Annotated in this window: 56 protein-coding genes and 2 pseudogenes (1 of these 58 running past the window's edge); 25 read left to right on the forward strand and 33 right to left on the reverse strand. The window is 48.5% G+C overall.

The window, feature by feature from the left end:
• Both AACU19_RS07320 and AACU19_RS07325 read right to left on the reverse strand, forming a co-directional pair.
• The coding region (locus AACU19_RS07320; protein WP_105278032.1) for an AIDA repeat-containing protein at positions 1–1328 on the reverse strand (1328 nt) is incomplete at its 3' end.
• Between the two features lie 67 nt (positions 1329–1395).
• Positions 1396–1512 (reverse strand): annotated as a pseudogene (locus AACU19_RS07325) (ATPase); the annotation flags it as partial.
• Positions 1513–1777: 265 nt separating this feature from the next.
• Between AACU19_RS07325 and AACU19_RS07330 the strand changes: the two are divergent.
• Genes AACU19_RS07330 through AACU19_RS07340 form a run of 3 tightly spaced genes read left to right on the forward strand, consistent with a single transcriptional unit; the run spans position 1778 to position 2615 of the window.
• A complete protein-coding gene (locus AACU19_RS07330) occupies positions 1778–1930 on the forward strand; it encodes a hypothetical protein (RefSeq protein ID WP_032183962.1) in 153 nt (50 codons plus the stop codon).
• 1 nt (position 1931) lies between these two features.
• The gene (locus AACU19_RS07335) at positions 1932–2276 is read left to right on the forward strand and encodes a YMGG-like glycine zipper-containing protein (protein ID WP_000726978.1); all 345 of its coding nucleotides are present in this window, start codon (positions 1932–1934) and stop codon (positions 2274–2276) included.
• 3 nt (positions 2277–2279) lie between these two features.
• The gene (locus AACU19_RS07340) at positions 2280–2615 is read left to right on the forward strand and encodes a YmgD family protein (RefSeq protein ID WP_000979977.1); all 336 of its coding nucleotides are present in this window, start codon (positions 2280–2282) and stop codon (positions 2613–2615) included.
• Positions 2616–2790: 175 nt separating this feature from the next.
• Here AACU19_RS07340 and ymgF read toward each other — a convergent pair whose 3' ends face one another.
• The 6 genes from ymgF to ycgZ form a co-directional block, all read right to left on the reverse strand.
• Positions 2791–3009, reverse strand: a complete 219-nt coding sequence (gene ymgF, locus AACU19_RS07345) for a cell division-associated protein YmgF (protein WP_001065863.1) — start codon at positions 3007–3009, stop codon at positions 2791–2793.
• Positions 3010–3140: 131 nt separating this feature from the next.
• A complete protein-coding gene (locus tag AACU19_RS07350; protein ID WP_105278033.1) occupies positions 3141–4664 on the reverse strand; it encodes an EAL domain-containing protein in 1524 nt (507 codons plus the stop codon).
• 333 nt (positions 4665–4997) lie between these two features.
• A complete protein-coding gene (locus AACU19_RS07355) occupies positions 4998–5246 on the reverse strand; it encodes a hypothetical protein (RefSeq protein WP_039021744.1) in 249 nt (82 codons plus the stop codon).
• Between the two features lie 120 nt (positions 5247–5366).
• Entirely contained in the window at positions 5367–5633 is a 267-nt protein-coding gene (gene ariR / locus AACU19_RS07360; protein ID WP_000888777.1) for a biofilm/acid-resistance regulator AriR, read from the reverse strand.
• A 28-nt stretch (positions 5634–5661) separates the two neighbouring features.
• The gene (locus AACU19_RS07365) at positions 5662–5934 is read right to left on the reverse strand and encodes a two-component-system connector protein YmgA (protein ID WP_105278034.1); all 273 of its coding nucleotides are present in this window, start codon (positions 5932–5934) and stop codon (positions 5662–5664) included.
• Positions 5935–5976: 42 nt separating this feature from the next.
• Positions 5977–6213: a regulatory protein YcgZ gene (ycgZ, locus tag AACU19_RS07370; RefSeq protein WP_001186982.1), complete on the reverse strand. Its 237-nt coding sequence runs from the start codon at positions 6211–6213 to the stop codon at positions 5977–5979.
• Between the two features lie 312 nt (positions 6214–6525).
• On the opposite strand from ycgZ, the gene AACU19_RS07375 reads away from it, so the two are divergent.
• The 5 genes from AACU19_RS07375 to iraM all read left to right on the forward strand — a co-directional run bounded on the left by AACU19_RS07375 (position 6526) and on the right by iraM (position 10960).
• A complete protein-coding gene (locus tag AACU19_RS07375; protein ID WP_000958306.1) occupies positions 6526–7737 on the forward strand; it encodes a diguanylate phosphodiesterase in 1212 nt (403 codons plus the stop codon).
• A 204-nt stretch (positions 7738–7941) separates the two neighbouring features.
• Positions 7942–8673 carry a DNA-binding transcriptional repressor BluR gene (gene bluR / locus AACU19_RS07380; RefSeq protein WP_000332295.1) on the forward strand — a complete coding sequence of 244 codons (732 nt, stop codon included), beginning with the start codon at positions 7942–7944 and terminating at the stop codon, positions 8671–8673.
• A 220-nt stretch (positions 8674–8893) separates the two neighbouring features.
• Positions 8894–9298: a DUF1398 domain-containing protein gene (locus tag AACU19_RS07385; RefSeq protein WP_000373092.1), complete on the forward strand. Its 405-nt coding sequence runs from the start codon at positions 8894–8896 to the stop codon at positions 9296–9298.
• Between the two features lie 830 nt (positions 9299–10128).
• Positions 10129–10389, forward strand: a complete 261-nt coding sequence (locus tag AACU19_RS07390; protein WP_001354918.1) for a biofilm development regulator YmgB/AriR family protein — start codon at positions 10129–10131, stop codon at positions 10387–10389.
• 247 nt (positions 10390–10636) lie between these two features.
• Positions 10637–10960 (forward strand): anti-adapter protein IraM, encoded by a 324-nt coding sequence (gene iraM / locus AACU19_RS07395; RefSeq protein ID WP_000649798.1) that lies wholly within the window; start codon positions 10637–10639, stop codon positions 10958–10960.
• Positions 10961–11694: 734 nt separating this feature from the next.
• Here the strand turns inward: iraM and trkG are convergent.
• The 4 genes and pseudogenes from trkG to icd all read right to left on the reverse strand — a co-directional run bounded on the left by trkG (position 11695) and on the right by icd (position 17108).
• Positions 11695–13152: a Trk system potassium transporter TrkG gene (gene trkG, locus AACU19_RS07400; RefSeq protein WP_001360580.1), complete on the reverse strand. Its 1458-nt coding sequence runs from the start codon at positions 13150–13152 to the stop codon at positions 11695–11697.
• Between the two features lie 250 nt (positions 13153–13402).
• Positions 13403–13792: pseudogene (locus AACU19_RS07405) on the reverse strand (IS5/IS1182 family transposase); the annotation flags it as partial.
• Between the two features lie 312 nt (positions 13793–14104).
• On the reverse strand, positions 14105–15472 hold the full coding sequence (locus AACU19_RS07410; protein WP_000258473.1) for a hypothetical protein: 1368 nt from the start codon (positions 15470–15472) through the stop codon (positions 14105–14107).
• Between the two features lie 385 nt (positions 15473–15857).
• Entirely contained in the window at positions 15858–17108 is a 1251-nt protein-coding gene (icd, locus tag AACU19_RS07415; protein ID WP_000444487.1) for an NADP-dependent isocitrate dehydrogenase, read from the reverse strand.
• Between the two features lie 171 nt (positions 17109–17279).
• Between icd and rluE the strand changes: the two genes are divergently transcribed.
• The 8 genes from rluE (at position 17280) to roxA (ending at position 25111) form a co-directional block, all read left to right on the forward strand.
• Positions 17280–17933 (forward strand): 23S rRNA pseudouridine(2457) synthase RluE, encoded by a 654-nt coding sequence (gene rluE, locus AACU19_RS07420; RefSeq protein ID WP_001248699.1) that lies wholly within the window; start codon positions 17280–17282, stop codon positions 17931–17933.
• Between the two features lie 9 nt (positions 17934–17942).
• Positions 17943–18404: a phosphatase NudJ gene (gene nudJ / locus AACU19_RS07425; protein WP_000476078.1), complete on the forward strand. Its 462-nt coding sequence runs from the start codon at positions 17943–17945 to the stop codon at positions 18402–18404.
• A 53-nt stretch (positions 18405–18457) separates the two neighbouring features.
• On the forward strand, positions 18458–19564 hold the full coding sequence (gene mnmA / locus AACU19_RS07430; protein WP_105278035.1) for a tRNA 2-thiouridine(34) synthase MnmA: 1107 nt from the start codon (positions 18458–18460) through the stop codon (positions 19562–19564).
• Between the two features lie 34 nt (positions 19565–19598).
• A complete protein-coding gene (hflD, locus tag AACU19_RS07435; protein ID WP_001297479.1) occupies positions 19599–20240 on the forward strand; it encodes a high frequency lysogenization protein HflD in 642 nt (213 codons plus the stop codon).
• A 3-nt stretch (positions 20241–20243) separates the two neighbouring features.
• Positions 20244–21614 (forward strand): adenylosuccinate lyase, encoded by a 1371-nt coding sequence (gene purB / locus AACU19_RS07440; protein WP_000423751.1) that lies wholly within the window; start codon positions 20244–20246, stop codon positions 21612–21614.
• Positions 21615–21782: 168 nt separating this feature from the next.
• Entirely contained in the window at positions 21783–22454 is a 672-nt protein-coding gene (gene phoP, locus AACU19_RS07445; RefSeq protein WP_001265481.1) for a two-component system response regulator PhoP, read from the forward strand.
• The gene (gene phoQ / locus AACU19_RS07450; protein WP_105278036.1) at positions 22454–23914 is read left to right on the forward strand and encodes a two-component system sensor histidine kinase PhoQ; all 1461 of its coding nucleotides are present in this window, start codon (positions 22454–22456) and stop codon (positions 23912–23914) included. Before phoP ends, phoQ begins: the two co-directional genes overlap by 1 nt.
• 75 nt (positions 23915–23989) lie before the next feature.
• Positions 23990–25111 (forward strand): [50S ribosomal protein L16]-arginine 3-hydroxylase, encoded by a 1122-nt coding sequence (roxA, locus tag AACU19_RS07455; RefSeq protein ID WP_105278037.1) that lies wholly within the window; start codon positions 23990–23992, stop codon positions 25109–25111.
• Positions 25112–25158: 47 nt separating this feature from the next.
• On the opposite strand, the gene pepT is transcribed toward roxA, so the two are convergent.
• Positions 25159–26385 (reverse strand): peptidase T, encoded by a 1227-nt coding sequence (gene pepT, locus AACU19_RS07460; RefSeq protein WP_000359451.1) that lies wholly within the window; start codon positions 26383–26385, stop codon positions 25159–25161.
• Between the two features lie 249 nt (positions 26386–26634).
• On the opposite strand from pepT, the gene potA reads away from it, so the two are divergent.
• The 4 genes from potA to potD are packed head-to-tail and all read left to right on the forward strand — an operon-like array spanning position 26635 to position 30446.
• On the forward strand, positions 26635–27771 hold the full coding sequence (potA, locus tag AACU19_RS07465; RefSeq protein ID WP_000531596.1) for a spermidine/putrescine ABC transporter ATP-binding protein PotA: 1137 nt from the start codon (positions 26635–26637) through the stop codon (positions 27769–27771).
• A complete protein-coding gene (gene potB, locus AACU19_RS07470) occupies positions 27755–28612 on the forward strand; it encodes a spermidine/putrescine ABC transporter permease PotB (protein ID WP_000799401.1) in 858 nt (285 codons plus the stop codon). Before potA ends, potB begins: the two co-directional genes overlap by 17 nt.
• Positions 28609–29403 (forward strand): spermidine/putrescine ABC transporter permease PotC, encoded by a 795-nt coding sequence (potC, locus tag AACU19_RS07475; RefSeq protein ID WP_000580316.1) that lies wholly within the window; start codon positions 28609–28611, stop codon positions 29401–29403. The genes potB and potC overlap by 4 nt, the downstream gene beginning before the upstream one ends.
• On the forward strand, positions 29400–30446 hold the full coding sequence (gene potD / locus AACU19_RS07480) for a spermidine/putrescine ABC transporter substrate-binding protein PotD (RefSeq protein WP_000759307.1): 1047 nt from the start codon (positions 29400–29402) through the stop codon (positions 30444–30446). Before potC ends, potD begins: the two co-directional genes overlap by 4 nt.
• Positions 30447–30658: 212 nt before the next feature.
• Here the strand turns inward: potD and cobB are convergent, their stop codons facing one another.
• From cobB to lolC, 5 genes are read right to left on the reverse strand one after another with little or no spacing between them, the layout of a single operon-like run.
• Positions 30659–31480, reverse strand: coding sequence for a Sir2 family NAD+-dependent deacetylase (gene cobB / locus AACU19_RS07485; RefSeq protein WP_105278038.1), 822 nt, complete (start codon positions 31478–31480; stop codon positions 30659–30661).
• A gap of 15 nt (positions 31481–31495) precedes the next feature.
• Complete coding sequence (nagK, locus tag AACU19_RS07490; RefSeq protein WP_000291250.1) at positions 31496–32407, reverse strand: N-acetylglucosamine kinase; 912 nt, start codon at positions 32405–32407, stop codon at positions 31496–31498.
• Between the two features lie 28 nt (positions 32408–32435).
• Positions 32436–33680 carry a lipoprotein-releasing ABC transporter permease subunit LolE gene (gene lolE / locus AACU19_RS07495; RefSeq protein WP_001251354.1) on the reverse strand — a complete coding sequence of 415 codons (1245 nt, stop codon included), beginning with the start codon at positions 33678–33680 and terminating at the stop codon, positions 32436–32438.
• Positions 33680–34381 (reverse strand): lipoprotein-releasing ABC transporter ATP-binding protein LolD, encoded by a 702-nt coding sequence (gene lolD / locus AACU19_RS07500; RefSeq protein WP_001033707.1) that lies wholly within the window; start codon positions 34379–34381, stop codon positions 33680–33682. The genes lolE and lolD overlap by 1 nt, the downstream gene beginning before the upstream one ends.
• Entirely contained in the window at positions 34374–35573 is a 1200-nt protein-coding gene (lolC, locus tag AACU19_RS07505; protein WP_000284708.1) for a lipoprotein-releasing ABC transporter permease subunit LolC, read from the reverse strand. Before lolC ends, lolD begins: the two co-directional genes overlap by 8 nt.
• Before the next feature lie 262 nt (positions 35574–35835).
• Between lolC and AACU19_RS07510 the strand changes: the two genes are divergently transcribed.
• The 3 genes from AACU19_RS07510 to ldtC all read left to right on the forward strand — a co-directional run bounded on the left by AACU19_RS07510 (position 35836) and on the right by ldtC (position 41590).
• Complete coding sequence (locus tag AACU19_RS07510; RefSeq protein ID WP_105278039.1) at positions 35836–36909, forward strand: acyltransferase family protein; 1074 nt, start codon at positions 35836–35838, stop codon at positions 36907–36909.
• Between the two features lie 127 nt (positions 36910–37036).
• Complete coding sequence (gene mfd / locus AACU19_RS07515; RefSeq protein WP_105278040.1) at positions 37037–40483, forward strand: transcription-repair coupling factor; 3447 nt, start codon at positions 37037–37039, stop codon at positions 40481–40483.
• Positions 40484–40627: 144 nt separating this feature from the next.
• The gene (gene ldtC, locus AACU19_RS07520) at positions 40628–41590 is read left to right on the forward strand and encodes a L,D-transpeptidase LdtC (RefSeq protein ID WP_010360119.1); all 963 of its coding nucleotides are present in this window, start codon (positions 40628–40630) and stop codon (positions 41588–41590) included.
• Positions 41591–41672: 82 nt separating this feature from the next.
• Here ldtC and bhsA read toward each other — a convergent pair whose 3' ends face one another.
• Complete coding sequence (bhsA, locus tag AACU19_RS07525; RefSeq protein ID WP_000800153.1) at positions 41673–41930, reverse strand: multiple stress resistance protein BhsA; 258 nt, start codon at positions 41928–41930, stop codon at positions 41673–41675.
• A 240-nt stretch (positions 41931–42170) separates the two neighbouring features.
• Between bhsA and comR the strand changes: the two genes are divergently transcribed.
• Positions 42171–42803 carry a TetR family copper-responsive transcriptional repressor ComR gene (comR, locus tag AACU19_RS07530; protein ID WP_001356845.1) on the forward strand — a complete coding sequence of 211 codons (633 nt, stop codon included), beginning with the start codon at positions 42171–42173 and terminating at the stop codon, positions 42801–42803.
• A 62-nt stretch (positions 42804–42865) separates the two neighbouring features.
• On the opposite strand, the gene AACU19_RS07535 is transcribed toward comR, so the two are convergent.
• The 8 genes from AACU19_RS07535 to hinT all read right to left on the reverse strand — a co-directional run bounded on the left by AACU19_RS07535 (position 42866) and on the right by hinT (position 49142).
• Complete coding sequence (locus AACU19_RS07535) at positions 42866–43405, reverse strand: glycine zipper 2TM domain-containing protein (protein WP_001043462.1); 540 nt, start codon at positions 43403–43405, stop codon at positions 42866–42868.
• 226 nt (positions 43406–43631) lie between these two features.
• The gene (ndh, locus tag AACU19_RS07540; RefSeq protein WP_000211045.1) at positions 43632–44936 is read right to left on the reverse strand and encodes an NADH-quinone dehydrogenase; all 1305 of its coding nucleotides are present in this window, start codon (positions 44934–44936) and stop codon (positions 43632–43634) included.
• 405 nt (positions 44937–45341) lie between these two features.
• On the reverse strand, positions 45342–45884 hold the full coding sequence (ycfP, locus tag AACU19_RS07545) for an alpha/beta hydrolase YcfP (protein WP_000587933.1): 543 nt from the start codon (positions 45882–45884) through the stop codon (positions 45342–45344).
• Positions 45885–45906: 22 nt separating this feature from the next.
• Positions 45907–46932, reverse strand: coding sequence for a beta-N-acetylhexosaminidase (nagZ, locus tag AACU19_RS07550; protein WP_105271044.1), 1026 nt, complete (start codon positions 46930–46932; stop codon positions 45907–45909).
• 10 nt (positions 46933–46942) lie between these two features.
• Positions 46943–47767, reverse strand: a complete 825-nt coding sequence (thiK, locus tag AACU19_RS07555) for a thiamine kinase (RefSeq protein WP_105278042.1) — start codon at positions 47765–47767, stop codon at positions 46943–46945.
• A complete protein-coding gene (gene lpoB / locus AACU19_RS07560) occupies positions 47748–48389 on the reverse strand; it encodes a penicillin-binding protein activator LpoB (protein WP_000164439.1) in 642 nt (213 codons plus the stop codon). The genes thiK and lpoB overlap by 20 nt, the downstream gene beginning before the upstream one ends.
• A gap of 13 nt (positions 48390–48402) precedes the next feature.
• On the reverse strand, positions 48403–48780 hold the full coding sequence (locus AACU19_RS07565; RefSeq protein WP_001225291.1) for a YcfL family protein: 378 nt from the start codon (positions 48778–48780) through the stop codon (positions 48403–48405).
• Positions 48781–48782: 2 nt separating this feature from the next.
• Entirely contained in the window at positions 48783–49142 is a 360-nt protein-coding gene (gene hinT / locus AACU19_RS07570; RefSeq protein ID WP_000807125.1) for a purine nucleoside phosphoramidase, read from the reverse strand.
• Positions 49143–49475: 333 nt separating this feature from the next.
• On the opposite strand from hinT, the gene fhuE reads away from it, so the two are divergent.
• Positions 49476–51665, forward strand: coding sequence for a ferric-rhodotorulic acid/ferric-coprogen receptor FhuE (fhuE, locus tag AACU19_RS07575; protein WP_105278043.1), 2190 nt, complete (start codon positions 49476–49478; stop codon positions 51663–51665).
• Between the two features lie 59 nt (positions 51666–51724).
• Here the strand turns inward: fhuE and ptsG are convergent, their stop codons facing one another.
• The 6 genes from ptsG to pabC all read right to left on the reverse strand — a co-directional run.
• Entirely contained in the window at positions 51725–53158 is a 1434-nt protein-coding gene (gene ptsG / locus AACU19_RS07580; protein WP_000475716.1) for a PTS glucose transporter subunit IIBC, read from the reverse strand.
• 293 nt (positions 53159–53451) lie between these two features.
• Entirely contained in the window at positions 53452–54249 is a 798-nt protein-coding gene (locus AACU19_RS07585) for a metal-dependent hydrolase (RefSeq protein ID WP_032183940.1), read from the reverse strand.
• A gap of 10 nt (positions 54250–54259) precedes the next feature.
• Entirely contained in the window at positions 54260–55264 is a 1005-nt protein-coding gene (gene holB / locus AACU19_RS07590; RefSeq protein WP_001267966.1) for a DNA polymerase III subunit delta', read from the reverse strand.
• A complete protein-coding gene (gene tmk, locus AACU19_RS07595) occupies positions 55261–55902 on the reverse strand; it encodes a dTMP kinase (protein WP_001257007.1) in 642 nt (213 codons plus the stop codon). Before tmk ends, holB begins: the two co-directional genes overlap by 4 nt.
• Positions 55892–56914 (reverse strand): cell division protein YceG, encoded by a 1023-nt coding sequence (gene yceG / locus AACU19_RS07600; protein WP_105278044.1) that lies wholly within the window; start codon positions 56912–56914, stop codon positions 55892–55894. Before yceG ends, tmk begins: the two co-directional genes overlap by 11 nt.
• A 2-nt stretch (positions 56915–56916) precedes the next feature.
• Positions 56917–57671, reverse strand: partial view of an aminodeoxychorismate lyase gene (pabC, locus tag AACU19_RS07605; protein ID WP_105278045.1) — the 3' portion only. 55 nt of this gene lie beyond the right edge of the window; only the last 755 of its 810 coding nucleotides appear in the window; the start codon falls outside the window, past its right edge; the stop codon is at positions 56917–56919.

The raw sequence follows: 57671 nt of genomic DNA on the forward strand, positions 1-57671 counted from the left end.
GTCGTGTCAGCTTTCCCGCCGCTCTTGATATTTTGTGTTCCGCTATTGATATTGGTTCCCGTGGCAATACCATGATTATTTATATTCTGTGTGCCACCATTAATGATGGTATTTGTCGCGTTTCCGGCAACATCCATAACGCCGCCATTATCTATTCGGGTCGCATCAGCTTTAGCATTCGTTAAAACTGACATTGCTCCTTTATCTTTAATAATCGTCTTATTTGCCGAACCATATGCATTTATGTCTAAATGACCACCATTTTCCAGCAACACATTGTCTGCCACGTGATTGTGGATGGAGAATGCCCCTTCACTATTCGTACCGCTCACCGTCGACCTGTCAGTCATTGCTTTTAAAGCCGCGCCATCGTGCTGGGTAACATTCGTTGCCGTGCCCTCTCTAACATCAAGCACGCCAGCGGAATATATTTCAATAACATTCGAGGTGCTCCTGCTATCAACAATTTGCGTCCCACCAGAATAGATCGTGGTAGTGTGCGCCGTTGACGTGTTTTGCAGCGTCTGCATTCCTCCATTTTTAATGGTGGTTATTTGTGCAGTGCTTGAATCAACATCCTGTCGACCACCATCTATTGTGGTGTCCAGCGCATGGCTCTTAATTGTTCTTTGGTCACCTCCATTTTTAATGATAGTGTTTTCTACAATACTCGAATCTACATACTGTCGGCCCCCATCTATTGTTGTGTTCGTTGCCAGACTTCCTTGTGTGATGTTCTGAGAACCAGATGTATTTATCGTCGTACCGTCAACATGCCCCTGAGCTGTTACTGTTTGTTTACCACCATCAATGACAGTCCCGTTTGCTCTCCCTCCTTCGACGTATGAATTACCATTCTTAATTATCGTGCCATTGCTGGTACCATCCTTATAAATGTACTGATTGCCACCCTCGATTAACGCGCCATTGCTGGTACCACCGTTATAAACTTGCTGATTGCCACTCGCGATTATCGTACCGCTAGAATTCCCACCATTATAAATTACCTGTGTACCCCCATGAAGGATTGTATTATTAGCTTGCCCCTGATAATTGTTATGGTTTGCTACATCTTGTTGTCCACCCATTTCAATAATACTTCCATTAGACACCCCACCAAATACAGTCTGGTGGCCGTGATTAATGATATGAGTATCATTAGTTGTCCCCCGTTCATCTACTATTTGCTCGCCATCCACAGTTTCACCATTTACGATACCAGTAACGATTGATGTGAAAGCAGCCTCTCCAGGCTGGGCATATATCAAGGCAGATATCAATAAGGAAAGTACTGAACGGCGAAAATAATAGCGACTGGTCCTGTTCATAAATTTCATCCTCTGAAAAGTGAATACTGAGTAGCGGGTAAGCGACCTTAGCTCTGCTGCAACATCGGCCCACAGGCACCAGACCAGGGGATTCATCCTTAAGAGACAGCGCAAGTGTATTGTGTTCACCGCTCATCAAAGACATCATGATGAAATGATGATATTCCGCATAAGAAAGAGGCATTTTTAGACGCATCGCGCTGAAGTGTGGTTGAATAAAAATCAATCTTTTCAGATAAGACTGTCGTACGCTTATTCTGCGAAAATAAGGCCGTCGGCAAAGTAAAATGACTCACATAATTGTTTCTGATGAATATCTTCTACTCACATGAATATTACACAATAATATTGATGCATCAGATTATCTTACCTTTACAACATCACGTTAACAGCCAATGACACTTCTTGAATAAAAATATTGTCAATCAAAGAGTTATTTTTTATTTAAGATTATTCTCATTCAAGTAAAAGACATAATTCCTATCATCACAGCCACGCTCATTTTGAATTATCTGAATAATAGCGAGCGTTCTTTAGTTAAGCAGGTCTTAATTGAAGACGAAATTATTGTGTGTGCAACTTACTTAATACCGGACATCTAAGTTGAAGAAAAAAATACTCGCCTTCGGGCTTATCTCAGCATTGCTCTGCTCCGCGCCAGCGATGGCGGATATGAATCGCACCACAAAAGGTGCACTACTTGGTGCAGGCGTTGGTTTACTTACTGGCAATGGCGTTAATGGCGTACTGAAAGGTGCAGCTGTTGGCGCTGGCGTTGGTGCAGTAACAGAAAAAGGCCGCGACGGCAAAAATGCGCGCAAAGGTGCAAAAGTGGGTGCCGCCGTTGGTGCTGTCACTGGCGTTCTGACCGGCAATGGCCTTGAAGGGGCGATTAAAGGTGCCGTAATTGGCGGTACGGGTGGTGCAATTCTGGGTAAAATGAAATAAGGAATGATGATGAAAAAATTTGCTTTACTGGCGGGTCTGTTTGTTTTCGCACCAATGACCTGGGCGCAGGACTACAATATTAAGAACGGTTTGCCGTCAGAAACCTATATTACTTGCGCAGAAGCCAACGAAATGGCAAAAACTGACAGCGCACAGGTTGCAGAAATTGTTGCGGTAATGGGTAATGCCAGCGTTGCCAGCCGTGATTTAAAAATTGAGCAATCTCCGGAACTGAGCGCCAAAGTGGTAGAAAAACTGAACCAGGTTTGCGCTAAAGACCCGCAAATGCTGTTGATCACGGCAATTGATGACACCATGCGTGCTATCGGCAAAAAATAATATTTCGTCTGTTACCGCGTCGATTGATTCGACGCGGTGGTTGTATATAGTTCTACAATGAAACATCAAACCCGCCAATACGCCCTCACAACAACAAGCAAAGCAATTTAATCGGCATTAAACCACAAATACAACAATACTTATTACTATATAGCGGCTATAGCATAAAGAAAGATTAGTGCTGATCCCTGTGGCTAACGAGTTTTTCCCTTACTCGATTAACCAGATTGATCGCCAGCCAAACAAGAGCATTCAGCAAATTTATCGTCACAAGCACTTCTCCAAGCCCAGTACTGGGTTTTGCGATAAGGATGACCAGCAAGGTGATCAGCATAAATGCAATGGAAAAGATGATATAGAGAGTGAAATAATCCAGATTATTACTATTGTTCATGCTACTAATGGCAATCCTGTCAAAACTTTCAAACAATTATAGCAAACAAAATAATGAACAATAGTAACAAGACGCAACGAGCTAATTAGCTGTCTATAATTACACCGCACCATGGTCTTAATGATCAATTTTTACTCAATCATAACCTTCACCTTCGGTTTAGAAAGGATAATTTTAACCAGGTCGATGTAGGTTACCGGTTTATAGAAATAATAACCCTGCTGAAATGTGATGTTGTTTTGATTCAGATAATCAAGCTGTTCTTTTGTTTCGACACCTTCAGCGACGATACTGATCGAAAGTTTACGCGCCAGATCCAGTACACAATCCAGAATCCTGGTTGATTCCGGGTCTGCATTGACACGACCAACAAAACTGTGATCAATTTTAATATAATCAATATGCAGATCATGCAGATAAGAAAGCCCTGAATAGCCAGTACCAAAATCATCCAGTGCGATGACAAAACCATTTTCATGCAGAATGTTCAACCGCTGAACCAGACTTTCATCAACATTTAATGATTCACGCTCGGTCACTTCCAGAACGAGGTTTAAATCGCGGCGGGTAAAACTGTCACGGAAAATTAAGCACTCGTCGACAAACGTCGGCGAAATAATATGCGAGGCACTAAAATTAATTCCGATATGAAAACCTTCCGGCAATTTACTCGCGATAGCGTTCATCTGTGTGACAACCTGATTCATCAGACTTTGTGTAAGCGGAACAATTAATCCAGATTTTTCAGCAAGTGGAATAAATGCCGCGGGTGAGATATATTTGCCGTGAGGTTGTTTCCAGCGGGCTAATACCTCAACTCCCCGCAATGTCCCTTCCCGACCATTTACCACAGGTTGGTAAAAAGGGACAATCTCACCATTACTTATTGCCCGTCGCAGGACCTCTTCAGGCGTTGCGCTTTTATTAAAATACTTATCAAGCAGGTAGGCTGCGGCGCAGGCAATTAACAGAATGAATATCAAAACCCCTACGCCATTATCGATAAGTCTGTAGAAGCTAAAGAATGGTGGTGGGTTAAAGATAATAGTGAAATGATATCTTGTGGAGTGAACCTTCTCAGTATAAGGATAGTGTCCATTAAGCGTCATCACGTCACCGGTAGGTCCAATAATGTCATCCGCTACGTGTAATGCATACCTTACCCCTTTCAAGGGCACATTAAGCGCTCCACGAATATGCTGATCACTTATCGTGACCAAAATACGCGTGTCTGCAAATTGGCTCTGATAGAGCAGGATAGGCAATCTATTGACGGTGTCGATTGCCGGAGCCAACAATAAATTACTGTCAGGGAAAGCAGGAATACGAGACAGCAGGACTCGATTCCCCGGCAAGGATGTACACCAGACCATTCCGCGTTTGAGAATGATGATTGTGCGCAAGTGAGGTTTCAGAGCTGCTTCAGTGCCAAGCTGATATTGCTCCTCGAGGTCGCATTCCTTCCCGGCAATGTTAACCGCCGCTTGAGTCGCCTGTGACGCTTCTTCAAGTATGTGATTGATATTGTTGACAGCATATCTCGCTCCCGCCATATATGCTGCTTTTGCGGAATACCAGAGCTGGATATTCAAAATAGCGACACCGGTTATAAACAAGCATATCGCAACGAGGATGGGTATGAGTGTATTGCGCATTCGCTTGTCCCGGACTAAGGATTTTAATACATGAAAATGATGTTCATTCGCTCGTGCTGGCGTCTAAAGAGAGCATGGTAGAGAGCATAAGAAATATCCACGCCGAAGATAAAATTTTCTCCATCGTCATCTAACCTATTAATTACTATGCTTAATGTGGGTAAAATTAAGCAAATCTGGCAGGATGTCAGACGTCAAGAATGGAGAACAATAGTTCTCCATTCTTGTTTAAACCCTGATATTCCGGATATATTAAGAAACATAACGGCTTAAATTATTACTTTGCACCAGCATATGATACAGCTGATGGTAATTTTAAAACCTTACTCAGTTCTAAGAGAGCACGGATTCCCTGTCATTAATAATGACATCCGTTAGTGTTGCCTTATGCAATTCAATGTACTGCAAAATTTGCAGGTAGAGATCAGAAAGAATCACACTCGTTTCATCTTTTAAACGCAAGCGTAAAGCCTGATCAATAATATGACTATTAACATACCCATGCGCCATGAACACCTCCCTCTCGAGATTTTTAAATAAAGCACATTGAAAAATAAATCTCTCGGGAATTGAATTATTCATGTCAGCCTAGTAAAAATATCAATCCAATAGAATTATGCTGTGTATAGTCTAAGCGACAGACAAAAATAAGATGAATGAGTTTTCTATAAACTTATGCTAGTTATACTAAACAATAAAAAGTCACATATCATCAGCTGTGTATCGCAACACGATTTCCAGTGTTTTTCTAATCACATCAGCTTTGAGAATATCATTCGTTGTTTCCAGAGAGTGTATCAGACTTAAGATAATATTTTTATTATTAACATTATCCCCTGAAAGCATTAAATTGGTCACCGCCTGCCCTAATACAGCAGACTCTTCTTCTAACAAATTCCCCGAACTGCGAAAGTAACTTGATAACGCCTTATCAGTTATTGCGTTATGAATAGTAGTATCTTCAAGCATGGTAACCTCTCATCTTACTTATGAAATTTTAATGTATTCTGTTTATTTTCTTACCATTGAATATACTTTTATTGTCAGCTATTGCTGCTCTTCTGTTAGGCCCTCCTGTATCACTATTGCTAAAATCACGAATTATGCTATCAATTAAATCTCGTCGGAAGGCATTTTGTTCAACAGATTTCATTACGAGTAATTGCTTAATAAGAGTCTGCAACGAAAAATTTATCTTCATGCGTAATATCTGGAGCACCGCCTGGCCAGTAATTTCATGTTTTATACTTTCATTATCAGATGTCTTCATAACGACTTCATAGTTAATCTGTCAAATAATCAGGCTGTCACATTATTCAAAAAGCAACCCAATTAGTGAATTGTAGTGTTTCTGTTCCTCTTCCCCTGTCGCTTGCTCCAGTCGACAAAGAAGTTTGGTACAAAGCGACTTTCGACTCAGATTACGTCCATCTTTCAAAATTTCAGTCACAATTTCCCCGAGGGTTTCCTGCTGAGTAGGCAAGTTAGCTTTTGCAAAGTAACGAGTAATTGCACCCGCAGAATCTGAAATCACTGAATTTTGCTGCATGCTACGCCTCTATTAAAAATGTTAAACGTTGTTAAGTGCAGTAACAATAGCAAACTTGTACGAAATATGTGTACAGAATGATAAATTATTTTTTGCAATTAGTGCTAACACCTATAAAACAATGAGATACGTAAAAATTATTTGCATCATTTGACTGACAACCTATACAAGATTCCAAACGAACTCATCTTCAAATTTTTCCATTTTTTATCAAGGTAAATAAATAGTTATGTTTTAGTATTAAAAGCAAGACACCAGAAGATATGTCTGTTACCGTCATACTCTCGCCTCGCCCATTACCCTGGACTATTAATGCTTACTACCCTTATTTATCGTAGCCATATACGTGACGACGAACCTGTCAAAAAAATCGAAGAAATGGTTTCGATAGCAAATCGCAGAAACATGCGGTCTGACGTAACAGGGATTTTACTGTTTAATGGTTCACATTTTTTTCAACTTCTTGAAGGTCCGGAAGAACAGGTTCAAATGATTTATCGGGCCATATGCCAGGATCCACGGCACTATAATATCGTTGAACTGCTGTGCGATTACGCACCTGCTCGCCGTTTTGGCAAAGCAGGAATGGAATTATTTGATTTGCGCCTCCACGAGCGCAATGACGTTTTACAGGCCGTACTCGACAAAGGCACCTCAAAATTTCAGCTAACTTATGATGACAGAGCGCTGCAATTTTTTCGTACTTTTGTTCTTTCAACTGAAAAATCAACCTATTTCGAGATTCCTGCCGAAGACTCCTGGCGTTTTATCGCTGACGGACCTGATAAAGAACTTGATTCCTGTACCCTTTCACCAAATATAAACGACCACTTTGCCTTTCATCCTATTGTCGATCCTTTATCGCGGCGGATAATCGCTTTTGAAGCAATTGTTAAAGATAGGGAAGACAGCCCATCAGCCAGAGTGGTTGGGCAAAGCAATGACGGGGAAATCTACACAGCGGATCTCAAAAGTAAGGCACTTGCATTCGCGATGGCACACGCACTTGAGCTCGGTGATAAAATGATTTCAATCAATCTATTACCTATGACCCTGGTTAACGAGCCTGACGCGGTCTCTTTTTTACTTGATGAAATAAAGGCCAATGGTTTGGTGCCTGAACAAATTATCGTGGAATTTACTGAAAGTGAGGTCATATCTCGGTTTGATGAATTTGCCGATGCTGTTAAATCACTTAAGGCTACCGGTATGAGTGTAGCAATTGACCATTTTGGCACAGGTTTTGCCGGTTTGTTACTCCTGTCACGCTTCCAGCCTGACAGAATTAAAATCAGTCAGGAATTGATTACCAATGTTCATAAAAGCGGGCCTCGGCAGGCAATTATTCAGGCGATCATAAAATGCTGTACATCACTTGAAATTCAAGTCTCTGCTATGGGTGTGGCAACACCAGAAGAGTGGATGTGGCTTGAATCTGCAGGAATTGAGATGTTTCAGGGAGATCTGTTTGCCAAAGCTAAATTGAATGGTATCCCTTCAGTTGCGTGGCCGGAGAAAAAATAATTTTCAGCACATTATTTCACATGATTTCTGGAAATCATCGTGAAAATGAATACGTTATGTTTTAATTTAATCCACATTAAAAATAATGTTTTATCCAATTTAGCTGAAATCTTATTTATACTTTGTACAATTTTAGCGTATATTGTACAAAGTATTATTGGGTCGTGTACAGGCGACGGAGATTTATGAGCGCAAGGAGGAATTGTGGCTTATTACAGCATTGGTGATGTTGCTGAACGTTGCGGGATTAATCCTGTCACTCTCCGGGCCTGGCAACGCCGCTACGGTTTGTTAAAACCACAGCGCAGTGAAGGCGGACACCGACTCTTTGATGAAGAAGACATACAACGCATCGAAGAGATCAAGCGTTGGATAAGTAATGGCGTCCCTGTAGGCAAAGTTAAAGCATTACTGGAAACCACCAGCCAGGATACGGAAGATGACTGGAGCCGCCTGCAAGAAGAGATGATGTCAATTCTTCGTATGGCTAATCCTGCCAAACTACGCGCGAGAATTATTTCACTGGGTCGAGAGTACCCGGTAGATCAATTGATTAATCATGTTTACCTTCCTGTTCGTCAGCGTCTCGTGCTTGATCACAACACCTCCCGCATTATGAGCAGTATATTTGACGGCGCATTAATTGAATACGCAGCAGCCTCACTTTTCGAAATGCGCCGTAAGCCCGGTAAAGAAGCCATTCTAATGGCGTGGAATGTTGAAGAGAGAGCACGATTGTGGCTGGAAGCATGGCGTTTATCATTGTCAGGATGGCATATTTCTGTCCTTGCTGATCCCATTGAATCGCCGCGCCCGGAACTGTTCCCGACGCAAACATTGATTGTCTGGACAGGCATGGCACCAACGAGAAGGCAAAACGAACTTTTACAACACTGGGGTGAGCAAGGTTATAACGTCATCTTTCATGCCCCCTAATTTCACCTTTATCCCGCCCCATAGACAGAATCTTATAATCTGAACCCACAACAGCGTTTGTACCGGAGCTGATCCGTTGCAAAATGCTCACCGGGAGAATTCAGGTAATCCCCCTTTCACACTTTGTACATATCACAGCCAAAGGACAGACCAGCTTGAAGTGAGAAAACCGATCGTGCACACTACGCACTCTCACAACTAACAAAAGGTTATTATCCTGATGGATCAGGTCGTTGTTTTTCAAAAGATGTTTGAAAAAGTGAGAAAAGAGCAAAACTTTTCCTGGTTTTATTCAGAGTTAAAACATCACCGTATTGTGCATTACATTTATTATCTGGCTACGGATAACATCAGAATTATTACTCACGATGAAACAGTTTTGTTATTAAGAGGAAACCGTAGCCTGTTAAAAGTCAGTACAACCAAAAACCCAGAAAAAATTAAAGAGGCGGCATTGCTTCATATTTCTGGGAACTCTACATTTTGGGAGTATTGTACAACACTGGCAAGTGCTGGCGTTTTCCGCTGGGTAACCGATGTTAATAACAATAAACGCGGCTACTACGCTATTGATAATACGCTATTGTATGTTGAAGATGTGGAAAATAACAAGCCATTAATCTAGCAAAATTTTAACACATAAGGGTTCTATCATAATTCAGTGAAATAACAAAAAAGAGGTCTTTCTATGAATTATCAGAACTCCCTTTTTATTGTTATCCATAATTGTTCAGCCGACCAATACTATAAATCTGACATTTGACATGCCCCCCTTGCCGTTCTGATACGTTACTTGTATTACAGTTATCAAACCCACAAATACAACGGGCGTGTTATATGCCCGTTCAATACTTAATAGGTATAGCGTTAACATATTCTTGATAGCATGTATTGCATACCTCCTGCCTTAGAGTTATCTCCGGCTAACTCCACCAAACATGGCTGCACACAGCCAGATAAGAACGCTTGCGCGCATCTGGATATCATACCGCTGCTGGAACTGTTTCTTAATCATCCTACCTTATTCGACCTATTCGATACTGGCCATTATGAAGGACGCAAAGTAAGCGCTTTTTATGCATTTTTGCTGAGTTATCATCACGTTACCTTAATATTATCAGGAACGAGTTAACGCTGCTCATAACGGTCAAACCGATACTATAAAGCCCAATAATTGAAACCTTTTCATCATGTCAGGAAGATAGTCATCCTTATGATCTTTATATAAAAAAGCCAACCATGGGGTTGGCAAAGTGGCACAAACCAGCATAAAAGCTATGCTTTGTTTACAAATCTTCTTTGAATTAAATATATATCGTCCTGACTAAACAGAACTAAAACGGAATGAATTATTTAATCATGTTACTAAATTTCATTTTGTTTAGCCTCTGTTGAGATCCCTTGTTTTAAATTTCATTTAGATAAAATTCTTAATTAAATCCTTGGGAGTCAATTATGTCTATGCAAAGTCAAGGAATGAACTTTGAAATGAACCTATACGCATATTTGAATAAATATGATAGTCGGCTTTCAGAAGAAAAACTTGCAATTGATAAGGCAGTTAGAGATTTATATCTTTGCAACGAACACGTGGATAACAAGAGCATTATACTGAAATTGCTCTCATTTTTATCATCTGCTGATGACATTGTTGAAAAAGATATTATCAGGAATGCTTTGGAAGTGGTGCTTCTTTTTACATTAGACGATATTTAAGTCATCTCAGGAGTTTTAATACACGAAGAGTGCCCGGATACTAGCGATTATATTCATATTTAATTATTAGTGCGGGGAAAGAGATTATGCATTGGCATATTTCTCTAACGTCCGTGATAGAAAAAAACTTTAAATATAAATAAAGAATAAACCACCTTTGCATTCAACCTCATCTGAGCTGACTATAGTACAAATTATATTGATATTCTTTATCAACATCATTGAAACAGAAGAATAAGGCGAAGAAATGAAGTGTATAGTAATTGATACTGTAATACAACCTTCGTGTGGTATATATTTTTCAGTCATATGGAGCGATATGAAAATGATCATTTGGTATCGTTCAAATATATTTCTCCCACCTGGCAGCATATTTACAGTTATTAAGTCAGGTATTATACTCGAGGATAAAGAATATCCGATCAGTATTTTTAACGTGGCGCTATTCAACAAAAATTTATGGAATTTAATCAAAAATAGTCAAGAGTGTCCTACAGAATCAAACAAAATTACGAATAAATGCATGCATAAGCATTGCATTATGCAAATATGTCCACATGGTCTCAAGTAATGGGGGTTATTTAACCTTCCCTATATGCTATAGATAAATCTACCAAAAACTGCCCCTTCGTAGAGGGGCGCTATGATTTTGTTTTATTTGAAGGCATGGTGCTGAATGTATTCGTTGAATCCAGATTCAACACCTGAAGCTGCACTTAACCCATAATACTTGTTTCTGGTTCCTCTACCGAGTGGTCAAACAATGATATGTATGTGACGTCAGAGTTTATTTTTTTAGTGTTTAATGCTATTAATTTAACGTAGTTACCTATCTTTTTTCTACCTTCTGAACTAACCTTAGGTTTCAACGTAACCGGCAGTAGGGGCTATCCCCAATCTTAAATTTTGCTGCCCGATTTGCTCAAGCCAAAGTTTTAATTTTACAACCTATAAACCTGAGTTAAATCAACCTCATGGTGCTGTCTGTTCCCGCTGTGGAACAAGACTCACTGCAACATCTTGCATTCCTAAACTTCGCAGAAGGCGATGGGCAAAAACTGTACTGTAATGTTATTTCGATGTCTCTTATGGTAAATAGGAGGCGTCGAGGCTAAGTGAGTAGCCTGCTTGCTTCTCAATCCTGGATACTATCAGCATTCACGTCAGATGAAATGATGATATTTCGCGTAAGAAAGAGGCATTTTTTTATCAACTTCACATCGGAGATGGTAATAATCCTATGGGTCCAGTCCATATGAGGGGGTCAACATACTATAAAATTCACAATCATAAATTAACCATATATCAAGAACGCCAAAAAAATCCTGAAAATAGTATAATAACAGGGTAAATTTCAAGTCGACCAAGAATCATAGCAATACACATGAGATATTTTGCAATATCATTAAGAACACCGAATGAGGATGCGGTAGCCCCAAAACCCAGCCCCATATTATTAATGCATGCAGCGACTGTCGCAAATGATGTAAGGAAATCATATCCCATACCATTTAGCACCAGTATAAAAAACACTGTAAAGAAAGTATAAAGAAAAAAGAAACTCCATACAGACCTCATTACGCGGTCTGTAACAATCTTCCCTCCTACATTTACACTAAGCAATGCTCTGGGATGAGAAAGCTGATTTATTTCGTGTTTACTTTGTTTAAAAAGTATAAGAAATCTAAGTGATTTAATTCCGCCGCACGTTGAGCCTATACATCCCCCAAAAAAACTTGACAGCAGCAAAAAAACTATCGTATGTGTGGGCCAGTTTGAATAATCCTGCGTAGCTAAACCATTATCAGTGAGCATGGAGCTAGCAAGAAAAAACGAATGAACAACACTTCCAGTTAAGTCATACATACCTATATGCCAGACCTGGAAAGAGGTAACAATGATAACACCTGAAGCTATTAACAAAAAGAAACGAAGTTCAACATCTCTGAGTAAGGGTTTTATTGTTTTCCTGCTTATAACAACATACCAAAGAGTGAAGTTGAAAGCCGATAACAGAGAAAAAGAGCCCGCCACCAGTTCAATCAAATAATTATTGAAATAGCCGATACTCTCACTATGAGTTGAAAAACCGCCAAGAGAAACTGTAGAAAGTCCATGACAAATAGCATCAAACAAAGGCATTCCTGCAAGTCGATAACAAACAATACAAGCAATGCCTAATAAAGAATAAGTTATCCAAAGTGTCCGCGACGTATCAGCCAAGCGTGGAGTCAGTTTGTCATCCTTAAATGGCCCTGGCATTTCTGACTGATAAAGTTTTGCACCACCAATACCCAATAATGGCAACACAGCAACTGCCAGAACAATAACCCCTAAACCGCCTATAAAATTTAATTGTGACCGGTAGAACAAATATGCCCGAGATAATGAACTGACATCATCAATTACTGTTGCTCCTGTTGTTGTTATTCCGGAAACCCCTTCAAACAGCGCGTCAGCAAACGTTAAATTAAGCTCTGAATCAATCCATAATGGAAATGCGCTAATAATAGAAAATAAAATCCAAAACATTACAATTATAATAAACCCATCACGGGTGCGTAATTGAATGCCAGATTTTTTAGTGGTATACCACGCTCCGCCACCAATACAAAAAAATATAACAAAAGTAATAAAAAAAACGAACAAGCTTTTTTCTTTATAAAACAATGCTACAACCATTGGTGGTAACATTGAAAGACTATAGAGCCAGACCAAGAACCCACACATATGAGTTACAACTCTTACATGAGATGTATTCATATCCAAATGTTCTTTCAATTATAACCACCTTACAGCAATGTCATGATTATACTGTATAAATTTTAACTCTTCTTAGATCTTACTTCACTGGTCCTTATGAAACAATCAGCAAAATGAATCTTATTATAACACTGTTCGGTTATGTATTGTTGAGCCTTCCCGCTGGGCCTGCATCATTACAAGTCGCTCCCTATGGGGCTTTGTCGAATAAATAATTTTTCGGTAAGTATCCCCTGAGCAGGTTGTATCTTCAGGCAGTATGAACACTTTCTGGCATACCTACCTTCGTCATTATGTTCAGCGTATGCACCATGACCAAAGCCTCTGCAACCGGCCGATCATAATCTAGCAACATCAGAGAACCTCAGAATAACTGTTTTACCCTGTACATTGCCGTTTCCGCTATTGAGCAACGATTGTAATCTTTTGTCCATTTTCACCGGGAATTACCCTCGGTCAATCGCTGATACGCGACTGCACAGTTACGGTCGGAATACTCACCGGACCAGTAACCCGCTCCTTTTTGGGGTGGGATGAGCGCGCTGATTTTCACACGGCGCAGCTGCTCGTAACAGAGCCGAGAGGCGTAAACTCCGTCTGCTGCTGTCCTGATTTTTTGATGGGTTTGCCGGATTAATCCGGCTACACCTCTACATCCGTTACGCTGAATGCTGAGGTCGCCCTTGGGAAGAAGGCATTGCTGACTTATACCAATCCGAAATCACCTCCTCGTGCAACCAGACAGGGAGGGGCCTCGGTTGATAAGAGCTCTGTTATTGATGTGCCAGTTGGTGATTCTAACTTTTGCTTTGTAACGGGACGAGCCGTGTTGGCAGATGATGTATGGTCTGATCCTTAAACTCAGTAAAAGTACGATTTATTCAAAAAAGCCCCTCCACTATGATTTCGATTTAAGGGGCTGATGATTATGTAACGCGAATTTACCGGATCCTTACGAACCTTTCTTTATCCTGCTCTTGCCCCTTTCGGTAAGCCCATTCTCTGTCATGTATTTTCTGGCAGTGAATATATTAATGCTGTGGTCAGTACAAAACCCCTTAACACCCTTGATCTTTTCCCGCTGAACCTGGGGCATCTTCGACCATTCCCGGACGAGATTTTTGGTAACTCTGTTCCATTTCTCTGGTTTGTTCAGCTTCGCTCGGCCCACCCAGGTTAATCCGTCCTTGCTCAAATTCAGGTAATGACGTGCTGTGCACGGCCGGATGTTGTGGCTCTCACACCACTTATTGAAATCGACGTTGCGCCGCTCATCCGAGGTCATCATCGACCATTTCCGGATAACCTCGTAGGGAATGGGGAGCTTTATGGCAACTTTCGACCTTACCCTGACGCGACGTTGCGGGACTGTCTCATGTTTCGCACTCAGGTTTTCTTCCGACAGTGCGGAGAGGGAGGACCTGAAATCAAGTGATTCTGGCTGGTTATGTGACAACAGTGTCGCGGCAATGGCGTGAAATCGGGCACTATCCACACTTCCACAGACCTTCACACTGCCATCACTGACATCAATATTCACTAATTTGCTATTACTAATAGTTTTCGTGAAGGTGATGGTGTGGCCGGAAAAACAGAAACTAAACTTGAACGGCTCAGTGAAAAGCTTAGTGAGTTGCGGGTCAGCCCCCACCTCCGCCCGGTACGTAAACAGTGCATTCGTCATGGCAACTACCAGTTCGTTAGCCTCGTCCGTATTCTCGATGATTAAATTTTTCATCTGATTCAGAATTTTCTCGCTGCTCTGGAGCAGCAGCAGGGGCCGGGGCAATGTCGCGCCCATGGCGAGGTTGGAGTAGCATGGCGTTAGCATGTAATTCACTCCTTCCCGTTGTTTTTCTTCAGTGATAGAAGGGCTGAAATCATCTATTCCGGGCTGGCGACTGCGTGAGACCAGTGTTGTGACAAAGGCGTTAAACAGATAACAATCAGCATAGCCACAGGCACTCCTCCCATCCTTGCTGACCATAATATTCACGCAATTGTCCCCATTAAAATCCATATGCGTGTTGGTGAAGGTAATGGTGTGGTCGGAAAAACTAAAACTGAACGACTCAGGAATTTGCAGACCACGCGCCCTAGGCATGTCTGGATTATCCGGCAGTTTAGCCATCTGATTTGGCTGCAGTGCGGTCGCCATGACAGCCGCCAGTTCGTTAATCTGGTCAGAACTCATCGTGCTACAGTCCGTATTTCTGTGAATTAAATTTATCATCTCCCGCAGATGAGTCCTGCAACTTTCCTGGCTCTGCAGGAGCTGGGACAGTGTCACAGCCGCGTTAATGCGGCATGGTGTTACCATATAATACAATCCTTTTTCTCAGGGGGGTTGATATTCCGGATCGTGCCGTGTTTGCCCACGGCTCCCCCTGGAGAGCTGCAGACCTGTTTATTTAACTCGCACAGCGCCGGGGCCTGTCAGCAAACAGGGAGCATAACCGTCGTGCCATTAAACGCCAGACGGGAGATCATTATTATTTTATTAATACAGATCCGTTGCATTCCGGTCTTTACCGCAGTTTAAAAGAAAAGAGAATAGGGACTTAGGCAGTAGAGCAGTCATTGGACAGACCACACTACCCCAAACTAGCAGGGGAGTTTTGATAAAATTTTGATAACCGTTAGCATGCTAACAAAAAACAACGGGCGTGTTATACGCCCGTTTCAATATTTAACACATGTAGTGATTACATATTCTTGATGATCGCGTCACCAAACTCTGAACATTTCAGCAGTTTAGCGCCTTCCATCAGACGCTCGAAGTCATAGGTTACGGTCTTGGCATTGATTGCGCCTTCCATACCTTTAACAATCAGATCAGCTGCTTCAGTCCAACCCATATGGCGCAGCATCATCTCAGCGGAGAGGATGATAGAGCCTGGGTTAACTTTGTCCTGACCAGCATACTTCGGCGCAGTACCGTGGGTGGCTTCAAACAGCGCGCATTCGTCACCGATGTTTGCGCCTGGGGCGATACCGATACCGCCAACCTGCGCTGCCAGAGCATCAGAAATGTAGTCACCGTTGAGGTTCATACAGGCGATAACGTCGTATTCAGCCGGACGCAGCAGGATCTGTTGCAGGAATGCGTCAGCAATCACGTCTTTAATGACGATCTCTTTGCCGGTGTTCGGGTTTTTGACTTTCAGCCACGGGCCGCCGTCGATCAGTTCACCGCCAAACTCTTCACGCGCCAGCTGGTAACCCCAGTCTTTAAACGCGCCTTCGGTGAACTTCATGATGTTGCCTTTGTGCACCAGGGTCACAGAGTCACGGTCGTTAGCAATTGCGTATTCGATCGCGGCACGAACCAGACGTTTGGTGCCTTCTTCCGAACACGGCTTGATACCGATACCGCAATGTTCCGGGAAGCGAATTTTCTTCACGCCCATCTCTTCACGCAGGAATTTAATCACTTTCTCAGCGTCGGCAGAGTCAGCTTTCCATTCGATACCCGCATAAATATCTTCCGAGTTTTCACGGAAGATAACCATATCGGTCAGTTCAGGGTGTTTAACCGGGCTTGGGGTGCCCTGATAGTAACGTACCGGACGCAGGCAGATGTAGAGATCCAGTTCCTGGCGCAGAGCTACGTTGAGAGAACGAATACCGCCGCCAACCGGAGTGGTCAGAGGGCCTTTAATGGCAACGCGATATTCACGAATCAGATCAAGGGTTTCAGCAGGCAGCCAGACGTCCTGACCATAAACCTGTGTGGATTTTTCACCGGTGTAAATTTCCATCCAGGAGATTTTACGCTCGCCTTTATAGGCTTTCTCGACTGCAGCGTCGACCACTTTCAGCATGGCTGGGGTTACATCTACACCGATTCCATCACCTTCAATGTAAGGGATAATCGGATTTTCAGGAACGTTGAGTTTGCCGTTTTGCAGGGTGATCTTCTTGCCTTGTGCCGGAACAACTACTTTACTTTCCATTCACCTCTCCTTCGAGCGCTACTGGTTTGCTCGTCTGCCACCACGTTGCATATGCGTTTGCGTCCTGCGATACGGATGCTTTAGAGCAATTTTTTGTTAATGATTTGTAATTGGCTTGTCAATACTACCCTATTGTTTGCCGTCATGAAAGATGCGCGTTATTAGGCTATAATGCGGCAATTCATAATCTCTGAAAATACCATGCAAAAAACTTCTTTTAGAAATCACCAGGTTAAGCGATTCAGCTCGCAACGTTCTACCAGGCGAAAACCTGAAAACCAGCCCACGCGTGTGATCCTGTTCAATAAACCCTACGATGTTCTTCCGCAGTTCACCGATGAAGCCGGACGCAAAACATTAAAAGAATTCATCCCGGTTCAGGGAGTGTATGCGGCAGGTCGTCTCGACCGCGACAGCGAAGGGTTACTGGTACTGACCAATAACGGCGCTTTGCAGGCGCGTTTAACCCAGCCGGGTAAACGTACCGGGAAAATCTATTATGTACAGGTAGAAGGTATTCCCACACAAGACGCCCTTGAAGCGTTGCGCAATGGCGTAACCTTAAATGATGGCCCTACCCTGCCCGCAGGTGCGGAGATGGTTGAGGAGCCGGAATGGTTATGGCCCCGTAATCCGCCAATTCGTGAACGAAAAAGTATTCCCACCAGCTGGCTTAAGATCACCTTATATGAAGGACGTAATCGCCAGGTGCGCCGCATGACCGCCCATGTTGGTTTCCCCACGCTGCGACTGATTCGCTATGCGATGGGGGATTACTCTTTGGATAATCTTGCCAATGGCGAATGGCGAGAAGCGACAGATTAAGGATGCAAAATGTTTAAACCGCACGTTACCGTTGCTTGCGTGGTGCACGCAGAGGGCAAATTTTTAATCGTTGAAGAGACGATTAATGGTAAAGCGTTATGGAACCAGCCCGCCGGGCATCTGGAAGCAGATGAAACCTTAGTGGAAGCCGCCACCCGTGAGCTGTGGGAAGAGACGGGCATCAGCGCGCAACCGCAACATTTTATCCGCATGCATCAGTGGATTGCGCCGGATAAAACGCCGTTTTTGCGCTTCCTGTTTGCCATTGAGCTTGAGCAAATATGTCCAACCCAGCCCCATGACAGCGATATCGACTGCTGTCGTTGGGTCAGCGCCGATGAGATTTTACAGGCCTCAAATCTGCGCTCGCCGCTGGTGGCGGAAAGTATTCGTTGTTATCAAAGTGGGCAACGCTATCCGCTGGAGATGATTGGCGATTTTAACTGGCCTTTTACAAAGGGTGTCATCTAAAAGGCTGCGTGATAGAATACGCCGCCTTGAAGTTCAATGTCGTGAGTGATCCAATGTCTGAAACCGCAAAAAAAGTAATCGTCGGCATGTCCGGCGGTGTCGATTCCTCCGTTTCTGCCTGGCTGTTGCAACAACAGGGATATCAGGTCGAAGGCCTGTTTATGAAGAACTGGGAAGAAGACGACGGTGAGGAATATTGCACAGCGGCAGCGGATCTGGCTGATGCCCAGGCTGTCTGCGACAAGCTCGGCATTGAACTGCACACCGTTAACTTTGCTGCCGAGTACTGGGACAACGTCTTCGAACTGTTCCTTGCCGAATATAAAGCCGGTCGCACGCCGAATCCGGATATTCTGTGCAACAAAGAGATCAAATTTAAAGCTTTCCTCGAATTTGCCGCTGAAGATTTAGGTGCCGATTATATCGCTACCGGTCATTACGTACGTCGGGCAGATGTCGATGGCAAGAGCCGCCTGCTGCGTGGTCTGGACAGCAATAAAGACCAGAGCTACTTCCTTTATACGCTCAGCCATGAGCAGATTGCGCAAAGCCTGTTCCCGGTCGGCGAACTGGAAAAACCGCAGGTGCGTAAGATTGCAGAAGATCTCGGTCTGGTTACCGCGAAGAAAAAAGATTCTACCGGGATCTGCTTTATCGGCGAGCGTAAATTCCGCGAGTTCCTGGGCCGTTATCTCCCGGCGCAACCGGGCAAAATCATTACCGTCGATGGCGATGAAATTGGCGAGCACCAGGGTCTGATGTATCACACCCTCGGTCAGCGTAAAGGTTTGGGTATTGGTGGCACCAAAGAAGGCACTGAAGAACCGTGGTATGTGGTCGATAAAGACGTCGAAAACAACATTCTGATTGTTGCGCAGGGCCATGAACACCCGCGTCTGATGTCTGTCGGTCTGATTGCCCAGCAGCTGCACTGGGTCGATCGTGAGCCATTCACCGGCACTATGCGTTGCACGGTAAAAAACCGCTATCGCCAGACCGACATCCCATGCACCGTCAAGGCGCTGGACGACGATCGCATTGAAGTGATTTTTGATGAACCCGTTGCCGCCGTGACGCCGGGCCAGTCTGCCGTCTTCTATAACGGTGAAGTGTGCCTCGGTGGCGGTATTATTGAGCAGCGTCTGCCGCTGCCGGTCTGATTATTATCTTTACTTAAACAAGGAAGCAGTGAACGTGGCAAAGAATTACTATGACATCACCCTCGCCCTGGCCGGAATTTGTCAGTCGGCACGCCTGGTGCAACAACTCGCTCACCAGGGGCATTGTGATGCCGATGCGCTACACGTCTCACTCAACAGTATTATCGATATGAACCCCAGCTCCACGCTGGCGGTTTTTGGTGGCAGCGAAGCTAACCTGCGCGTCGGGCTGGAAACATTGCTCGGCGTGCTCAACGCCAGCAGTCGCCAGGGCTTAAATGCTGAGTTAACCCGCTACACCCTTAGCCTGATGGTGCTTGAGCGCAAACTTTCCTCAGCGAAAGGTGCGCTCGACACTCTGGGCAACCGCATCAACGGCCTGCAACGTCAGCTCGAACACTTCGATCTACAGTCCGAAACGCTGATGAGCGCGATGGCCGCTATTTATGTTGATGTGATTAGCCCGCTAGGCCCGCGCATTCAGGTCACCGGATCTCCTGCTGTACTGCAAAGCCCACAGGTGCAGGCGAAAGTCCGCGCCACCCTGCTGGCAGGCATTCGCGCCGCCGTGCTCTGGCACCAGGTCGGCGGCGGACGGCTACAACTGATGTTTTCTCGTAATCGCCTGACCACTCAGGCAAAACAAATTCTTGCTCATTTAACCCCGGAGTTGTGATCTATGGAATTATCCTCACTGACCGCCGTTTCCCCTGTCGATGGACGCTACGGCGATAAAGTCAGCGCGCTGCGCGGGATTTTCAGCGAATATGGTTTGCTGAAATTCCGTGTACAAGTTGAAGTACGTTGGCTGCAAAAACTGGCCGCGCACGCAGCGATCAAGGAAGTTCCTGCTTTTGCTGCCGACGCAATCGGTTACCTTGATACAATTGTCGCCAGTTTCAGCGAAGAAGATGCAGCACGCATCAAAACCATCGAGCGTACCACTAACCACGACGTTAAAGCGGTTGAGTATTTCCTGAAAGAAAAAGTGGCCGATATCCCGGAACTGCACGCAGTTTCTGAATTCATCCACTTTGCCTGTACTTCGGAAGATATCAATAACCTCTCCCACGCGTTGATGCTGAAAACCGCGCGTGATGAAGTGATCCTGCCATACTGGCGTCAACTGATTGATGGCATTAAAGATCTCGCCGTTCAGTATCGCGATATCCCGCTGCTGTCCCGTACCCACGGTCAGCCAGCCACGCCGTCAACCATCGGTAAAGAGATGGCAAACGTTGCCTACCGCATGGAACGTCAGTACCGCCAGCTTAATCAGGTGGAGATCCTCGGCAAAATCAACGGCGCTGTCGGCAACTATAATGCCCACATCGCGGCTTACCCGGAAGTTGACTGGCATCAGTTCAGCGAAGAGTTCGTCACCTCGCTGGGTATTCAGTGGAACCCTTACACTACCCAGATCGAACCGCACGACTACATCGCCGAGCTGTTTGATTGCGTTGCGCGTTTCAACACCATTCTGATCGACTTCGACCGTGACGTCTGGGGTTATATCGCCCTTAACCACTTCAAGCAGAAAACCATTGCTGGTGAGATTGGTTCTTCCACTATGCCGCACAAGGTTAACCCAATCGACTTCGAAAACTCCGAAGGTAATCTGGGGCTTTCTAACGCGGTGTTGCAGCACCTGGCAAGCAAACTGCCGGTTTCCCGCTGGCAGCGTGACCTGACCGACTCCACCGTGCTGCGTAACCTCGGCGTGGGTATCGGTTATGCGCTGATTGCGTATCAATCCACCCTGAAAGGCGTGAGCAAACTGGAAGTGAACCGTGACCATCTTCTGGAGGAACTGGATCACAACTGGGAAGTGCTGGCTGAGCCAATCCAGACAGTTATGCGTCGCTATGGCATCGAAAAACCGTACGAGAAGCTGAAAGAGCTGACTCGCGGTAAGCGCGTTGACGCCGAAGGCATGAAGCAATTTATCGACGGTCTGGCGCTGCCAGAAGAAGAGAAAGCCCGCCTGAAAGCGATGACGCCGGCAAACTACATTGGTCGCGCCATCACCATGGTTGATGAGCTGAAATAAGCCTCAAATCAGTGCCGGATGGCGATGCTGTCCGGCCTGCTTATTAAGATTATCCGCTTTTTATTTTTTCTCTTTACCTCCCCTCCCCGCTGGTTTATTTAATGTTTACCCCCATAACGACATAATCGCGTTACACTATTTTAATAATTAAAACAGGGAGAATGAAAAATGCGCGTACTGGTTGTTGAAGACAATGCGTTGTTACGTCACCATCTTAAAGTTCAGATTCAGGATGCTGGTCATCAGGTCGATGACGCAGAAGATGCCAAAGAAGCCGATTATTATCTCAATGAGCATTTACCGGATATTGCGATTGTCGATCTCGGTTTGCCTGACGAGGACGGTCTGTCACTGATTCGCCGCTGGCGTAGCAATGATGTTTCACTGCCGATTCTGGTATTAACCGCCCGTGAAAGCTGGCAGGACAAAGTCGAAGTATTAAGTGCCGGTGCTGATGATTACGTGACTAAACCGTTTCATATTGAAGAGGTGATGGCGCGAATGCAGGCATTAATGCGGCGTAATAGCGGTCTGGCTTCACAGGTCATTTCGCTACCACCGTTTCAGGTTGATCTCTCCCGCCGTGAATTATCTATTAATGACGAAGTGATCAAACTGACCGCGTTCGAATACACCATTATGGAAACGTTGATACGCAATAATGGCAAAGTGGTCAGCAAAGATTCGTTAATGCTACAACTCTACCCGGATGCGGAGCTGCGGGAAAGCCATACCATTGATGTACTGATGGGACGTCTGCGCAAAAAAATTCAGGCACAATATCCGCAAGAAGTGATTACCACCGTTCGCGGCCAGGGCTATCTGTTCGAATTGCGCTGATGAAAAAATTACTGCGTCTTTTTTTCCCGCTCTCGCTGCGGGTACGTTTTCTGTTAGCAACGGCAGCAGTAGTATTGGTGCTTTCGCTTGCCTACGGAATGGTTGCGCTGATCGGTTATAGCGTCAGTTTCGATAAAACCACGTTTCGGCTGTTACGTGGCGAGAGCAATCTGTTCTATACCCTTGCGAAGTGGGAAAATAATAAATTGCATGTCGAGTTACCCGAAAATATCGACAAGCAAAGCCCCACCATGACGCTAATTTATGATGAGAACGGGCAGCTTTTATGGGCGCAACGTGACGTGCCCTGGCTGATGAAAATGATCCAGCCTGACTGGCTGAAATCGAATGGTTTTCATGAAATTGAAGCGGATGTTAACGACACTAGCCTGTTACTGAGTGGAGATCACTCTATGCAGCAACAGTTGCAGGAAGTGCGGGAAGATGATGACGACGCGGAGATGACCCACTCGGTGGCGGTAAACGTCTATCCGGCAACATCGCGGATGCCAAAGTTAACCATTGTAGTGGTGGATACCATTCCGGTGGAGCTAAAAAGTTCCTATATGGTCTGGAGCTGGTTTATCTATGTGCTCTCAGCCAATCTGCTGTTAGTGATCCCGCTGCTGTGGGTAGCCGCCTGGTGGAGTTTACGTCCCATCGAGGCCCTGGCAAAAGAAGTCCGCGAACTGGAAGAGCATAACCGTGAATTGCTCAATCCTGCCACAACACGAGAACTGACCAGTCTGGTACGAAACCTGAACCGACTGTTAAAAAGTGAACGCGAACGTTACGACAAATATCGTACGACGCTCACCGACCTGACCCATAGTCTGAAAACGCCACTGGCGGTGCTGCAAAGTACGCTGCGTTCTCTGCGTAGTGAGAAGATGAGCGTCAGTGATGCAGAGCCGGTGATGCTGGAGCAAATCAGCCGCATTTCACAGCAAATTGGCTACTACCTGCATCGTGCCAGTATGCGCGGTGGGACATTGCTTAGCCGCGAGCTGCATCCGGTCGCCCCTCTGTTGGACAATCTCACTTCGGCGCTGAACAAAGTGTATCAACGCAAAGGGGTCAATATCTCTCTCGATATTTCACCAGAGATCAGTTTTGTTGGTGAGCAGAACGATTTTGTCGAGGTGATGGGCAATGTGCTGGATAACGCCTGTAAATATTGCCTCGAGTTTGTCGAAATTTCTGCAAGGCAAACCGACGAGCATCTCTATATTGTGGTCGAGGATGATGGCCCCGGTATTCCATTAAGCAAGCGAGAGGTCATTTTCGACCGTGGTCTACGGGTTGATACTTTACGCCCTGGGCAAGGTGTAGGGCTGGCGGTAGCCCGCGAAATCACCGAGCAGTATGAGGGTAAAATCGTCGCCGGAGAGAGCATGCTGGGCGGTGCGCGGATGGAGGTGATTTTTGGTCGCCAGCATTCTGCGCCGAAAGATGAATAAATATGTCCATACTTCACGCATTACGTTAAGCATCCGTTATAATCGGTTGCAGATACCAGCCTGTGGATGCTTAACATGGAATACCAACTCACTCTTAACTGGCCCGATTTTCTTGAACGTCACTGGCAGAAACGCCCGGTGGTGTTAAAACGCGGCTTTAATAATTTTATTGACCCGATCTCTCCAGACGAGTTGGCGGGTCTGGCGATGGAAAGCGAAGTCGACAGTCGACTGGTCAGTCACCAGGATGGCAAATGGCTGGTCAGCCACGGCCCGTTCGAAAGCTACGATCATCTCGGTGAAACCAACTGGTCGTTACTGGTACAGGCAGTGAACCACTGGCATGAGCCGACCGCCTCGCTGATGCGGCCGTTCCGTGAACTACCAGACTGGCGTATTGATGACCTGATGATCTCTTTTTCCGTACCTGGCGGCGGCGTCGGCCCACATCTCGATCAGTACGACGTGTTTATCATTCAGGGTACCGGACGTCGTCGCTGGCGAGTGGGCGAAAAGCTGCAAATGAAACAGCACTGCCCGCACCCGGATCTGTTACAGGTCGATCCGTTCGAAGCCATCATCGATGAAGAGCTGGAGCCTGGCGATATCCTTTATATTCCGCCAGGATTCCCGCATGAAGGCTACGCGCTGGAAAATGCGATGAACTATTCCGTGGGTTTTCGCGCGCCAAATACGCGGGAACTGATTAGCGGATTTGCCGATTATGTGCTGCAACGTGAACTGGGCGGCAACTACTACAGCGATCCTGATGTTCCACCTCGCGCTCATCCTGCGGACGTTCTGCCGCAAGAGATGGATAAACTGCGTGAGATGATGCTCGAATTGATCAACCAGCCGGAACACTTTAAGCAATGGTTTGGCGAGTTTATATCCCAGTCACGCCATGAACTGGATATCGCGCCGCCAGAGCCGCCTTATCAGCCGGATGAAATCTACGATGCGCTGAAACAAGGTGATGTGCTGGTGCGTCTGGGTGGTCTGCGCGTATTGCGCATTGGCGACGACGTGTATGCCAATGGTGAGAAGATCGATTCCCCGCACCGTCCGGCACTGGATGCGCTCGCCAGCAACATTGCGCTGACCGCGGAGAATTTTGGCGATGCGCTGGAAGATCCGTCATTCCTCGCGATGCTCGCGGCGCTGGTCAATAGCGGGTATTGGTTCTTCGAAGGGTAAGTTTGAAGTTAAGCTGGATGCGGCATCACATGCCGCATCCCTTTTCGCTACTTCCGTTGCGCCGTTAACTCGGCAATACGGACGATCACCTGCACCGCTTTTTCCATACCTTCCAGAGTCACAAATTCATGCTTACCATGGTAGTTGTAACCGCCAGTGAACAGGTTCGGACACGGTAATCCCATAAACGACAACTGCGCGCCGTCGGTACCACCGCGGATCGGTTTCAGTTCCGGCTCAATATCGCAGTCACGCATCGCCTGCTGAGCGATATCGAGAATATGCGGATGCTCAACCACTTTCTCGCGCATATTGTAGTAACTGTCTTCAATCACCAGTTCAATGTAGCAATCAGGATGTAACCCTTTGCCCACTTTTTTGGCGATCTCCATCATTTTACGTTTACGCGCTTCAAACTGTTTACGGTCGAAATCACGAATGATGTAGTGCATATCGGCCCGTTCAACGGTGCCTTTCATGCTCGCCAGGTGATAGAAACCTTCATAGCCTTCTGTCATTTCCGGGCTTTCATTTGCCGGAACTTCCGCATGAATACGTGCCGCCAGCGAAAGCGCATTTACCATCACTCCTTTCGCCGTGCCCGGGTGAACATTGTTACCGACAATTTTGATATTGACCGACGCGGCGTTGAAGTTTTCAAACTCCAGTTCGCCTACGCCACCACCATCAACGGTGTAAGCCCAGCGGGCATCGAAGGCGTCAACATCAAAATGTTTCGCCCCTTTGCCCACTTCTTCATCCGGGGTAAAGGCGACACGAATATCACCATGCGGAATGTTTTTTTGTTGTAATACCGCCAGCGCGGTCATGATTTCTGCAATACCAGCTTTATCATCGGCACCTAACAAGGTTTTACCATCGGTGGTAATCAGCGTCTGACCCAGTAGCTGATGCAGCACCGGGAACATAACCGGTGATAAAACTTCATCGCCGATACCCAGCGCAATATCGCCACCACGATAGTTTTCAACAATTTGCGGATTCACATTTTTGCCGCTGCAATCCGGTGAGGTATCCACATGAGAAATAAAGCCAATCGCCGGGATATCGCCAGGGACGTTAGCCGGTAACGTCGCCATCAAAGTGCCCTTCTCACTTAAGGTCACATTGATAAGCCCCATCTCTTCGAGCTGCTCTTTCAGCAGATGCAATAACTTCCATTGGCCTTCCGTGCTGGGAACCTGTCTCACCCCTGCCTTTGATTGGGTATCCAGAGACACGTAGTTCAAAAATCGCTCAAGTAGTTTATCCATGTAGTCACCCTCACTTTTTGTGACAACATTATTAAGAAGCAAGAAAAGACAAATATTGCGTCAGGTCACTTTTACCCCTGCAAGCGGGAATATTTATCAGCATTACCTTAATGAATATAAAGCTAAGCCAGTAATTCACAACAAAGATTGGCGATTCAAGCGGTTTGCCGTAGAATTACCGCCCTCATTAAGAGTCACCAAGGTGGTTAACCACAAACCCCGCATCGGTAAGCCATCCGTTGCGTTTACATGGGACAGAGTAAAAAATTGAATAAACAACCGAGTTCGCTTTCACCGCTGGTGCAATTGGCGGGAATTCGCAAATGCTTTGATGGTAAAGAGGTCATTCCCCAGCTGGATCTGACTATCAATAATGGCGAGTTCCTCACGCTGCTTGGCCCTTCTGGCTGCGGTAAAACAACCGTTCTTCGCCTGATCGCAGGTCTGGAAACTGTTGATTCCGGACGCATCATGCTGGATAACGAGGACATCACCCACGTTCCGGCTGAAAACCGCTATGTGAACACTGTTTTCCAAAGCTACGCACTTTTCCCCCACATGACCGTGTTCGAAAATGTGGCCTTTGGGTTGCGCATGCAAAAAACCCCCGCTGCTGAAATTACGCCCCGCGTGATGGAAGCCCTGCGGATGGTGCAGCTGGAAACCTTCGCTCAACGTAAACCGCATCAGCTTTCTGGTGGTCAACAGCAACGCGTCGCCATTGCTCGCGCGGTGGTTAACAAGCCTCGTCTGTTGTTGCTGGATGAGTCGCTCTCAGCGCTGGATTACAAACTGCGCAAACAGATGCAGAACGAGCTGAAAGCGCTACAGCGTAAGCTTGGCATTACATTCGTCTTCGTGACTCACGACCAGGAAGAAGCACTCACCATGTCGGACAGGATTGTGGTGATGCGCGATGGTCGCATTGAGCAAGACGGCACGCCGCGTGAAATCTACGAAGAGCCGAAAAACCTGTTTGTTGCTGGGTTTATCGGTGAAATCAATATGTTTAATGCCACGGTCATCGAACGTCTCGACGAGCAGCGCGTACGCGCCAACGTTGAAGGCCGCGAGTGTAATATCTACGTTAACTTCGGCGTTGAACCGGGGCAAAAACTGCATGTTCTGCTGCGCCCGGAAGACTTACGTGTTGAAGAGATTAACGACGACAACCACGCCGAAGGGCTGATTGGTTACGTTCGCGAGCGTAATTACAAAGGCATGACGCTGGAGTCGGTTGTTGAGCTGGAAAATGGCAAGATGGTGATGGTCAGCGAATTCTTCAATGAAGACGATCCTGACTTTGACCACTCTCTCGACCAAAAAATGGCCATTAATTGGGTAGAAAGCTGGGAGGTCGTACTGGCTGATGAAGAACACAAGTAAGTTCCAGAATGTAGTGATTGTCACTATTGTCGGTTGGCTTGTGTTGTTTGTCTTTCTGCCCAACCTGATGATCATTGGCACCAGCTTTTTGACCCGCGACGACGCCAGTTTCGTCAAAATGGTCTTTACGCTGGATAACTACACGCGTCTGCTCGATCCGCTCTATTTTGAAGTGCTATTGCACTCGCTGAATATGGCGCTGATCGCCACCCTCGCCTGCCTGGTGCTGGGCTATCCCTTTGCCTGGTTTCTGGCGAAGCTGCCACACAAGGTGCGTCCGCTGCTGCTGTTTCTGCTGATTGTTCCGTTCTGGACCAACTCATTGATTCGTATCTACGGGCTGAAAATTTTCCTCAGCACCAAAGGCTATCTCAACGAGTTTTTGCTCTGGCTGGGCGTTATCGATACACCAATTCGCATCATGTTCACGCCCAGTGCGGTGATAATCGGTCTGGTTTACATTCTGCTGCCGTTTATGGTGATGCCGCTGTACTCCAGTATCGAAAAACTGGATAAGCCGTTGCTTGAGGCGGCGCGCGATCTCGGTGCCAGCAAGTTGCAGACCTTTATCCGCATCATTATCCCACTGACGATGCCGGGAATTATTGCCGGATGTCTGCTGGTAATGCTGCCAGCGATGGGCCTGTTCTATGTGTCCGACCTGATGGGCGGTGCGAAAAACCTGCTGATCGGTAACGTCATCAAGGTCCAGTTCCTCAATATTCGTGACTGGCCGTTTGGTGCAGCCACCAGCATTACGCTGACTATCGTAATGGGCCTGATGTTGCTGGTTTACTGGCGCGCTTCTCGTCTGCTGAATAAGAAGGTGGAACTCGAATGATCGGTCGACTGCTTCGCGGCGGTTTTATGACCGCTATCTACGCGTACCTGTATATCCCAATCATTATTTTGATTGTGAACTCTTTCAACAGCTCGCGCTTTGGCATCAACTGGCAGGGTTTTACCACCAAATGGTATAGCCTGCTGATGAACAACGACAGTCTGTTGCAGGCAGCTCAGCATTCACTGACGATGGCGGTGTTTTCGGCGACGTTTGCTACGCTTATCGGTTCACTGACGGCAGTTGCGTTGTACCGTTATCGCTTTCGTGGTAAGCCGTTCGTTAGCGGAATGCTGTTTGTGGTGATGATGTCACCAGATATTGTGATGGCGATTTCTCTGCTGGTGCTGTTTATGCTGCTGGGTATTCAGCTTGGCTTCTGGTCGCTGCTGTTCTCGCATATCACCTTTTGCCTGCCGTTTGTGGTGGTGACGGTGTATTCGCGCCTGAAAGGTTTTGATGTGCGAATGCTGGAAGCGGCGAAAGATCTCGGTGCCAGCGAATTTACCATTCTGCGAAAAATCATTCTGCCACTGGCAATGCCAGCGGTAGCGGCGGGCTGGGTGTTAAGCTTTACCCTGTCGATGGACGACGTGGTGGTTTCTTCGTTTGTCACCGGGCCGAGTTATGAAATTCTGCCGTTAAAAATTTATTCGATGGTCAAAGTCGGCGTATCGCCGGAAGTTAACGCGCTGGCAACCATATTACTGGTGCTGTCGCTGGTGATGGTAATTGCCAGCCAGCTTATTGCTCGTGATAAAACGAAAGGTAACACAGGGGACGTTAAATGAAAAAATGGTCACGCCACCTGCTCGCGGCGGGTGCTCTGGCACTGGGCATGAGCGCCGCTCACGCCGATGACAACAACACGCTGTATTTCTACAACTGGACCGAGTACGTGCCGCCAGGACTGCTTGAACAGTTTACCAAAGAAACAGGTATTAAGGTTATCTATTCGACTTACGAGTCGAACGAAACCATGTACGCGAAGCTGAAAACGTACAAAGACGGTGCCTATGACCTGGTGGTTCCTTCAACCTATTACGTCGATAAAATGCGTAAAGAAGGGATGATCCAGAAGATCGACAAGTCGAAGTTAAGCAATTTCAGCAACCTCGATCCAGACATGCTCAACAAGCCGTTTGACCCGAATAACGACTATTCCATTCCGTATATCTGGGGTGCGACGGCGATTGGCGTTAACGGTGATGCGGTGGATCCGAAATCTGTCACCAGCTGGGCCGATCTGTGGAAACCTGAGTACAAAGGCAGCCTGCTGCTGACCGACGATGCCCGTGAAGTGTTCCAGATGGCGCTGCGTAAGCTGGGCTACTCCGGTAACACCACCGATCCGAAAGAGATTGAAGCTGCATACAACGAGCTGAAAAAACTGATGCCAAACGTCGCGGCGTTTAACTCCGATAACCCAGCTAACCCGTATATGGAAGGCGAAGTTAACCTCGGCATGATCTGGAACGGTTCTGCTTTCGTTGCACGCCAGGCGGGTACGCCAATTGACGTGGTGTGGCCGAAAGAAGGCGGCATTTTCTGGATGGACAGTCTGGCAATTCCGGCAAATGCCAAAAACAAAGAAGGCGCGCTGAAATTGATTAACTTCCTGCTGCGCCCGGATGTGGCAAAACAGGTTGCTGAAACTATCGGTTATCCAACGCCAAACCTCGCCGCGCGTAAGCTGTTAAGCCCGGAAATAGCGAACGATAAAACGCTCTACCCGGATGCTGAAACCATTAAAAATGGCGAATGGCAGAATGACGTTGGCGCAGCCAGCAGCATTTATGAAGAGTATTATCAGAAGCTGAAAGCAGGACGTTAATTCAGCAAGCGGGCGGTGGTATTACCGCCCGTTTTTTATTTAGCAAGGATGTGGCTAATGTTGCTGTTATGGACGAGTAAACGCTAAAAGAGGCAGTAAATATGCCAGATGCGGCGTCAACGCCTTATCTGGTCTACGACACCCGCAAATTCAATTCATTGCGCCCCATCGCAGGCCTGATAAGCGTAGCGCATCAGGCAATTACTCCTGATTTATAATCCCTTCAGCAACTTTTCAACAAACTCTGGCACCATCTGGCTTGCCGGGCCGTAATATTTCTCGGCAAATTCATTACCGACCTGACTCGGTTCAAGATTGAGTTCCACAGTGTGTGCACCATGCAGTTTCGCTTCGTGAACAAATCCAGCCGCCGGATAAACATGCCCGGAAGTACCAATGGCAATGAAAATATCGGCCATCGACAACGCCATATAAATTTCATCCATGCCGAGTGGCATTTCGCCAAACCAAACGACGTGCGGACGCAAGGGTGCCGGGAACTGGCAACAATGGCATTTATCGTCTGGCGTAACGTCTCCGGTCCAGTCGAGAACCTGACCACTTTGCGAACAGCGAACTTTCAGCAGTTCCCCATGCATATGAATCACATTGGTATTACCTGCGCGTTCATGCAGGTTGTCGATATTCTGCGTCACCAGCAAAAAGCGATCGCCGAGAGCATCTTGCAGTTTAGCTAGCGCAAGATGCGCGGCGTTAGGCTGAATTTCTGGCTGCTGTAGCTGTCGACGACGGGCGTTATAAAACTCTTGCACCAGTTCAGGATCGCGATCGAAACCTTCCGGCGTTGCCACATCTTCAACCCGATGTTCTTCCCACAGGCCATCTGCGGCGCGAAAGGTACGAATACCTGATTCCGCAGAAATCCCTGCCCCTGTCAGTACGAGTACTCTTGGTTTTTCCATTGCTTCCGGCACCACTTTATCTCTGAAAAAAATACGCTGACGCAAACGCTCGCGCAGGCGGCGTTTATTTTTACGAAAACGACTTAACCGATGACCCCGACGCGACAGCATAGCAACCTCTGTTGTTTAATCGGTTAGATGTAGGAAAGCCGCACCACGCATTCCTCCCGCATCACCGTGGCGCGCGCGTTCAATGCGCGGAACACGAGCTACAGGTAAGAGATGACGAGGCAGCCTGTCCGCCAGTTGCGTTGTGATTGCCGGGAAATTCGATAAGCCACCACCAATGACGACCAGGTCAGGGTCAACAATGGTCAGGATATTTCCCAGACAAACCGCTAATAAATCCAGATAACGCTCAACGTGCGCCCTTGCCTGCTCATCGCCTTGATCATAAAGCGCAATAATTTCGGGAGCCTGCAACGGTTGATGATAATAGTGTTGATACAGCCACGCAAAACCGCGACCAGACAGATAATTTTCAATGCAGCCATGCTGACCACAGCCGCAGCGGCGTAATGGGAAATCCAGCCCCATCATGGTTAACGCATCAACCGGCAGACGCATATGGCCAAACTCGCCGGTAATGTAGCTTTTACCGGTAATCGGTTTACCGTTGAAAATCAGCCCGCCGCCAACGCCGGTGCCGAGAATCAACCCCATCACCAGTGGATATTGAGTAAATTCATCATCCCAGGCTTCTGAAAGGGCAAAACAGTTGGCATCGTTATCAAGGCGGACATCGCGATCAAGACGTACGCTCAGGTCGGCACGCAGCGATTTACCGCTGGCAGCGGGGACATTGGCGGCATACAGCGTACCATCTTCTGTTTCCGGCATTCCCGGAATACCGATGCCTACAGAACCTTTACAGCCAAAACGCTTATCGGCTTCAGCCACCAGCTCGCACACTGCATCTAAAAATGCGTCATAGCTGTCACGCGGTGTCGGCACCCGCTTTTCCCACTGCAACTGCCGACCGCTATCAAACACGCCAAGCGCAATTTTTGTTCCACCAATATCAAACCCGTAATACATTGCCGCTCCTTGTTTTAATGTACTGCCTTTACTGGCCGCTAAGGACTCGCGCAGGGTCAATATTACTGGCGCGCCGCGCCGGATACCAACTTGCCAAAAGACTCAGCAACAATGCTGTGACCAGTACGTAGAAGACGTCCAGCCAGTGCAATTCCGATGGCAGGAAGTCAATAAAATAGATATCGCTGGAGAGGAACTGATGACCGATCAGCTTTTCAATCCACTCAATAATCGGGGTAAGTTGCAGTGAAACCACCACGCCGATAATCACCCCACACAGGCTGCCGAACAGCCCTGCCAGTAATCCATACCAGACAAAGATGGCGCGAATTAAACCGTCTTTCGCCCCCAGCGTTCTTAATACGGCGATATCGCCACTCTTGTCTTTCACCGCCATCACTAAGGTAGAGACGATGTTGAAACAGGCCACGCCAATCACCAGTACCATCGCCAGATACATAATGGCGCGGATCATCTGGATATCGCGATACATATAGCCGTAAGTACCAATCCAGCTTTTAATATAAACATAGCTGTTGGTCACTTCACCCGCATCGCGTACCAGCTTATTGGCGTTGAAAACATCCGTCATTTTAAGGGCAATACCTGACACGCTGGAACCCATATCAAGATATTGCTGGGCATCCGCCAGCGGGATCATGGCAAAACTGTGATCGAGTTGGCCACTCAACTGCAAAATACCGGCAACGTGCAAACGCACGCGTTTTGGCTGCATCAGTTTATGCTCGGGATTCGAGTTGGGGATCATAATCGACACCCAATCGCCCTGCTTCACTTTCAGCGCATCCGCCACGCCTTTGCCGATGATAATTTGCTGTTCGCCTGCTTTAAAATTGCTCCACGCATCGTCCTGGACAAACGAGGGTAATGCGCTCAAACGCTGTTCCTGTTGCGGGTTAACGCCCTTGACCTGAATTGCGCGCAGATTGGCACCACTTTCCACCAGCCCGGTGAAATTGATATACGGCGCGGCAGCGGCAATACCCGGCACTTTTTGCACGTTATCCAGGGCTTCTTGCCAGTTAGTCCACGGCTGATCCACCGCCTCAATTTCGCCATGCGGCACCACCGCCAGAATGCGGTTATTCAGTTCGCGTTCAAAGCCGTTCATCGCGCTTAAGCCGACAATCAATACCGCCACGCCGAGGGCAATGCCAATGGTAGAAATGACGGAGATCAGCGACACCATACCGCCGCGCCGCCGTCCGCGACTAAAACGCAGGCCAATCAATAACGATAAAGGCATCGCCATTACTCCGCTCCCATCAGGCTCAGTTCCGCCGTCAGACGTCCATCACGCATTTCCAGTTGGCGGCTCATACGTTTCGCCAGTTGCAGGTCGTGAGTAACCACCAGGAAGGCGGTGCCCTGCAAGCGATTCAATTCCCCAAGCAACTGGAAGATGCTGTCGGCGTTACGTGCATCGAGGTTACCAGTAGGTTCATCCGCCAGTACCAGCCGCGGGTTATTGACCAGCGCACGGGCAATCGCCACACGCTGGCGTTCGCCGCCAGAAAGTTCAGATGGGCGGTGATTCGCACGATGCTCCAGCCCCACCGCTTTTAACATCTCCAGCGCACGGCTGTTGATTTCAGCGGGCTTTTTCTTGCCAATCAACAGCGGCATAGCCACGTTTTCCAGGGCGGTAAAATCCGGCAGCAGGTGGTGAAACTGATAAATAAAGCCCAGCTTCTGGTTGCGCAGTTCTGCTTTCGCCGCCGACGACAGTTTGCTCATCGGCTGACCATTAAAAACCACATCGCCGGAGGTTGGCGTATCCAGCCCGCCCAGCAGGTGCAGCAAGGTACTTTTACCAGAACCAGAGCTACCGACGATCGCCATCATTTCACCTTCGCCGACGCTGAAACTGACATTGTGCAGTACATCGGTTTGCACACTGCCTTCCTGATAGCGTTTGCACAGGTTGTCGCATTGCAACAGGATCTTATTCATAACGTAAAGCCTCAGCGGGTTGAGTGGCGGCAGCGCGCCATGAAGGGTAAAGCGTAGACAGCAGCGCGATAGCCATCGCCACCAGCGCAATAACAATGACCTGTAAAGGTTCGATAGCGACTGGCAGTGCCGCGCCATCAAGCAGGACGCCGATTATCGGCATCAGATTATTCAACTGGCTGGCAAGCAGTGCACCAAGCGCCGCTCCGAGGATCGCACCGATAATCCCGGCGCTGGCCCCTTGCACCATAAAGACCATCATGATTTGTCGCGGAGTTAAGCCTTGCGTTTGCAGGATCGCTACTTCGCCCTGCTTCTCCATCACCATCAGCCCTAGCGAGGTAATAATGTTAAACGCCGCTACGGCAACAATCAGGCTCAGCAGCAAGCCCATCATATTTTTTTCCATGCGTACGGCCTGGAACAGCTCGCCTTTACGATCACGCCAGTCCTGCCATTTGCTGCCTTCAGGCAGTTTTTGCTGGCTTAAAGAATCAACTTTCAGCGGCTCATCCAGCCACAAACGCCAGCCAGTGATATTGCCTGCCGGATAACGCATCAGACGCGAGGCATCCTCAATATTCACCAGCATTTCATAGCCATCGACTTCACTGTTGGCGGCGAAAGTGCCAATCACATTGAACAGGCGCTGGCTTGGAATACGCCCCATCGGCGTGAACTGGCTGGCAGATGGCACCATCACGCGGATTTGATCACCGCGATTGACGCCCAACTGTGAGGCAAGTTGTTCGCCGAGAATGACATTATATTTCCCCGGTTCGAGATCAGCTTGTTTCACATTGACCAGATACGGCGTGAGTGGATCTTTTTGCGCCGGATCGATACCCAGCATCACCCCGACCGCCACGCTGCGCGCGCTTTGCAGTACCACATCACCGGTAGTAATAGGTGCGACGCGATTAACGCCGTCCAGTTTGACTGCCGTTTCCGGGAGTTGCTGCGGGTTAAGAGAGCCATGCTCAGAAGAGAGAATTGCCTGTGGCATCAGGCCAAGGATGTTGTTTTGCAGCTCGCGCTCAAAGCCGTTCATCACTGACAATACTGTGACCAGCGCCATCACCCCGAGGGTAATGCCGATGGTAGAAAGCCAGGAGACGAAGCGACCGAAGCGATCCGCTGCACGCCCACGCATGTAACGCAGGCCAATAAATAGAGCGACAGGTTGGTACATGAAATCCGTCTGGTTGCTGTTAGCAAAGACACGAGTATATAAGCGAAAGCAAGATGGGTAAACGTCTGAACTGTAAGTGATCGTCAGGGCTAATCTGAAAAGTCCCCGTAAATCAATCGGCTAAATTGCCATGTTTTATCATCAATCTTGCCGCCTGATCTTAATCTGAAAAATCATCCAATACAGACAGATACCCATTACACCTCGGGTCATAACCCGCAGGATCAACCGCATGTAAATTAAAAAAGAGCGCGTTGTCCTGATGAAACAAAAAGAGCTATGGATTAACCAGATCAAAGGGTTATGTATTTGTCTTGTAGTGATTTATCACTCGGTCATTACCTTTTATCCGCATCTGACCACTTTTCAGCATCCGTTATCGGAAGTCCTGAGCAAATGCTGGATCTATTTCAATCTTTACCTTGCCCCCTTTCGTATGCCGGTTTTTTTCTTTATTTCTGGCTATTTGATTCGCCGCTATATCGATAGCGTGCCGTGGGGAAATTGTCTCGATAAACGCATCTGGAGCATCTTCTGGGTGCTGGCACTGTGGGGCGTGGTGCAGTGGCTGGCGTTAAGTGCGCTGAATCAGTGGCTGGCACCTGAGCGCGATTTAAGCAATGCCTCCAATGCCGCTTATGCCGATTCTACCGGTGAGTTCCTGCACGGGATGATCACCGCCAGCACCAGCTTGTGGTATCTGTATGCTTTAATTGTCTATTTCGTGATATGTAAAATTTTTAGCCGTCTGGCGCTGCCACTATTCGCCTTGTTTGTACTGCTGAGTGTCGCTGTTAATTTCGTTCCCACACCGTGGTGGGGAATGAACAGCATGATCCGCAATTTGCCTTATTACAGCCTTGGCGCATGGTTTGGCGCAACATTAATGACCTGTGTTAAAGCGGTGCCGTTGCGCCGCCATCTGCTGATGGCTTCTTTATTGGCCGTTCTGGCGGTCGGAGCCTGGTTGTTTAATATTTCGCTGCTGTTGTCGCTGGTATCGATTGTGGTGATCATGAAGCTGTTTTATCAGTACGAGCAACGCTTCGGTATGCGCTCCACCGGCCTGCTGAATGTGATTGGCTCCAACACCATTGCTATCTATACCACCCATCGCATACTGGTAGAAATATTCAGCTTAAGCCTGATTCCGCAAATGAACGCGGCACGCTGGTCGCCGCAAGTCGAACTGACGCTCCTGCTGGTTTACCCCTTTGTCAGTTTGTTGATTTGTACTGTTGCGGGCTTGCAGGTAAGAAAACTTTCACAGCGCGCATTCAGCGATCTGTTGTTCTCCCCGCCTTCTCTGCCCACAGCCGTCAGTTACTCCCGCTAAGCCATCGCCCCAGCCGGGGCGATTCAATTTGCTAAACCATGTCGATTACGGATAATGAACAGCATTGCTTATCAGAGATATGCCCCCATATGTTGAGGCATATCCTAACGAGAATCTGACAACCGTTATGCCTGAACAATATCGTTATACGCTGCCCGTCAAAGCGGGTGAGCAGCGTCTGCTGGGCGAGTTAACTGGCGCTGCCTGCGCGACGCTGGTAGCGGAAATTGCCGAACGTCACGCCGGTCCGGTGGTACTTATTGCACCAGATATGCAAAATGCCCTGCGTTTGCATGATGAAATCAGCCAGTTTACCGATCAGATGGTGATGAATCTGGCGGACTGGGAAACCCTCCCTTACGACAGTTTTTCGCCTCATCAGGACATTATCTCTTCGCGCCTTTCCACCCTTTACCAGCTACCGACGATGCAGCGTGGCGTACTGATTGTTCCGGTGAATACCCTTATGCAGCGTGTTTGCCCGCACAGTTTTCTCCACGGTCATGCGCTGGTGATGAAAAAAGGTCAGCGGTTATCTCGCGATGCCTTGCGTACGCAACTGGACAGCGCCGGTTATCGCCATGTTGATCAGGTGATGGAACACGGCGAATACGCCACGCGCGGCGCGTTGCTGGATCTTTTCCCGATGGGCAGCGACTTGCCTTATCGTCTTGATTTTTTTGATGATGAAATCGATAGCCTGCGCGTATTTGACGTTGACAGCCAGCGTACGCTGGAAGAAGTAGAAGCGATCAATCTGTTGCCCGCGCACGAATTTCCGACAGATAAAGCTGCAATTGAACTATTCCGCAGCCAGTGGCGCGATACCTTCGAAGTGAAGCGCGATGCGGAACATATTTATCAGCAAGTGAGTAAAGGCACATTACCTGCCGGGATCGAGTACTGGCAGCCGCTGTTCTTCAGCGAACCGCTGCCGCCACTGTTCAGTTATTTCCCTGCCAATACGCTGTTGGTGAATACTGGCGATCTGGAAAACAGTGCCGAACGTTTCCAGGCTGACACGCTGGCGCGTTTTGAAAATCGCGGCGTCGATCCGATGCGTCCACTGTTGCCACCACAATCGCTCTGGCTGCGGGTAGATGAGCTCTTTTCAGAGCTAAAAAACTGGCCGCGTGTGCAGCTAAAAACTGAACATTTACCGACAAAAGCAGCGAATGCCAATTTAGGTTTCCAGAAGCTGCCAGACCTGGCCGTTCAGGCACAACAAAAAGCACCGCTGGATGCACTGCGTAAGTTCCTCGAGTCTTTCGACGGTCCGGTAGTGTTCTCGGTGGAAAGTGAAGGCCGCCGTGAAGCGCTGGGTGAGTTGCTCGCGCGAATCAAAATCGCCCCACAACGCATTATGCGTCTTGATGAAGCCAGCGACCGCGGGCGTTATCTGATGATTGGCGCTGCCGAACATGGCTTTATCGATACGGTACGTAATCTGGCGCTGATTTGCGAAAGCGATCTGCTCGGTGAACGTGTTGCTCGTCGCCGTCAGGACTCACGGCGCGCCATCAATCCTGACACGCTGATCCGTAACCTCGCAGAGCTGCACATTGGTCAGCCGGTGGTCCATCTGGAGCACGGCGTCGGGCGCTATGCCGGAATGACCACGCTGGAAGCCGGCGGCATTACCGGCGAGTATTTGATGCTCACCTATGCCAACGACGCCAAACTGTATGTTCCGGTGTCATCACTGCATCTGATTAGCCGTTACGCAGGTGGCGCGGAAGAAAATGCCCCGCTGCATAAACTTGGCGGCGATGCGTGGTCACGCGCGCGGCAGAAAGCGGCGGAAAAAGTGCGTGATGTGGCGGCGGAATTGCTGGATATCTACGCGCAACGCGCCGCCAAAGAGGGCTTCGCGTTTAAACACGATCGTGAGCAGTATCAGTTGTTCTGCGACAGCTTCCCGTTTGAAACCACGCCGGATCAGGCGCAGGCCATTAATGCGGTGCTTAGTGACATGTGTCAGCCGCTGGCAATGGATCGTCTGGTGTGCGGCGATGTTGGCTTTGGGAAAACTGAAGTCGCGATGCGCGCCGCTTTCCTGGCGGTAGATAACCACAAGCAGGTGGCGGTGCTGGTGCCTACCACCCTTCTCGCGCAGCAGCATTACGACAACTTCCGCGACCGTTTCGCCAACTGGCCGGTACGCATCGAAATGATCTCCCGTTTCCGCAGCGCCAAAGAGCAGACGCAAATCCTTGCGGAAGTGGCGGAAGGGAAAATCGATATTCTGATCGGTACGCACAAACTGCTGCAAAATGACGTCAAGTTTAAAGATTTAGGCTTGCTGATTGTCGATGAAGAACACCGCTTCGGGGTACGTCATAAAGAGCGCATTAAAGCGATGCGGGCGAACGTGGATATTCTGACACTTACCGCAACGCCGATCCCACGTACGCTGAATATGGCGATGAGCGGAATGCGCGATCTGTCGATTATCGCTACGCCGCCTGCCCGTCGTCTGGCAGTTAAAACCTTTGTCCGTGAGTATGACAGTCTGGTGGTACGGGAGGCGATCCTGCGCGAAATTCTGCGCGGGGGGCAGGTTTATTATCTCTACAATGATGTGGAAAACATTCAGAAAGCCGCCGAACGACTGGCAGAACTGGTACCAGAAGCGCGGATCGCCATCGGTCACGGGCAGATGCGCGAGCGCGAACTGGAACGGGTGATGAATGATTTCCATCATCAACGTTTCAACGTGCTGGTTTGTACCACCATTATCGAAACCGGGATCGATATCCCGACTGCCAACACCATTATCATCGAGCGGGCGGATCACTTCGGTCTGGCGCAGCTGCATCAGTTGCGCGGTCGCGTCGGACGTTCGCATCATCAGGCATATGCATGGCTGCTGACGCCGCATCCAAAAGCGATGACTACCGATGCGCAAAAACGTCTTGAAGCGATTGCCTCGCTGGAAGATCTCGGTGCAGGTTTTGCGCTGGCAACGCACGATCTGGAGATCCGCGGCGCAGGTGAACTGCTTGGCGAAGAACAAAGCGGCTCAATGGAAACTATCGGTTTCTCGCTGTATATGGAGTTGCTGGAAAACGCCGTCGATGCGCTGAAAGCCGGACGCGAGCCGTCGCTGGAAGATCTCACCAGTCAGCAAACAGAAGTCGAGCTGCGGATGCCGTCGCTATTACCAGATGATTTCATTCCTGACGTGAATACGCGTTTGTCGTTCTATAAACGTATTGCCAGCGCCAAAACGGAAAACGAACTGGAAGAGATCAAAGTCGAGCTTATCGATCGCTTCGGCCTGCTGCCGGATCCGGCGCGTACCCTGCTGGATATTGCCCGTCTGCGCCAGCAAGCGCAGAAACTGGGGATCAGGAAGCTGGAAGGTAATGAGAAAGGTGGGGTGATCGAATTTGCCGAGAAGAATCACGTTAATCCGGCCTGGTTGATTGGTTTGCTGCAAAAACAGCCACAGCATTATCGCCTCGATGGCCCGACGCGCCTGAAGTTTATTCAGGATTTGAGCGAGCGGAAAACGCGTATCGAATGGATTCGCCAGTTTATGCGTGAACTGGAAGAGAACGCGATCGCTTAATGGTTAGATCGGGGGCGTTTCTGCGCCCCCATATCCAACATTTACAAATTATTTGCACTTCCCTGCACTATCCGACACTGTCACCATCCATAATTCATACTTATCTTTTTATTACAATAACCTTATATTTATTATGGATTTTTGGTGATGATCAAAACGCGTTTTTCTCGCTGGCTAACGTTTTTTACGTTCGCCGCTGCCGTGGCGCTGGCGCTACCGGTAAAAGCCAACACCTGGCCGCTGCCGCCAGCAGGCAGTCGTCTGGTTGGCGAAAACAAATTTCATGTGGTGGAAAATGACGGTGGTTCTCTGGAAGCCATCGCCAAAAAATATAATGTCGGCTTTCTCGCTCTGTTACAGGCTAACCCCGGCGTTGATCCTTACGTGCCGCGCGCGGGTAGCGTGTTAACGATCCCGTTGCAAACCCTACTTCCAGATGCGCCGCGCGAAGGCATTGTGATCAATATTGCGGAACTGCGTCTCTATTACTACCCGCCGGGTAAAAATTCGGTAACCGTGTATCCCATCGGCATTGGTCAGTTGGGTGGTGACACGCTGACACCGACAATGGTGACCACCGTTTCTGACAAGCGTGCAAACCCAACCTGGACGCCAACGGCAAACATTCGCGCGCGGTATAAGGCACAGGGAATTGAGTTGCCTGCGGTAGTTCCGGCTGGACCGGATAACCCAATGGGCCATCATGCGATTCGTCTGGCGGCCTATGGCGGTGTTTATTTGCTTCACGGTACGAACGCCGATTTCGGCATTGGCATGCGGGTAAGTTCTGGCTGTATTCGTCTGCGGGATGACGATATCAAAACACTCTTTAGCCAGGTCACCCCAGGTACCAAAGTGAATATCATCAACACCCCGATTAAAGTCTCTGCCGAACCAAACGGTGCGCGTCTGGTTGAAGTACATCAACCGCTGTCAGAGAAGATTGATGACGATCCGCAGCTGCTGCCAATTACACTGAATAGCGCAATGCAATCATTTAAAGATGCAGCGCAAACTGACGCTGAAGTGATGCAGCATGTGATGGATGTCCGTTCCGGGATGCCGGTGGATGTCCGCCGTCATCAAGTGAGCCCACAAACTTTGTAAATCCTGGATAAAAAAATCCCCGCGACACGGCATGTCGCGGGGAAAAAAATCAGCAGTAGCAGGCATTAATGAGGGTTAATGCTTATTTATAAATTACTGCTGTTCCATGGAGGGTATTCGGACCGGTTACAGAAGTAATACGGAAAGATTTTGCGCCCATCTCATCCGCTTTTTGCGCCAGCTGCTCTTCCAGCGATCCCAGATTTGTCCCCGCGTTAGCACTGATAGTACCGACTTTTTGTTGGCCTTCTGGCGTTGACTGAACTTCGACAGCCGCAAAGCTGGCAAATGACATTGAGCTTAAAATCGCCGCAGCGATGAGGGTTTTTACGTTTTTCATAATAGTGGCCTTATGCAGATGAATGACGTCGCAAGCAATTACTTAACGATCGATAACTAAATGATAGATGTGATCTGGATCACATACAAGATATTTTTTATAACAATCATTAATTAATTTAAAAATCTTTAAATTTCAGTTAAATAGAAAGCAATTATTTTTATGGTTTGTGGACTGGTGAACGGAGGTGATTATTTTTATAATAACCTTTCATTCACAGTCACCAGGTACAACGGCATCATGGCAACTGACTCAACACAATGTGTAAAAAAAAGCCGTGGCCGCCCAAAAGTGTTCGACAGGGATGCCGCGCTTGATAAGGCCATGAAATTGTTCTGGCAGCACGGTTATGAAGCGACTTCTCTTGCGGACCTCGTCGAAGCGACCGGAGCCAAAGCGCCCACGCTATACGCGGAATTTACCAACAAAGAGGGGTTATTCCGCGCCGTACTCGACCGCTATATCGATCGTTTTGCCGCTAAGCATGAAGCACAGCTGTTTTGTGAAGAGAAAAGCGTGGAGTCTGCGCTGGCTGACTATTTTGCTGCCATCGCCAACTGCTTTACCAGCAAAGACACCCCGGCTGGCTGCTTTATGATCAACAACTGCACCACCCTCTCCCCGGATTCCGGAGATATCGCCAATACGCTGAAATCACGCCATGCGATGCAAGAGCGCACTTTGCAGCAGTTTTTATGTCAACGACAAGCGCGCGGGGAAATCCCGACCCACTGTGATGTGACGCATCTGGCTGAATTCCTTAATTGTATTATTCAGGGGATGTCGATCAGCGCACGCGAAGGTGCATCGCTGGAAAAACTGATGCAGATTGCCCGAACGACTTTGCGTTTATGGCCCGAACTGGTGAAATAAGGCGCAAAAAAAAGCCCCTCAGCCTGAGCGAATGGGGGGCTAAATTGCAGAATACAGCCTTGTTATACTTTGTTATTCAAAATCAGTTGCCCGTTGCCATCTAACGGGATCTGCGTACCCGGATCGCGGTCCATGCGGATTTTGCCCTGCTGATCGCCAATCTTATAGGTCACATCATAACCGAGCATTTTTTCTGACTTGTCATACACCGTTTTACAACGCTGTTGCGTAGTCGTGTAAGTATCGCTTTCCTGGAGAGAGCCCTGGATCTGGTTACCGGCATAGCCACCTCCCAGCGCCCCCACAACAGTGGCGACATCTTTACCGCGACCACCGCCAAACTGATGCCCTATCACGCCGCCAGCAACAGCGCCGAGCACCGACCCGGTAATGCGATTTTCATCCTGCACCGGTCGACGATGGGTCACTGTGACGTTGCGACACTCCTGACGCGGTGTTTTAACCGTTTCCTTGATTGGGGTTGCAGAAACAACCTGAGCGTATTGCGGGCCACGTTCAAACACGTTCAGACTGGCCACTGCCGCTACGCCCAACGCAGCTGCGACACCAATCCCCATACCCGCCAACATTGATTTATTCACGGGAACACCTCCTTCTTTGCTGTTATGCCAATCATGCAAGTGAAGGGGAAAAGCAGCTATCAGACAGAAGATGAAAAGCGCGGGAATGGCTGGAAATACTTAGGGATTCGGAGGAGTCTGAAGGAATGCCTGATGCGACGCTTAACGCGTCTTATCAGGCCTACCGCTCGTACCATTTGTCCAGGGCGGATAAGGCGTTTACGCCGCATCCGCCAGTACAAGCCGATTAATGCAACTTCAAACGTGGACGGATAACGCGGTTAATACTCCCCACCAGCATCATTAATCCGGTTTTAAAGTAACCATGCAGCGCAATCTGATGCATTCTGTATAGCGAGATGTATACAAAGCGCGCAATTCGTCCTTCAATCATCATTGAGCCGCGCGTCAGGTTACCCATCAGGCTACCGACGGTGGAGAAGTTCGACAGCGATACCAGAGAACCGTGATCTTTATACTGATAATTTTTCAGCGGCTTACCGTTCATCTGCGCCAGAATGTTGTTCATTGCGCAGGTTGCCATCTGGTGTGCGGCCTGCGCACGCGGCGGAACAAAGCCCCCTTCCGGACGCGGGCATGACGCGCAGTCGCCAATAGCGTATATGTCTGGATCGCGAGTGGTTTGCAGCGTCGGTTCCACCACCAGCTGGTTGATACGGTTGGTTTCAAGACCACCGATATCTTTCAGGAAGTCTGGCGCTTTGATCCCGGCTGCCCACACCATCAGATCAGCCTCAATATATTCACCATCTTTAGTGTGCAGGCCGCCTTCATCAGCACTGGTGACCATGGTTTGCGTCAGCACGCGAACGCCAAGTTTCGTTAACTCATTATGGGCCGCAGCAGAGATACGTGGCGGTAATGCAGGCAAAATACGTTCGCCCGCTTCTACCAGCGTTACGTTCAGGGCTTCGTTGGTCAGGCCTTTGTAACCATAGCTGTGCAGTTGCTTGACCGCGTTGTGCAATTCTGCGGAGAGTTCTACACCCGTCGCGCCGCCGCCGACAATCGCAATGTTCACTTTACCATTCGCGCCCAGGTTGGCGGAGTATTTCAGGAACAGATTCAGCATCTCCTGGTGGAAACGACGCGCCTGATGCGGGTTATCGAGGAAAATGCAGTTCTCTTTGACTCCTGGCGTATTGAAATCGTTAGAGGTGCTGCCCAACGCCATTACCAAGGTGTCATAGGCGATTTTACGTTCCGGAACCAGCAGTTCACCTTTCTCGTCGCGCAGTTCTGCAATAGTGATTGTTTTCGCTTCACGATCGATATCAATGACGGAACCCAGCTGGAACTGGAAACCATGATTGCGCGCATGGGCCAGATAGCTCAACGCATCGACGCCTTCATCAAGCGAGCCAGTCGCCACTTCGTGCAGCAGCGGTTTCCACAAGTGGCTGTGGTTACGATCGACCAGCGTAATTTTGGCTTTTTTCTTGCGTCCCAGCTTATGTCCCAGCTGTGTCGCCATTTCCAGCCCACCAGCACCGCCGCCGACAATCACAATTTTTTTCAATGGCGTAGTCAACGTGACCCCCTTAAATTTATTAACCAATTGTTAACTAATAGTTATTAACATAGCTCTTAATTAACAACAGGTTACAGCAATGAAAATGTTCTTCGTTATTGAGAATAACATGAATGGTGCATTGGTCATACCAAAATTGATGTTAATCAAGTTTTGTTGCTGAAAAGATAGGCTGATTTGCCGGATGAGATCAAAAAATACAGCTTATTGTTTATTATTTAAACGAGCCCAGGAGGGTGAGACGTATATGGAGGGCGTTTGGTTGGCCTGATAAGACGCGAACGGCGTCGCATCAGGCACATTGCCAGTGTCGGATGTGGCGTGAACGCCTTATCCGATCTACAGAATCTACAGAATCTGGAACGCATCAGGTATCAGCAAGGTTACCTGATGCGACGAGGGCATTTAACCGAGGGTTTTGAACGCTTTAATGCGCTGCAAATGCGGGGAGATATTCTTGAATTTGTGCGTCTGCTCTTCGTCCCAGACAATCTCGTAATAATGATGCAACTCTTCAGATGTCCGCTGGCTGTTAAGCGCTTCATCGTTACGCGACAAAATCACCAGACAACGATCGCGATTCTTCTCGCGGAAGTTGGTCACACACTTAGTGGCAATATCGGCATACTCTTCCGGGCGATCAATCTTGCCTTCCATGTTCTCATAAGGGAACAAATTAGGATTGAAGATCACCTGGCGGATATCGCAAAGAAAACCAATTCGCTCCGCCCAGTATCCGCCCAGACCAACGCCGCATATCAGCGGACGCTCATCGACGTTTAGTTGCAGCATTTTGTCCACTTCTTTGAGCAGATGCTGCATATCATGTTTCGGATGCCGCGTACTGTAGCTTATCAAGCGTACATCCGGGTCAATAAACTGCAATTGTAAGACTTTCTCGTGGTTACCCGGACTGTTAGAGTCAAAACCGTGTAAATAGATAATCATCGCTTCCTCACATAAGCCAGGGTTAGTGACCTGCTTTCTCTTCCTGCCAGCGTTCATGTAACTGATTCAGACGGGCGCTGATCTCTTTCCAGCGAGCCGAGTCCATCAGTTCCTGTCGCGAAAATGAACCTTTATGATACAAACGTGTAACACGTTCTGCCTTGATCGGTGACAGATTATCTAACACGCTGACGGCCCCTTTACGATTATTGCAGACCAGGATCATATCGCAACCCGCGTCCAGTGATGCCTGCCCGCGTTCGGCATAACTGCCCATAATCGCGGCTCCTTCCATCGATAAATCGTCAGAGAAAATCACGCCATCAAAACCCAGTTCCTGACGCAAAACGGTTTTCAGCCAATAGGGAGAACCGCTCGCAGGACGCGGATCGACATCACTGTAGATCACATGCGCAGGCATAATGGCGTCGAGTTTATTTTCGCGGATTAAGGAACTGAAGACCGACATATCTTTAGCGCGAATCTCCGCTTGCGGACGTGGGTCACACGGTGTTTCTTTGTGTGAGTCTGCCGTTACTGCACCGTGTCCTGGGAAGTGTTTCCCGGTAGTTTTCATTCCGGCTTCATGCATACCATCAATAAACCGGCTGGCAATTGCCAGGGCTTTTTCGGGATCGGCATGATAAGAACGCTCACCAATCGCCGCGCTGATATGCCCGACGTCCAGCACTGGCGCAAAGCTGATATCAATATCCATAGCAATCATTTCGCTGGCCATCAACCAACCTGCCTCTTGCGCCAGTTTTCCGCCTTCTTCCATTCCCAACAGCGCAGCAAATGATTGTGCCGCTGGCAAGCGGGTAAAACCTTCACGAAAACGCTGCACGCGTCCACCTTCCTGATCCACCGCCACCACCAGATGATTGCGCGAAGCTGCGCGGATCTGGCGCACCAGTTCACGTAACTGGGCAGGATCATGATAGTTACGCGTAAAGAGAATCAGCCCTCCCACCAGCGGATGCGCCAGTATTTCACGCTCTTCCGCGTCCAGTTCGTAACCTTCGACATCCAACATTACTGGACCCACACTGCTCTCCTTATTGTTTTATTAATAGCTGCCGCCAGGTGTCATCGGCCAGCCTGATAAATTGTTGATCGCCAGTTTGTTGCCAGCGGTACTCAAACCACCCAGCTTTGAGCATCAGCAGCCAGGGAAACCATCGCCTGACCTGATGCCATAATTGCGCCGGATTAATCTTCGCGCGCGCGGCATAGTCATTAACCAATCGCCGATGCTGGTCAGTATTTTCCACCCACACCGCCGCCAGTTCCAGCGCGATATCACCATCTCCGGCATACTCCCAGTCGATAAGTTTTAATCCTGACGCGCTATGCACTAAATTTCCGGCGTGGATATCCATATGCAATGGACACAAGCGTAAAGGCTGTGGTTCCCGCGCTTTGCGCAGACGTTTTAACATTCGCAGCCAACCCGCTGTCCGCCGCACCGGATCGCTTTGCTGCCAGTACAGTTCCAGTAACGGCAGCAGCGTTATTCGCCAGCCAAAACGCGGCTGTTGATGTAGATAATACAGCAAGCCTGCCAGTTCGTTGGTATCCGGCAAATGCGTTTTTACCTCGCCGGGCAGATAGTCGACCACCATCCAGTCACGGAGATATAAATGCGGCTTCGGTGCAATGCATGCGGGTAGTTGTGATAAAGCCCGATACTGGCGCAAGAACGCGAACCGCGGCGCATCAGGATCGTGCGGCTGACGCACAACAAAACGCTGGCCCTGATGTTCAATGAGAAAACTCCCGCCACTAAGCCCACTATTAAACGTCGTGACGGGATGAAATTGCGGGAAAAAGCGCGACAGCAATTCGTCGCGCGTGATGGGATTATTGCTGCGAAACGGCACCTTTACCTGACCAGATAATTTCACCCGTCTGCACCAGCATCAGCTGCATTTGTAGGGTCGGAGCGTTAACGTTGCCAGAGGCGCTGGAGTACAGCACGTAATGAGCGCCGACATTGCGGGCAATGCCTATGGCTTTACTACGGGTACCTAAACTGTCCTGCGGCGACAAACCTAACTGTTGCTTCGCCATCGACAGCTGCTGGGCGGAAACCAGGGTAAATTTACCGTTATTAGCCAGTGCATTGCGCAGCGTTTCGGTCGCTTCTGCGGCATTCAGCGAACCGTTAGTACGGTTGTTAACGCTATCAACCAGCAGGACGCTACCCGCAGTCACACCGTCAGCCCCAAGCATTTTACTGACCATCGGCTGCATTGCGCCATTCCAGTCATAATGGCGAATATGCGGCGCAGGCGGTGCGGTTTGATCTTCATGCTCAATTGGCCCTGGCTGCTGCGGGATCGTCGGCACCGATGGCACCGTGGGCACAGGCTGTTGTGGCTCGGCAGGTTGTTCCGGCGCTGGTTTCACTTCTTCTACCGGTGCAGGTTCACGTTGCCCCACACACCCGGCGAGAAACATCGCCAGCGCGGTAATCAAGGCGTAGCGACTCATTTTTGTCATCAAGATTCACCCCTTACAAATATAGATAAAGTCTGACTTTGTGCGCCCCCAGAAAATTGGCGCTGCCGTACAGCGTTACCGCCGAATGTGCGGGAATGGTAACGCTGCGTGGCCTTTCCAGAGGATGCATCTCCAGCCCTCTGGCGTCATACCAGTAAAAACGATAATGAACGGTAACGGGTTCTTGCCTTTCGTTATAAAGCGTTGAGGATGCTGAAGGTTGAATATCAGACGTCGAAAGGACGGGCTTTTCTGCACTGATGCCCGCAGCCAATAAAGATGACTCCATCACCAGCGATTGCTCATCATTCACCGGAATTTCCGGATGTGAACGACAGCCCACCAGCACTAACAACGCCAGAGACACCAGCCCAAAGCATCCTTTTCTCATCGTTACAGACCTTTATGCGCCAGCATTGGTCCCAGCGGACGGCCACCCAACAAGTGCATATGGATGTGGTAAACCTCTTGTCCGCCGTGGCGGTTGGTGTTCATGATCAGACGATAGCCATCTTCGGCAATACCTTCTTGCTCAGCAATTTTTGCCGCTACGGTGATCATGCGTCCCAGCGCCTGCTCATGCTCAGCAGACACGTCGTTCACAGTTGGAATAAGGATATTTGGAATGATCAGAATATGCGTTGGCGCTTGCGGCGAAATATCGCGAAACGCCGTTACCAGATCATCCTGGTAGACGATATCGGAGGGGATCTCACGACGAATAATTTTGCTGAATATAGTTTCTTCTGCCACGACATTTTCCTTTTTCAAATAGCCATGCGTTGCGCCATGCTACGCCGCGCCATACTGCGAGTATAGAGTATGGTCGAGTTAAACCTGCTCTTTCAACCTTAACTCACGATTTCTTAAGCAAAAAATCGTTTTACTGCCGTATATATCGTCATTATTCCCATTTCTGCCTGCGAATTCGCTGAAAAGACATTCTCTGTTTGGTTTACACGCCAAATATGAATGCGTATATTTCTCATTTGCATTTACATGCAAAATTATTCGCACACTATATATAACCGCTCATCATCCTCATCCTGCATGAGCCTGACGACAACATAAACCAAGAGATTTCAAATGCTTTCAACACAATTTAACAGGGATAATCAACATCAAACCACCTCCAAACCGTCACTACTTGCCGCCTGCATAGCACTGGCACTCTTACCTTCCGCCGCTTTTGCTGCACCAGCCACTGAAGAAACGGTGATTGTTGAGGGTTCAGCCACTACTCCAGTTGATGACGAAAATGATTACAGCGTAACGTCTACCTCTGCGGGTACCAAAATGCAGATGACTCAACGTGATATTCCTCAGTCGGTCACTATTGTTAGCCAGCAGCGGATGGAAGATCAGCAGTTACAAACGCTGGGCGAAGTGATGGAAAACACGCTGGGGATCAGCAAAAGTCAGGCGGATTCCGATCGTGCTCTTTATTATTCCCGCGGATTCCAGATCGATAACTATATGGTTGATGGTATCCCCACCTATTTTGAATCGCGCTGGAATCTGGGCGACGCACTTTCTGATATGGCACTGTTTGAACGCGTAGAAGTAGTGCGTGGCGCGACAGGACTCATGACCGGTACGGGTAATCCATCTGCGGCAATTAATATGGTTCGAAAACACGCGACCAGTCGTGAATTTAAAGGCGATGTCTCGGCAGAATACGGTAGCTGGAACAAAGAACGGTATGTAGCGGATTTACAAAGTCCACTCACCGAAGATGGTAAAATCCGCGCGCGAATTGTCGGCGGCTACCAGAATAACGACTCATGGCTGGACCGCTACAACAGTGAAAAGACCTTCTTCTCCGGCATTGTTGATGCTGATTTAGGCGATCTTACGACGCTTTCAGCCGGTTACGAATATCAGCGCATTGATGTTAATAGCCCAACGTGGGGCGGTTTACCGCGCTGGAATACTGATGGCAGCAGCAACAGTTACGATCGCGCACGCAGTACCGCACCTGACTGGGCGTACAACGATAAAGAGATCAACAAGGTCTTTATGACCCTCAAGCAGCGGTTTGCTGATACCTGGCAAGCGACACTGAATGCCACCCACTCCGAAGTCGAATTTGACAGCAAAATGATGTATGTCGATGCCTATGTAAACAAAGCGGATGGTATGCTGGTTGGGCCATACAGTAATTATGGACCTGGCTTTGATTATGTCGGCGGCACCGGTTGGAACAGCGGCAAACGTAAAGTTGATGCGCTGGATTTGTTCGCTGACGGTAGTTATGAATTGTTTGGTCGTCAGCACAATCTCATGTTTGGTGGCAGTTACAGCAAACAAAACAATCGTTACTTCAGTTCATGGGCCAACATCTTCCCGGATGAAATTGGCAGTTTCTACAACTTTAATGGCAATTTCCCACAAACCGAGTGGTCACCACAGAGTCTGGCGCAGGACGATACCACACATATGAAATCGTTATATGCTGCCACTCGTGTCACCCTTGCCGATCCGCTGCATCTGATCCTCGGCGCACGTTATACCAACTGGCGGGTTGATACGCTGACTTACAGCATGGAGAAAAACCACACCACGCCTTATGCTGGTCTGGTGTTTGACATTAATGACAACTGGTCGACCTACGCCAGCTATACCTCTATTTTCCAGCCGCAAAATGATCGTGACAGTTCAGGCAAATATCTGGCTCCAATCACCGGTAACAACTACGAGCTGGGTCTGAAATCGGACTGGATGAATAGCCGTCTGACCACCACGTTAGCCATCTTCCGTATTGAGCAGGATAATGTAGCTCAGTCCACCGGTACACCTATCCCCGGCAGCAACGGCGAAACCGCCTATAAAGCGGTGGATGGGACAGTCAGTAAAGGTGTGGAATTTGAACTCAACGGCGCAATTACCGACAACTGGCAGCTGACGTTTGGCGCAACGCGCTATATTGCAGAAGATAACGAAGGAAACGCCGTTAATCCTAATCTGCCACGCACCACGGTTAAAATGTTCACCAGCTATCGGTTGCCTGTCATGCCAGAGTTGACGGTCGGCGGTGGTGTTAACTGGCAAAATCGCGTGTATACCGACACCGTGACACCGTATGGCACCTTCCGCGCCGAGCAAGGTAGCTACGCGCTGGTGGATCTCTTCACCCGCTACCAGGTGACGAAAAACTTCTCGTTACAGGGGAACGTCAATAACCTGTTCGACAAAACCTACGATACCAACGTGGAAGGTTCTATCGTCTACGGCGCACCGCGTAATTTCAGCATTACCGGCACGTATCAATTCTGAATAACACCTGTAAAAAAGGCAGCCATCTGGCTGCCTTAGTCTCCCCAACGTCTTACGGATTAGTGGTTACGGATGTACTCATCCATCTCGGTTTTCAGGTTATCGGATTTAGTACCGAAAATCGCCTGAACACCAGAACCAGCAACCACTACGCCCGCTGCGCCCAGTTTCTTCAGGCCAGCCTGATCCACTTTAGACACATCAGCAACGCTGACGCGCAGACGGGTAATACATGCGTCGAGGTTAGTGATGTTTTCTTTACCACCAAACGCAGCAACCAGAGCCGGTGCCATTTCGCTGGTACCTGTCGCTTTTGCATCATCAGTCGCGTCTTCACGACCCGGCGTTTTCAGATCCAGTGCTTTAATCAGCACGCGGAAGATGGTGTAGTAAACAATTGCATAACCGATACCGACGATCGGGAACAGCCACAGTTTGCTGCTGTTACCAGACAGAACGATGAAGTCGATCAGACCGTGCGAGAACGACGTACCGTCACGCATCCCCAGAAGAATACAGATTGGGAATGCCAGGCCTGCCAGAATCGCGTGGATGATGTACAGGATCGGCGCAACAAACATGAAGGAGAACTCGATCGGCTCGGTGATACCGGTCAGGAACGAGGTCAGCGCCGCGGAGATCATGATACCGCCCACTTTCGCGCGGTTTTCCGGTTTAGCAGAGTGCCAGATAGCAATTGCGGCAGCTGGCAGACCGTACATTTTGAACAGGAAGCCGCCAGACAGTTTACCCGCAGTCGGGTCACCCGCCATATAACGCGGAATGTCGCCGTGGAAAACCTGACCTGCAGCGTTGGTGTATTCACCAATCTGCATCTGGAAAGGTACGTTCCAGATGTGGTGCAGACCAAACGGTACCAGGCAACGTTCGATGAAACCGTAAATGCCAAACGCAACTACCGGGTTCTGGTAAGCAGCCCACTGAGAGAAGGTCTGGATTGCAGAACCAATAGGCGGCCAAATGAAGGACAGCACAACGCCAGTAAATATGGCAGCCAGGCCTGAAATGATCGGCACAAAGCGTTTACCGGCAAAGAAGCCAAGATACTCAGGCAGCTTAATACGGTAGAAACGGTTAAACATGTACGCTGCGATCGCACCGGAGATGATCCCCCCGAGTACGCCAGTATCCGCCAGGTGTTTAGAGGCGATTTCTTCAGCAGGTAAATGCAGTACCAGTGGCGCAACCACGGCCATGGTTTTAACCATGATGCCATAGGCAACAACTGCGGCCAGCGCGGATACGCCATCGTTGTTGGTAAAGCCGAGGGCGACACCGATCGCAAAAATCAGTGGCATGTTTGCAAAGACGGAACCGCCTGCTTCTGCCATAACATGCGATACAACGGCGGGCAGCCAGCTGAAATTCGCGGAACCGACGCCCAGCAGAATACCTGCGATAGGCAGTACGGATACCGGCAGCATCAGCGATTTACCGACCTTTTGCAGGTTAGCAAATGCATTCTTAAACATAATTGAGAGTGCTCCTGAGTATGGGTGCTTTTTTACGTTCTCACGCGTGGCAAGGGGGGAGAGTCTCGCCGTGTACAGGGCATCTAAGCGCCCTTTATTTATTACACAGAGTAAAATAATTCAGTGCCGATTTGTTTGACGGCTATCACGTTTCAACTTCAGATCATTGGAGAAGTTGCACATTTTGACAAATCATATGTCACAATATTTCAAACGTGGTTATTCACCGCCCAATTTTCGGCGGTGAACTTTACTCGTTTTAGCCATTAATTACGAGCTTTAAAAAAACTCATTCAACGGATGGATTGAAGGCGGGAAGCGTCGATGTGAAACAGACGGGCGAAGTTATCGGTGGTTACCTGCGCCAGTTCTTCAACGGCAACACCTTTCAACACAGCCATGTATTCTGCAACGTCACGAACCATCGCAGGTTGATTCTCTTTTCCTCGATGCGGAACCGGTGCAAGGTAAGGTGAGTCAGTTTCTACCAGTAACCGATCGAGGGGGACATAACGCGCGGCATCGCGCAGTTGCTCCGCATTACGGAAGGTCACAATGCCGGAAAAGGAGATGTAAAATCCGAGATCCAGTAATTTACCCGCCGTTTCTCTGTCCTCTGTAAAACAGTGTAGTACGCCACCGCAATCCGTCACTTTTTCTTCGCGCAGAATTGCCAGCGTATCGGCGCGGGCGTCACGGGTGTGGACGATAACCGGCTTGTTCAGTTCACGACCAATCTGGATATGATGGATGAAGGACTCTTGCTGCCGTACTTTCGTTTCCGGCGTGTAATAATAATCCAACCCCGTTTCACCCAGCGCAACAACGCCCTCTTCTGCCGCCAGACGGCGTAAATCTTCTACATCGTAGGGATCATTCTGGTTGAGTGGATGCACGCCACAAGAAAATACGACGTTGTCACGTTCGCCTACCAGATCCCGCATGTGTAAATAACCCGGTAATGTTGTGGCGACTGCCAGACAAAATTTCACATCGCGTGCGGCGGCTTTCACCAGAACGTCATCCACGTCCTTATGCAAAGATTCATAATCCAGACCATCGAGATGGCAGTGTGAGTCGACTAAAAACATGATGTCTCTCTTAAAGATGAGGAACCGGTAGCACAACGCCCGGTTGCAGGTAATGCTCAATACGCAGTAAAAGATCGGTGATGAGAAGCTCGCGGTTAATACCTGTGACAGACATTAACTGTTCACGAATGTGGCAAACATCCCCCAGTATAGCCTGCAGACGCGAGGGAGAAAGATGGTTTGCCAGTTCGACGACCAGGCCCGGCACATCAACATTGGTAACCTGCGCAGCGCCATGATGGCGTTTTAGCGCATCCATCAGCAACGTTGCCAGCCAGTGTAAACGCGCCGGAGCTTGTTCATGATTAAGGGCCGCTAGCAGCGAATACCAGTCGCCCGATTGCACGCTATATGCCAGCGCCTGACACAATGTTTCACGAGCCTGCCAGATATCTCCCTGAAACAACGCCAGTGCCGCACCAGGCGAACCGGCGCTTAAGCGCAATGCGGCAAGTAATGCATCCTGTGACATTGTCACTTCGCGTGAAAGCCAGGTCACGGCGTACTGTTCCGGCGGCGGCGCAAGGTAATGTAACCGACAACGACTACGTAATGTTGCCAGTAAACGTTCAGGCTCGCGGGTAGCAAGGAAAAACCAGGTTTCTGCTGGCGGCTCTTCAAGCGTTTTCAGCAATGCGTTAGCCGCGGCGTCAGTCAGTAAGGCAGCATCGGTTACCCAGACAACTTTCGCACCACCTAAGCGTGCGTGCTCATTTAACTTTTCGGTGACTTCACGTACCGCATCAATGCCCAGCGCATTTTTCCCTTTTTCGGGAGCCAGGGTGTAATAATCGGGATGCGTGCCAGCCTGCATCAACTGACATCCACGACAGTGACCGCAACTTTTGTGGCCCTGCGGTTGTTGGCAGAGTAAATAACGGCTCAGGGCGTAGATTAAAGCATCCTCGCCCATACCCGGTAACGCCTGAATGAGTAGCGCATGGTGACCTCTTCCGGCCTGATAGCTGGCTACCAGTTTTTCGAAATCAGGTCGTAACCATGGATACCATCTCATGCGTCCAACTCCTTCACCCAATTTGTCACGGTAGTGCGGATTGCATCCATCACGGACTCCAGCGGCTGGGTGGCATCAATGGTATGAATGCTTTTATCTTGTGCTGCCAGTTCCAGATAGCGGGCGCGGGTGCGATTAAAGAAATCGAAAGACTCTTGCTCAATACGATCCAGCTCGCCGCGCGCACGCGCGCGTTTTAAGCCAACTTCCGGGGTAACATCGAGATAGAGTGTTAAGTCAGGGCGAAAATCACCGAGAACAGCATCACGCAGCGTTGCCAACATATGTTGGTCAATACCACGTCCGCCGCCCTGATACGCCTGAGTGGAGAGATCGTGGCGGTCGCCAATCACCCAGGTGCCGTTAGCCAGCGCAGGTTTGATGACCGTTTCTACCAGTTGAACACGCGCGGCATAAAACATCAGAACTTCGGCTTTATCGGTAATGACTTCATCGCCTACCGATTTGATATCCAGCACCAGGCTTCTTAACTTTTCGGCAAGTTGCGTACCGCCAGGTTCCCGAGTGAAAACCATGTCGCGGATACCCAGTTGCTCGAGCGTCTCAACCACCACATTACGCGCGGTAGTTTTGCCTGCGCCTTCCAGCCCCTCAATGACGATATACTTACTGCGCATTTTTTTCCTTAAGCACTTTCAGATAATCCTGCACAGACTTGTTATGACTGGCAAGATTGGTATTAAACGTGTGACCACCTTTACCATCGGCCACAAAATAGAGATACGGCGTTTTTGCCGGATGCGCAGCAGCCTTCAGCGAATCCGCCCCCGGCGTCGCTATCGCACCTGGCGGCAAACCGGTAATGGTATAGGTGTTATACGCTGTTGGCGTTTCCAGGTCTGCACGAGAAAGTTTGCCATTATAACGCTCTCCCATCCCGTAAATCACGGTCGGGTCGGTCTGCAGGCGCATACCAATGCGTAAACGGTTGATAAATACCGAGGCAACCTGATCGCGTTCGCTGGAAACGGCGGTTTCTTTTTCGATAATTGATGCCATCGTCACCAACTGGTTTTTATCTTTATAAGGCAGACCGTCCGCACGCCCTTCCCAGGCGCTATCGACCGCTTTCACCATTTTCTTGTGCGCTCGCTTGAGTAACGCGACATCGGTGGTATTGGCGGTATACATCCAGGTGTCTGGCCAGAACCAACCTTCAATCCACTCCGGGTTTTCCAGTTCAAGTGCCTGCGCTACGGTGGCGTACTTATCGTCGCTCAGCGTGTGCTTGATATACGGGGCCTCACGCAATTGCTTGAGGTAATCGCTCAAACGCATCCCTTCTACCAGTCGCAGAGGGAACTGTGCTTCTTTACCGCTTTCCAGCAATTTCAGCATCTCACGTACGGTCATCTGCGGTGTTAAGCGGTAAGTCCCGGCTTTGAAGTGAGAAAGATCCGGTTCGATACGCAATAGCCATTGAAATACCCGTGGCCGATTGATGATCTTATCGGCATAAAGCTGTTCACCGAGCGCCAGACGTCCGGTCCCCGGTTTCAGGGTAAATATCGTCTCTTCTTTAATAAGCAATTTGCTGTCGGCAAGATGGCGAACCTTCCAGACGCCCACACCAGCGGCGATACCCAATACCACCAGCAATAACAAGATAATCAATAACACTTTTTTCATGACTAATTCGGGCGCTCACATAGTGGGGCTAAATATTCATATAACGTTGCTGACGAAAAGGAAACTTCGCCACAGGCACGTACGGGCATGACTGGCATTAACGCATTACAAATTACCATCTCATCTGCTTGCAACGCCTCCTCCAAAGAGGCTTGCACTTCGACAAGCTGATAAGAGGATTGTGCCAGTAAACGGATACAGAATTGTCGCATAATGCCGTTAACACCTGCCTGATCCAGCCGCGGCGTATAAACTATATTGCCCTTCCGCCAGAACAAATTAGCCGCACAGCATTCCGTAACCCACCCTTCGCTGTCAAGGACCAGCGCCTCATCAGCGTTTGTCTGCTCAAGATGAGAGCGGATCAATACTTGTTCAAGCCGATTAAGATGTTTAATACCTGCAAGATGAGGATTGCGCCCCAGCCGCACCGGGCTTAGCGCCAACATCATCCCCTCGTTACGCAAACGATCGTAATGTGCAGGATAAGCCGTAACGGAGAGAATCCGCGTTGCCGGTCCGCTGTTCAATGTGCTGTACCCTCGCCCGCCACTACCGCGACTGATCACGACCTTCAGCACACCATTCTGCTGTTCTGCTGCCAGCGTTTTCATCTCTTGTTCAAGCTGAGGCCAGAAGTCACAGGAAATCATCAACTGCTGACAAGCTTCCTGTAGTCGCTGGATATGTGCCGATAACAAACTGACTTTACCGTCGATAACTCTGGCGGTGGTGAAACAACCATCGCCAAACTGCG

This window comes from Escherichia sp. MOD1-EC4550, assembly GCF_963876935.1.
GTDB classification, from domain to species: Bacteria; Pseudomonadota; Gammaproteobacteria; order Enterobacterales; family Enterobacteriaceae; genus Escherichia; species Escherichia coli_F.

Coding starts and splice junctions, on each gene's coding strand:
- holB (WP_001267966.1), bottom strand. CDS start 55,264: ATGAGATGGTATCCATGGTTACGACCTGATTTCGAAAAACTGGTAGCC.
- roxA (WP_105278037.1), top strand. CDS start 23,990: ATGGAATACCAACTCACTCTTAACTGGCCCGATTTTCTTGAACGTCAC.
- AACU19_RS07375 (WP_000958306.1), top strand. CDS start 6,526: ATGCTTACTACCCTTATTTATCGTAGCCATATACGTGACGACGAACCT.
- mnmA (WP_105278035.1), top strand. CDS start 18,458: ATGTCTGAAACCGCAAAAAAAGTAATCGTCGGCATGTCCGGCGGTGTC.
- ycfP (WP_000587933.1), bottom strand. CDS start 45,884: ATGATTATCTATTTACACGGTTTTGACTCTAACAGTCCGGGTAACCAC.
- ptsG (WP_000475716.1), bottom strand. CDS start 53,158: ATGTTTAAGAATGCATTTGCTAACCTGCAAAAGGTCGGTAAATCGCTG.
- potD (WP_000759307.1), top strand. CDS start 29,400: ATGAAAAAATGGTCACGCCACCTGCTCGCGGCGGGTGCTCTGGCACTG.
- cobB (WP_105278038.1), bottom strand. CDS start 31,480: ATGCTGTCGCGTCGGGGTCATCGGTTAAGTCGTTTTCGTAAAAATAAA.
- phoQ (WP_105278036.1), top strand. CDS start 22,454: ATGAAAAAATTACTGCGTCTTTTTTTCCCGCTCTCGCTGCGGGTACGT.
- potB (WP_000799401.1), top strand. CDS start 27,755: ATGAAGAACACAAGTAAGTTCCAGAATGTAGTGATTGTCACTATTGTC.
- icd (WP_000444487.1), bottom strand. CDS start 17,108: ATGGAAAGTAAAGTAGTTGTTCCGGCACAAGGCAAGAAGATCACCCTG.
- trkG (WP_001360580.1), bottom strand. CDS start 13,152: ATGAATACATCTCATGTAAGAGTTGTAACTCATATGTGTGGGTTCTTG.
- AACU19_RS07365 (WP_105278034.1), bottom strand. CDS start 5,934: ATGAAGACATCTGATAATGAAAGTATAAAACATGAAATTACTGGCCAG.
- mfd (WP_105278040.1), top strand. CDS start 37,037: ATGCCTGAACAATATCGTTATACGCTGCCCGTCAAAGCGGGTGAGCAG.
- AACU19_RS07385 (WP_000373092.1), top strand. CDS start 8,894: ATGGATCAGGTCGTTGTTTTTCAAAAGATGTTTGAAAAAGTGAGAAAA.
- pepT (WP_000359451.1), bottom strand. CDS start 26,385: ATGGATAAACTACTTGAGCGATTTTTGAACTACGTGTCTCTGGATACC.
- yceG (WP_105278044.1), bottom strand. CDS start 56,914: ATGAAAAAAGTGTTATTGATTATCTTGTTATTGCTGGTGGTATTGGGT.
- nagK (WP_000291250.1), bottom strand. CDS start 32,407: ATGTATTACGGGTTTGATATTGGTGGAACAAAAATTGCGCTTGGCGTG.
- comR (WP_001356845.1), top strand. CDS start 42,171: ATGGCAACTGACTCAACACAATGTGTAAAAAAAAGCCGTGGCCGCCCA.
- fhuE (WP_105278043.1), top strand. CDS start 49,476: ATGCTTTCAACACAATTTAACAGGGATAATCAACATCAAACCACCTCC.
- iraM (WP_000649798.1), top strand. CDS start 10,637: ATGAAGTGTATAGTAATTGATACTGTAATACAACCTTCGTGTGGTATA.
- lpoB (WP_000164439.1), bottom strand. CDS start 48,389: ATGACAAAAATGAGTCGCTACGCCTTGATTACCGCGCTGGCGATGTTT.
- potC (WP_000580316.1), top strand. CDS start 28,609: ATGATCGGTCGACTGCTTCGCGGCGGTTTTATGACCGCTATCTACGCG.
- AACU19_RS07510 (WP_105278039.1), top strand. CDS start 35,836: ATGAAACAAAAAGAGCTATGGATTAACCAGATCAAAGGGTTATGTATT.
- purB (WP_000423751.1), top strand. CDS start 20,244: ATGGAATTATCCTCACTGACCGCCGTTTCCCCTGTCGATGGACGCTAC.
- ymgF (WP_001065863.1), bottom strand. CDS start 3,009: ATGAACAATAGTAATAATCTGGATTATTTCACTCTCTATATCATCTTT.
- potA (WP_000531596.1), top strand. CDS start 26,635: ATGGGACAGAGTAAAAAATTGAATAAACAACCGAGTTCGCTTTCACCG.
- AACU19_RS07410 (WP_000258473.1), bottom strand. CDS start 15,472: ATGGTAACACCATGCCGCATTAACGCGGCTGTGACACTGTCCCAGCTC.
- AACU19_RS07340 (WP_000979977.1), top strand. CDS start 2,280: ATGATGATGAAAAAATTTGCTTTACTGGCGGGTCTGTTTGTTTTCGCA.
- AACU19_RS07565 (WP_001225291.1), bottom strand. CDS start 48,780: ATGAGAAAAGGATGCTTTGGGCTGGTGTCTCTGGCGTTGTTAGTGCTG.
- bhsA (WP_000800153.1), bottom strand. CDS start 41,930: ATGAAAAACGTAAAAACCCTCATCGCTGCGGCGATTTTAAGCTCAATG.
- lolD (WP_001033707.1), bottom strand. CDS start 34,381: ATGAATAAGATCCTGTTGCAATGCGACAACCTGTGCAAACGCTATCAG.
- rluE (WP_001248699.1), top strand. CDS start 17,280: ATGCGGCAATTCATAATCTCTGAAAATACCATGCAAAAAACTTCTTTT.
- nudJ (WP_000476078.1), top strand. CDS start 17,943: ATGTTTAAACCGCACGTTACCGTTGCTTGCGTGGTGCACGCAGAGGGC.
- AACU19_RS07350 (WP_105278033.1), bottom strand. CDS start 4,664: ATGCGCAATACACTCATACCCATCCTCGTTGCGATATGCTTGTTTATA.
- phoP (WP_001265481.1), top strand. CDS start 21,783: ATGCGCGTACTGGTTGTTGAAGACAATGCGTTGTTACGTCACCATCTT.
- lolE (WP_001251354.1), bottom strand. CDS start 33,680: ATGGCGATGCCTTTATCGTTATTGATTGGCCTGCGTTTTAGTCGCGGA.
- AACU19_RS07390 (WP_001354918.1), top strand. CDS start 10,129: ATGTCTATGCAAAGTCAAGGAATGAACTTTGAAATGAACCTATACGCA.
- lolC (WP_000284708.1), bottom strand. CDS start 35,573: ATGTACCAACCTGTCGCTCTATTTATTGGCCTGCGTTACATGCGTGGG.
- AACU19_RS07355 (WP_039021744.1), bottom strand. CDS start 5,246: ATGAATAATTCAATTCCCGAGAGATTTATTTTTCAATGTGCTTTATTT.
- AACU19_RS07585 (WP_032183940.1), bottom strand. CDS start 54,249: ATGTTTTTAGTCGACTCACACTGCCATCTCGATGGTCTGGATTATGAA.
- ariR (WP_000888777.1), bottom strand. CDS start 5,633: ATGCTTGAAGATACTACTATTCATAACGCAATAACTGATAAGGCGTTA.
- tmk (WP_001257007.1), bottom strand. CDS start 55,902: ATGCGCAGTAAGTATATCGTCATTGAGGGGCTGGAAGGCGCAGGCAAA.
- ycgZ (WP_001186982.1), bottom strand. CDS start 6,213: ATGCAGCAAAATTCAGTGATTTCAGATTCTGCGGGTGCAATTACTCGT.